Annotated in this window: 56 protein-coding genes and 6 tRNA genes (1 of these 62 cut by a window edge); 40 read left to right on the top strand and 22 right to left on the bottom strand. The window is 74.5% G+C overall.

Annotation, left to right across the window (positions count from 1 at the left end; translation table 11 throughout):
• Both KK617_RS09570 and KK617_RS09565 read left to right on the top strand, forming a co-directional pair.
• A protein-coding gene (locus KK617_RS09570; protein WP_277499758.1) for an ABC transporter permease subunit crosses the window boundary here: on the top strand, positions 1 to 46 show its 3' end. It extends 746 nt beyond the left edge of the window; 46 of the gene's 792 nt are visible here — the last part of the coding sequence; its start codon lies off the left edge, out of view; its stop codon occupies positions 44 to 46.
• Positions 47 to 169: 123 nt separating this feature from the next.
• The gene (locus tag KK617_RS09565) at positions 170 to 1,114 is read left to right on the top strand and encodes an SGNH/GDSL hydrolase family protein (protein WP_277499757.1); all 945 of its coding nucleotides are present in this window, start codon (positions 170 to 172) and stop codon (positions 1,112 to 1,114) included.
• Here KK617_RS09565 and map read toward each other — a convergent pair.
• On the bottom strand, positions 1,040 to 1,807 hold the full coding sequence (gene map / locus KK617_RS09560; RefSeq protein ID WP_277499756.1) for a type I methionyl aminopeptidase: 768 nt from the start codon (positions 1,805 to 1,807) through the stop codon (positions 1,040 to 1,042). The genes KK617_RS09565 and map overlap by 75 nt on opposite strands.
• A complete protein-coding gene (locus KK617_RS09555; protein ID WP_277499754.1) occupies positions 1,804 to 2,253 on the bottom strand; it encodes a hypothetical protein in 450 nt (149 codons plus the stop codon). The genes map and KK617_RS09555 overlap by 4 nt, the downstream gene beginning before the upstream one ends.
• Positions 2,254 to 2,318: 65 nt before the next feature.
• Here KK617_RS09555 and rph point away from each other — a divergent pair, with 65 nt between their 5' ends.
• Both rph and rdgB read left to right on the top strand, forming a co-directional pair.
• Positions 2,319 to 3,065, top strand: a complete 747-nt coding sequence (gene rph, locus KK617_RS09550; RefSeq protein ID WP_277499752.1) for a ribonuclease PH — start codon at positions 2,319 to 2,321, stop codon at positions 3,063 to 3,065.
• Positions 3,062 to 3,670 carry an RdgB/HAM1 family non-canonical purine NTP pyrophosphatase gene (gene rdgB / locus KK617_RS09545; RefSeq protein WP_277499750.1) on the top strand — a complete coding sequence of 203 codons (609 nt, stop codon included), beginning with the start codon at positions 3,062 to 3,064 and terminating at the stop codon, positions 3,668 to 3,670. The genes rph and rdgB overlap by 4 nt, the downstream gene beginning before the upstream one ends.
• Before the next feature lie 37 nt (positions 3,671 to 3,707).
• Here rdgB and KK617_RS09540 read toward each other — a convergent pair.
• Positions 3,708 to 3,789: transfer RNA gene (locus tag KK617_RS09540), tRNA-Leu, on the bottom strand.
• Positions 3,790 to 3,824: 35 nt separating this feature from the next.
• Complete coding sequence (gene bcp / locus KK617_RS09535) at positions 3,825 to 4,307, bottom strand: thioredoxin-dependent thiol peroxidase (RefSeq protein WP_277499746.1); 483 nt, start codon at positions 4,305 to 4,307, stop codon at positions 3,825 to 3,827.
• Positions 4,308 to 4,447: 140 nt separating this feature from the next.
• Here bcp and KK617_RS09530 point away from each other — a divergent pair, with 140 nt between their 5' ends.
• The gene (locus tag KK617_RS09530) at positions 4,448 to 4,696 is read left to right on the top strand and encodes a DUF3618 domain-containing protein (RefSeq protein WP_277499744.1); all 249 of its coding nucleotides are present in this window, start codon (positions 4,448 to 4,450) and stop codon (positions 4,694 to 4,696) included.
• A gap of 47 nt (positions 4,697 to 4,743) precedes the next feature.
• Entirely contained in the window at positions 4,744 to 5,043 is a 300-nt protein-coding gene (locus KK617_RS09525; protein ID WP_277499765.1) for a co-chaperone GroES, read from the top strand.
• 57 nt (positions 5,044 to 5,100) lie between these two features.
• Here the strand turns inward: KK617_RS09525 and KK617_RS09520 are convergent, their stop codons facing one another.
• The gene (locus KK617_RS09520) at positions 5,101 to 6,561 is read right to left on the bottom strand and encodes a polysaccharide biosynthesis tyrosine autokinase (RefSeq protein WP_277499741.1); all 1,461 of its coding nucleotides are present in this window, start codon (positions 6,559 to 6,561) and stop codon (positions 5,101 to 5,103) included.
• 109 nt (positions 6,562 to 6,670) lie between these two features.
• On the opposite strand from KK617_RS09520, the gene KK617_RS09515 reads away from it, so the two are divergent.
• The gene (locus KK617_RS09515; protein WP_277499738.1) at positions 6,671 to 7,234 is read left to right on the top strand and encodes a hypothetical protein; all 564 of its coding nucleotides are present in this window, start codon (positions 6,671 to 6,673) and stop codon (positions 7,232 to 7,234) included.
• A 7-nt stretch (positions 7,235 to 7,241) separates the two neighbouring features.
• Here KK617_RS09515 and KK617_RS09510 read toward each other — a convergent pair whose 3' ends face one another.
• The gene (locus KK617_RS09510) at positions 7,242 to 7,517 is read right to left on the bottom strand and encodes a PqqD family protein (protein ID WP_277499736.1); all 276 of its coding nucleotides are present in this window, start codon (positions 7,515 to 7,517) and stop codon (positions 7,242 to 7,244) included.
• Positions 7,518 to 7,520: 3 nt separating this feature from the next.
• Here KK617_RS09510 and KK617_RS09505 point away from each other — a divergent pair, with 3 nt between their 5' ends.
• The 5 genes from KK617_RS09505 to KK617_RS09485 are packed head-to-tail and all read left to right on the top strand — an operon-like array spanning position 7,521 to position 10,898.
• Positions 7,521 to 8,369 (top strand): hypothetical protein, encoded by an 849-nt coding sequence (locus tag KK617_RS09505; protein ID WP_277499733.1) that lies wholly within the window; start codon positions 7,521 to 7,523, stop codon positions 8,367 to 8,369.
• Positions 8,366 to 8,674: a hypothetical protein gene (locus KK617_RS09500; protein WP_277499731.1), complete on the top strand. Its 309-nt coding sequence runs from the start codon at positions 8,366 to 8,368 to the stop codon at positions 8,672 to 8,674. The genes KK617_RS09505 and KK617_RS09500 overlap by 4 nt, the downstream gene beginning before the upstream one ends.
• Positions 8,675 to 8,706: 32 nt before the next feature.
• Complete coding sequence (locus KK617_RS09495; protein ID WP_277499729.1) at positions 8,707 to 9,351, top strand: aldo/keto reductase; 645 nt, start codon at positions 8,707 to 8,709, stop codon at positions 9,349 to 9,351.
• A gap of 3 nt (positions 9,352 to 9,354) precedes the next feature.
• Positions 9,355 to 10,419 (top strand): LLM class flavin-dependent oxidoreductase, encoded by a 1,065-nt coding sequence (locus KK617_RS09490; RefSeq protein ID WP_277499727.1) that lies wholly within the window; start codon positions 9,355 to 9,357, stop codon positions 10,417 to 10,419.
• Positions 10,416 to 10,898, top strand: a complete 483-nt coding sequence (locus KK617_RS09485) for a YbaK/EbsC family protein (protein WP_277499725.1) — start codon at positions 10,416 to 10,418, stop codon at positions 10,896 to 10,898. Before KK617_RS09490 ends, KK617_RS09485 begins: the two co-directional genes overlap by 4 nt.
• Before the next feature lie 75 nt (positions 10,899 to 10,973).
• Here KK617_RS09485 and KK617_RS09480 read toward each other — a convergent pair whose 3' ends face one another.
• Positions 10,974 to 11,819: a thioredoxin domain-containing protein gene (locus tag KK617_RS09480; protein WP_277499723.1), complete on the bottom strand. Its 846-nt coding sequence runs from the start codon at positions 11,817 to 11,819 to the stop codon at positions 10,974 to 10,976.
• Positions 11,820 to 11,975: 156 nt separating this feature from the next.
• On the opposite strand from KK617_RS09480, the gene orn reads away from it, so the two are divergent.
• A complete protein-coding gene (gene orn / locus KK617_RS09475) occupies positions 11,976 to 12,623 on the top strand; it encodes an oligoribonuclease (RefSeq protein WP_277499721.1) in 648 nt (215 codons plus the stop codon).
• A gap of 55 nt (positions 12,624 to 12,678) precedes the next feature.
• A tRNA-His gene (locus tag KK617_RS09470) sits at positions 12,679 to 12,754 on the top strand.
• A gap of 45 nt (positions 12,755 to 12,799) precedes the next feature.
• On the opposite strand, the gene KK617_RS09465 is transcribed toward KK617_RS09470, so the two are convergent.
• The 3 genes from KK617_RS09465 to KK617_RS09455 are packed head-to-tail and all read right to left on the bottom strand — an operon-like array spanning position 12,800 to position 17,686.
• The gene (locus KK617_RS09465; protein WP_277499719.1) at positions 12,800 to 13,402 is read right to left on the bottom strand and encodes a GNAT family N-acetyltransferase; all 603 of its coding nucleotides are present in this window, start codon (positions 13,400 to 13,402) and stop codon (positions 12,800 to 12,802) included.
• Complete coding sequence (locus KK617_RS09460; protein WP_277499715.1) at positions 13,399 to 15,522, bottom strand: penicillin acylase family protein; 2,124 nt, start codon at positions 15,520 to 15,522, stop codon at positions 13,399 to 13,401. The genes KK617_RS09465 and KK617_RS09460 overlap by 4 nt, the downstream gene beginning before the upstream one ends.
• A gap of 52 nt (positions 15,523 to 15,574) precedes the next feature.
• Positions 15,575 to 17,686, bottom strand: a complete 2,112-nt coding sequence (locus KK617_RS09455; RefSeq protein WP_277499713.1) for an ATP-binding protein — start codon at positions 17,684 to 17,686, stop codon at positions 15,575 to 15,577.
• A gap of 216 nt (positions 17,687 to 17,902) precedes the next feature.
• On the opposite strand from KK617_RS09455, the gene KK617_RS09450 reads away from it, so the two are divergent.
• Positions 17,903 to 17,978: transfer RNA gene (locus KK617_RS09450), tRNA-Lys, on the top strand.
• Between the two features lie 60 nt (positions 17,979 to 18,038).
• On the opposite strand, the gene KK617_RS09445 is transcribed toward KK617_RS09450, so the two are convergent.
• The 5 genes from KK617_RS09445 to KK617_RS09425 form a co-directional block, all read right to left on the bottom strand.
• The gene (locus tag KK617_RS09445; RefSeq protein WP_277499712.1) at positions 18,039 to 19,640 is read right to left on the bottom strand and encodes a class I SAM-dependent methyltransferase; all 1,602 of its coding nucleotides are present in this window, start codon (positions 19,638 to 19,640) and stop codon (positions 18,039 to 18,041) included.
• Positions 19,637 to 20,008, bottom strand: a complete 372-nt coding sequence (locus KK617_RS09440) for a hypothetical protein (RefSeq protein ID WP_277499764.1) — start codon at positions 20,006 to 20,008, stop codon at positions 19,637 to 19,639. Before KK617_RS09440 ends, KK617_RS09445 begins: the two co-directional genes overlap by 4 nt.
• A gap of 41 nt (positions 20,009 to 20,049) precedes the next feature.
• A complete protein-coding gene (locus KK617_RS09435; protein ID WP_277499710.1) occupies positions 20,050 to 20,466 on the bottom strand; it encodes a hypothetical protein in 417 nt (138 codons plus the stop codon).
• A 131-nt stretch (positions 20,467 to 20,597) separates the two neighbouring features.
• Positions 20,598 to 21,269 carry a hypothetical protein gene (locus KK617_RS09430; protein WP_277499708.1) on the bottom strand — a complete coding sequence of 224 codons (672 nt, stop codon included), beginning with the start codon at positions 21,267 to 21,269 and terminating at the stop codon, positions 20,598 to 20,600.
• 129 nt (positions 21,270 to 21,398) lie between these two features.
• Positions 21,399 to 21,472, bottom strand: a tRNA-Arg gene (locus KK617_RS09425).
• 175 nt (positions 21,473 to 21,647) lie between these two features.
• On the opposite strand from KK617_RS09425, the gene KK617_RS09420 reads away from it, so the two are divergent.
• The 5 genes from KK617_RS09420 to KK617_RS09400 all read left to right on the top strand — a co-directional run bounded on the left by KK617_RS09420 (position 21,648) and on the right by KK617_RS09400 (position 25,902).
• Positions 21,648 to 22,205 (top strand): hypothetical protein, encoded by a 558-nt coding sequence (locus KK617_RS09420; RefSeq protein WP_277499706.1) that lies wholly within the window; start codon positions 21,648 to 21,650, stop codon positions 22,203 to 22,205.
• A 144-nt stretch (positions 22,206 to 22,349) separates the two neighbouring features.
• Complete coding sequence (locus KK617_RS09415) at positions 22,350 to 23,057, top strand: septum formation family protein (RefSeq protein ID WP_277499704.1); 708 nt, start codon at positions 22,350 to 22,352, stop codon at positions 23,055 to 23,057.
• Positions 23,054 to 23,923, top strand: a complete 870-nt coding sequence (locus KK617_RS09410; RefSeq protein ID WP_277499703.1) for a DUF4190 domain-containing protein — start codon at positions 23,054 to 23,056, stop codon at positions 23,921 to 23,923. The genes KK617_RS09415 and KK617_RS09410 overlap by 4 nt, the downstream gene beginning before the upstream one ends.
• A gap of 75 nt (positions 23,924 to 23,998) precedes the next feature.
• Positions 23,999 to 25,510, top strand: coding sequence for an SDR family NAD(P)-dependent oxidoreductase (locus tag KK617_RS09405; RefSeq protein WP_277499701.1), 1,512 nt, complete (start codon positions 23,999 to 24,001; stop codon positions 25,508 to 25,510).
• A 77-nt stretch (positions 25,511 to 25,587) separates the two neighbouring features.
• Positions 25,588 to 25,902 carry a hypothetical protein gene (locus KK617_RS09400; protein ID WP_277499700.1) on the top strand — a complete coding sequence of 105 codons (315 nt, stop codon included), beginning with the start codon at positions 25,588 to 25,590 and terminating at the stop codon, positions 25,900 to 25,902.
• Positions 25,903 to 25,978: 76 nt separating this feature from the next.
• On the opposite strand, the gene KK617_RS09395 is transcribed toward KK617_RS09400, so the two are convergent.
• Positions 25,979 to 27,430 (bottom strand): aminopeptidase P family protein, encoded by a 1,452-nt coding sequence (locus KK617_RS09395; protein ID WP_277499699.1) that lies wholly within the window; start codon positions 27,428 to 27,430, stop codon positions 25,979 to 25,981.
• 101 nt (positions 27,431 to 27,531) lie between these two features.
• Between KK617_RS09395 and KK617_RS09390 the strand changes: the two genes are divergently transcribed.
• From KK617_RS09390 to ettA, 5 genes are all read left to right on the top strand, one after another.
• Positions 27,532 to 28,650 (top strand): PrsW family intramembrane metalloprotease, encoded by a 1,119-nt coding sequence (locus KK617_RS09390; RefSeq protein ID WP_277499697.1) that lies wholly within the window; start codon positions 27,532 to 27,534, stop codon positions 28,648 to 28,650.
• Positions 28,647 to 30,416: a dynamin family protein gene (locus KK617_RS09385; protein ID WP_277499696.1), complete on the top strand. Its 1,770-nt coding sequence runs from the start codon at positions 28,647 to 28,649 to the stop codon at positions 30,414 to 30,416. The genes KK617_RS09390 and KK617_RS09385 overlap by 4 nt, the downstream gene beginning before the upstream one ends.
• Before the next feature lie 67 nt (positions 30,417 to 30,483).
• Entirely contained in the window at positions 30,484 to 32,118 is a 1,635-nt protein-coding gene (locus tag KK617_RS09380) for a GTPase (RefSeq protein ID WP_277499694.1), read from the top strand.
• Positions 32,119 to 32,272: 154 nt separating this feature from the next.
• Positions 32,273 to 32,743: a single-stranded DNA-binding protein gene (locus KK617_RS09375; protein WP_277499692.1), complete on the top strand. Its 471-nt coding sequence runs from the start codon at positions 32,273 to 32,275 to the stop codon at positions 32,741 to 32,743.
• A 95-nt stretch (positions 32,744 to 32,838) separates the two neighbouring features.
• Positions 32,839 to 34,521, top strand: a complete 1,683-nt coding sequence (gene ettA / locus KK617_RS09370; protein ID WP_277499691.1) for an energy-dependent translational throttle protein EttA — start codon at positions 32,839 to 32,841, stop codon at positions 34,519 to 34,521.
• Between the two features lie 90 nt (positions 34,522 to 34,611).
• Here the strand turns inward: ettA and KK617_RS09365 are convergent, their stop codons facing one another.
• On the bottom strand, positions 34,612 to 35,106 hold the full coding sequence (locus tag KK617_RS09365) for a MarR family transcriptional regulator (RefSeq protein WP_277499690.1): 495 nt from the start codon (positions 35,104 to 35,106) through the stop codon (positions 34,612 to 34,614).
• Positions 35,107 to 35,156: 50 nt separating this feature from the next.
• On the opposite strand from KK617_RS09365, the gene KK617_RS09360 reads away from it, so the two are divergent.
• Both KK617_RS09360 and KK617_RS09355 read left to right on the top strand, forming a co-directional pair.
• Entirely contained in the window at positions 35,157 to 36,287 is a 1,131-nt protein-coding gene (locus KK617_RS09360; protein ID WP_277499689.1) for a crosslink repair DNA glycosylase YcaQ family protein, read from the top strand.
• Positions 36,288 to 36,303: 16 nt separating this feature from the next.
• Positions 36,304 to 37,224, top strand: a complete 921-nt coding sequence (locus KK617_RS09355) for a thioesterase family protein (RefSeq protein ID WP_277499687.1) — start codon at positions 36,304 to 36,306, stop codon at positions 37,222 to 37,224.
• Positions 37,225 to 37,471: 247 nt separating this feature from the next.
• Here KK617_RS09355 and KK617_RS09350 read toward each other — a convergent pair whose 3' ends face one another.
• The 3 genes from KK617_RS09350 to KK617_RS09340 all read right to left on the bottom strand — a co-directional run bounded on the left by KK617_RS09350 (position 37,472) and on the right by KK617_RS09340 (position 40,811).
• Positions 37,472 to 39,001 (bottom strand): HNH endonuclease signature motif containing protein, encoded by a 1,530-nt coding sequence (locus KK617_RS09350; RefSeq protein WP_277499685.1) that lies wholly within the window; start codon positions 38,999 to 39,001, stop codon positions 37,472 to 37,474.
• Between the two features lie 420 nt (positions 39,002 to 39,421).
• Positions 39,422 to 39,805 carry a globin gene (locus KK617_RS09345; RefSeq protein WP_277499683.1) on the bottom strand — a complete coding sequence of 128 codons (384 nt, stop codon included), beginning with the start codon at positions 39,803 to 39,805 and terminating at the stop codon, positions 39,422 to 39,424.
• Positions 39,806 to 39,839: 34 nt separating this feature from the next.
• On the bottom strand, positions 39,840 to 40,811 hold the full coding sequence (locus KK617_RS09340; protein WP_277499675.1) for a mechanosensitive ion channel family protein: 972 nt from the start codon (positions 40,809 to 40,811) through the stop codon (positions 39,840 to 39,842).
• A gap of 46 nt (positions 40,812 to 40,857) precedes the next feature.
• Here KK617_RS09340 and KK617_RS09335 point away from each other — a divergent pair, with 46 nt between their 5' ends.
• Together KK617_RS09335 and KK617_RS09330 are read left to right on the top strand one after the other, a co-directional pair.
• Complete coding sequence (locus tag KK617_RS09335) at positions 40,858 to 41,244, top strand: hypothetical protein (protein WP_277499674.1); 387 nt, start codon at positions 40,858 to 40,860, stop codon at positions 41,242 to 41,244.
• On the top strand, positions 41,222 to 41,662 hold the full coding sequence (locus tag KK617_RS09330; RefSeq protein WP_277499673.1) for a DUF5130 family protein: 441 nt from the start codon (positions 41,222 to 41,224) through the stop codon (positions 41,660 to 41,662). The genes KK617_RS09335 and KK617_RS09330 overlap by 23 nt, the downstream gene beginning before the upstream one ends.
• Positions 41,663 to 41,756: 94 nt before the next feature.
• On the opposite strand, the gene pepN is transcribed toward KK617_RS09330, so the two are convergent.
• The gene (gene pepN, locus KK617_RS09325) at positions 41,757 to 44,336 is read right to left on the bottom strand and encodes an aminopeptidase N (protein WP_277499672.1); all 2,580 of its coding nucleotides are present in this window, start codon (positions 44,334 to 44,336) and stop codon (positions 41,757 to 41,759) included.
• 82 nt (positions 44,337 to 44,418) lie between these two features.
• On the opposite strand from pepN, the gene KK617_RS09320 reads away from it, so the two are divergent.
• Positions 44,419 to 45,057, top strand: coding sequence for a disulfide bond formation protein DsbA (locus tag KK617_RS09320; RefSeq protein WP_277499671.1), 639 nt, complete (start codon positions 44,419 to 44,421; stop codon positions 45,055 to 45,057).
• Between the two features lie 51 nt (positions 45,058 to 45,108).
• On the opposite strand, the gene KK617_RS09315 is transcribed toward KK617_RS09320, so the two are convergent.
• Positions 45,109 to 45,783 carry a GPP34 family phosphoprotein gene (locus KK617_RS09315; RefSeq protein ID WP_277499670.1) on the bottom strand — a complete coding sequence of 225 codons (675 nt, stop codon included), beginning with the start codon at positions 45,781 to 45,783 and terminating at the stop codon, positions 45,109 to 45,111.
• Between KK617_RS09315 and KK617_RS09310 the strand changes: the two genes are divergently transcribed.
• The 10 genes from KK617_RS09310 to KK617_RS09265 form a co-directional block, all read left to right on the top strand.
• The gene (locus KK617_RS09310; protein ID WP_277499669.1) at positions 45,773 to 47,323 is read left to right on the top strand and encodes an N-acetylmuramoyl-L-alanine amidase; all 1,551 of its coding nucleotides are present in this window, start codon (positions 45,773 to 45,775) and stop codon (positions 47,321 to 47,323) included. The genes KK617_RS09315 and KK617_RS09310 overlap by 11 nt on opposite strands.
• A 62-nt stretch (positions 47,324 to 47,385) precedes the next feature.
• On the top strand, positions 47,386 to 49,197 hold the full coding sequence (metG, locus tag KK617_RS09305; protein ID WP_277499667.1) for a methionine--tRNA ligase: 1,812 nt from the start codon (positions 47,386 to 47,388) through the stop codon (positions 49,195 to 49,197).
• Between the two features lie 27 nt (positions 49,198 to 49,224).
• Entirely contained in the window at positions 49,225 to 50,109 is an 885-nt protein-coding gene (locus tag KK617_RS09300; protein WP_277499666.1) for an alpha/beta hydrolase, read from the top strand.
• A 12-nt stretch (positions 50,110 to 50,121) separates the two neighbouring features.
• The gene (locus KK617_RS09295) at positions 50,122 to 50,649 is read left to right on the top strand and encodes a ribose-5-phosphate isomerase (RefSeq protein WP_277499665.1); all 528 of its coding nucleotides are present in this window, start codon (positions 50,122 to 50,124) and stop codon (positions 50,647 to 50,649) included.
• Positions 50,650 to 50,662: 13 nt separating this feature from the next.
• Entirely contained in the window at positions 50,663 to 51,520 is an 858-nt protein-coding gene (locus tag KK617_RS09290) for a DNA-formamidopyrimidine glycosylase family protein (RefSeq protein ID WP_277499664.1), read from the top strand.
• A 105-nt stretch (positions 51,521 to 51,625) separates the two neighbouring features.
• Positions 51,626 to 52,654, top strand: coding sequence for a PP2C family protein-serine/threonine phosphatase (locus tag KK617_RS09285; RefSeq protein ID WP_277499663.1), 1,029 nt, complete (start codon positions 51,626 to 51,628; stop codon positions 52,652 to 52,654).
• Between the two features lie 101 nt (positions 52,655 to 52,755).
• Positions 52,756 to 52,829 (top strand) — tRNA-Gly (locus tag KK617_RS09280).
• A gap of 69 nt (positions 52,830 to 52,898) precedes the next feature.
• Positions 52,899 to 52,971, top strand: a tRNA-Pro gene (locus KK617_RS09275).
• 48 nt (positions 52,972 to 53,019) lie between these two features.
• The gene (tig, locus tag KK617_RS09270) at positions 53,020 to 54,474 is read left to right on the top strand and encodes a trigger factor (protein WP_277499662.1); all 1,455 of its coding nucleotides are present in this window, start codon (positions 53,020 to 53,022) and stop codon (positions 54,472 to 54,474) included.
• Positions 54,475 to 54,495: 21 nt separating this feature from the next.
• On the top strand, positions 54,496 to 55,543 hold a 1,048-nt coding region (locus tag KK617_RS09265), incomplete at its 3' end, for a serine/threonine-protein kinase (protein WP_277499660.1).

Genomic DNA, 55,543 nt, shown 5'->3' with positions numbered 1-55,543 from the left:
CCTGGTGCTCGGCATCACCCGGGTGCTGCGCGCCGAGGTCAAGTGACCTCGGCCTGACCGGTCGGGCGGGCCTTCGTGGAGGCCGCGGGGGAGTGTTCACCGAGTCCTGCCCGACCTGTCACCCGCGTGGCGGCGCAGCGTTCCGGCTGCGCCGCCACGCTCGTCTTCCGTGACCGTCCAGGGTGCGACGAGCCGGGTCCGCAGCTACCTCCGCTTCGCCGCCGTCGGCGACAGCACGACGGTGGGCGTGGGTGATCCCGTGCCCGGCAACCCCGGCGGCCTCGGCGCCGGGGCCACCGGGCGCGACGGCACCTGGCGCGGCTGGGCCGTGCTGCTCGCGCGGGCCCTGGAGACGTCGTACGACGTGTCGTTCTGCAACCTCGCCGTCTCCGGCGCGACCGCCCGGGACGTCGTGGAGCGCCAGCTCGACGACGCCGTCGACCACCGCCCCGACCTCGTCTCGCTGGTGGTCGGCCTCAACGACACGATGCGCTCGTCGTGGGACCCCACCGCGCTGCGCGCCGACCTCCTGGGGGCCGCCGAGCGGCTGACCGCCGACGGGGCGGTGCTGCTGACGGTGCGCTTCCACGACCACGGCGAGGTGCTGGGCCTCCCGCAGCTGCTGCGGCGCCCGATGCTGCGCCGCATCGAGGTCGTCAACGACGTCTACGACGAGGTGCACGCCCGCTTCGGCGGGCTGCGGGTCGACCTCGCGAGCTGCGTCGACGTACGACGCCGCGACTGCTGGTCGGTGGACCGGCTCCACCCCTCCGAGCGCGGGCACCGCGCCCTGGCCCGGGCGTTCGCCGAGGAGCTGGCGGCGGCGGGGGTGCCCGTCGTACCGCCCGCGGCGGAGCCGGACGGCACGTACGTGCCGAGCTGGCGCACCGACCTGGCGTGGATGGTCACCGAGGGGGCGCCGTGGGTCGGCCGGCGGGCGCGCGACCTCGGACCGTGGGCGGCGCGGGCCGCGTGGGCGGAGGCCCGCACGCTGCGGCCCGTCGTGCGCCCCGTGGTGCGTCCCGTCGTGCGGCGCCGCTCAGTCGCGGGCGGTCATCACGACGGGGTCGCCGTGGGTGATGGCGATGGTGTGCTCGCTGTGGGCCCCGCGTGAGCCGTCCTGGGACAGGATCGTCCAGCCGTCGTCGGCCATCTTGATCTCGTCGGTCGTCGCGAGGAACCACGGCTCGATGGCGATGACCAGGCCGGGGCGCAGCTTGAAGCCGCGGCCGGGACGCCCGTCGTTGGGCACGTGCGGCTCGCCGTGCATGGTGCGACCGACGCCGTGGCCGCCGAACTGGAGGTTGACGGGGTAGCCGGCGGCGCGGGCCACCTCGCCGACGGCGTGGCCGATGTCGCCGATCCGGTTGCCCGGGCGCGCGACCTCGATGGCGGCGGCGAGCGCCTCCTCGGTCGTGCGGATGAGGCGCTGGTCCTCCTCGCGCGGTGTGCCAACGATCGTGCTGACCGCCGAGTCGCACACCCAGCCGTCGACGGAGACGGCGAAGTCGAAGCTGACGAGGTCGCCGTCGGCCAGCGCGTAGTCGTGCGGCAGGCCGTGCAGCACGGCGTCGTTCACCGAGGTGCACAGCACCTTGCCGAACGGGCCGCGGCCGAACGAGGGCGCGTAGTCGACGTAGCAGCTCTCCGCGCCGCGCTCGCGGATCATGTCGTGGGCCAGGGCGTCGAGCTCGAGGAGGTTGACCCCGACGTCGGCGACCTCGACGAGGCGGGTCAGCACCTCGGCGACGAACCGGCCCGCGGGGCGCATCTCGTCGACCTGGCGGGGGGTGAGCAGCTCGATCATCGGGTGGTCCCTCTTCCTCGTGCGGGTGCGCCCGGCGCCGGCGGCACCCCGGCCGCCCGGGCCTGGGCGAGCAGCCCGGCGACGGCGACGGCGAGGCCGGCGAGGCCGATCGCGCCGAGCACCTCGTTGGCGAACACGGTCGTGGCGTCGTCCTCGGCGGCCGACGTCGCCGCGGCCGTCACGGTCGCCCCGCCGACCATCGCGGCCAGGAGCGCGGCGTGCATCCGGACGGTGCGCACGGGCGCCGCGCCCCAGAACGAGTAGGTGACACCGGCGACGAGCCCGGCCCCGGCGATGGCCAGCACGATGCCCACGGTCCGGCGCCCCGCGAAGCCCTCGTTCACGTCGAGGAGCAGGACGACCGCGACGAGCACCACGCCGGCCGCGGTGAGCCCGATCTGGCGCCGCGACGGGCGCGGCTCGGCAGGGGTGGACGGGCGGGGCACGCGCACCAGGGTACGGCGCGAGGCCGCGTCGGCGGTCGGCGCCCGCTCCGCCTACGCTCGTCGTCATGACCACCCCCGCCGCAGCGACCCCGACCCCGCGCCCCGACGGCCGTGCCGACGACGAGCTGCGCCCGGTGCGGATCACCCGCAACTGGCTCGACCACGCCGCGGGCTCGGTGCTCGTCGAGTTCGGCCGCACCAAGGTGCTGTGCGTCGCGTCGGCGTCGGAGGGCGTGCCGCGCTGGCGCAAGGGCTCGGGCCTGGGCTGGGTGACGGCCGAGTACGCGATGCTCCCCGGCTCCACCCACACCCGGTCGGACCGCGAGTCCGTGAAGGGCCGCATCGGCGGGCGCACCCACGAGATCTCCCGCCTCATCGGCCGCTCCCTGCGCGCGGTCGTCGACTACCAGGCGCTGGGGGAGAACACGATCCAGCTCGACTGCGACGTGCTGCAGGCCGACGGCGGCACCCGCACGGCGGCCATCACGGGCGCGTACGTCGCGCTCGCCGACGCCGTCGCGCACCTCCGCTCGAGCGGCGCCCTGAAGGGCGAGCCCCTGACGGGCTCGGTCGCCGCCGTCTCCGTCGGGATCATCGACGGCGTCCCGCGCCTCGACCTGCCCTACGTCGAGGACGTGCGGGCCGAGACCGACATGAACGTCGTGATGACCGGCACCGGCGCCTTCGTGGAGGTGCAGGGCACCGCCGAGGGCGCCCCGTTCGTGCGCTCGGAGCTCGACGCGCTCCTCGGGCTCGCCGAGTCGGGCTGCGCCGAGCTGACCCGCCTGCAGACGGAGGCGCTGTCGTCGTGAGCGTCCCCGCCGTCTTCCTCGCCTCCCGCAACCGCGGCAAGCTCGCCGAGATGGAGCGCATCCTCGCCGCGCACCTGCCGGGCGTGCGCGTGCTCGGCCTCGACGACGTCGAGCCCTACGACGAGCCGGTCGAGGACCAGCCGACCTTCGAGGGCAACGCGCTGCTGAAGGCCCGGGCCGGCCTGGCCGCCACCGGCCTGCCGAGCGTCGCCGACGACTCGGGCATCTGCGTGGACGCCCTCAACGGCATGCCCGGCGTGCTGTCGGCCCGCTGGTCCGGGCCGCCCAAGAGCGACGCGCGCAACAACGAGCTGCTGCTCGCCCAGCTGGCCGACGTGCCGGACGAGCGTCGTACCGGCCACTTCGCCTGCGCCGTCGCGTTCGTCCACCCCGGCGGCGAGCTCGTCGTCGAGGGCCGCATGGACGGCCGCGTCGCGCGGGAGGTCCGCGGCGAGGGCGGGTTCGGGTACGACGTGCTCTTCGTCGCCGACGACCGTCCCGGCCTCACCACCGCCGAGCTCGACCGCGAGGAGAAGGACGCCATCTCCCACCGCGGCAAGGCCATGCGGGAGATCGCGCCGCAGATCGCGGCGCTCCTCGCCTGAGGGCCTGAGGGCTTGAGGGCCCGAGGTCTCGGGGGGGTGCCGGAGGCGGGACTCGAACCCGCACGCCCGAGGGCACAGGTTCCTAAGACCTGCGTGTCTGCCAGTTCCACCACTCCGGCCGGGCAGCGGGGAGTCTAGGGCTCGCCGGAGCGCCTCAGGAGGCGGAGACCAGCCCCAGGTCGCGGCGGAGCTTGGCGACGTGGCCGGTGGCCCGCACGTTGTACGCCGCGTGCGCGACGCGACCCTCCTCGTCGACCACGACCGTGGAGCGGATGACGCCCTGGACGACCTTGCCGTAGTTCTTCTTCTCGCCGAAGGCGCCCCACTGCGTGAGGACGCCCTTGTCGGGGTCGGAGAGCAGCGTGATGGTGAGGTGGTCGCGCTCGCGGAACCTCGCGAGCTTCTCCGGGGCGTCGGGGGAGACGCCGAGCACCTCGTAGCCCTCCGCGCGCAGCGCGTCGAGGGAGTCGCTGAAGTCGCACGCCTGCGTCGTGCACCCGGGCGTCATTGCGGCCGGGTAGAAGTAGACGACGACCTTCCGCCCGCGCAGCGAGGACAGCGTGACCTCGTCGCCCGTGTCGCTGGTCAGGGTGAAGTCCGGGGCGACGTCGCCCACGGCGAGACGGGTCTGGGTCATCGGGAACGCAACCTCTCGAGGGAACCGGCGGGGACGCCCAACCTAGTCGAGCGCTCCCGCCCCGCGCCCGTCGGCCGCAGCCGCCGCGGGACGGGTAACGTTGCGCCCCGACCGTCCTTCTGTCCCCAAGGGGTGTGCACGTGAGCAACGACCTCGGCTCGCTCGAGAACGAGATCGAGCAGACGCGCGAGCGTCTCGCGACGACCATCGACCAGCTGCTCTACCGCACCAGCCCGAAGACGATCGCGCGCCGGGAGGTGGCCAGCGTCAAGGGCTACTTCGTGGACGCCGAGACCGGCGCCCCGCGCACGGACAACATCCTCAAGGTCGCCGGCGGCGTCGCGGGCTTCGTCACGTTCATCGTGGTCGTCCGCAAGATCACGTCGTGAGCGGCGCCCTCACGGGTGTGGGGGCCGGGGACGGCGTCCCCGTGAAGATGCTCCACGACCGGCTGCTCGTGGAGCTCGACCGCGAGGCCGGGGAGCGCCGCTCGTCGGGCGGCATCGTGATCCCCGCGACGGCCGCCATGGGCGCGCGTCGCCTGGCCTGGTCGCGCGTCGTGGGCGTCGGCCCGCAGGTGCGCTCCGTCGAGCCCGAGGACCGGGTGCTCTTCGACCCGGAGGACCGCGCCGAGGTCGAGGTGCACGGGGAGACGTACGTCGTGCTGCGCGAGCGCGACGTGCACGCGGTCGCCGCGACCCGGTACGGCGACTCCGCCACCGGCCTCTACCTCTGACGCCGGGCCTCTGACGCCGGACCGGGCGCACTGCGGACCCGCGGACCGCCTGCCGGCCTACTCGGGACGCCGGCGCCGGCCCTGACGGCCGCGACCGTGGCGTCGGCGACGCCCTCCCGCGGCGTCGTCCTGCTGGTAGTAGTAGGTCCCGTAGTAGCCCCCGGCCGCGTTGCGCCGCGGCACGCGGTTGAACACCACGCCCAGCACCCGACCCTTGACCGCCGCCAGGTTCGCCAGCGAGCTCTCGAGCTCCCCGTCGAGCGTGCGGCCGTGGGACACGACGACGAGCGCGCCGTCCGCGATCGTCGTCAGCACCGCGGCGTCGGTCACGGGCAGCAGGGGCGGCGCGTCGAGCACCACCATGTGCTCGCGAGCCATCTGCTCGAGCAGCGTCCGCATCGTCCGGGAGCCGAGCATCTCGCTCGGGTTGGGCGGCGTGCCGCCGGCGGCGAGCACGAAGAGGCCGGGCACCTGGGGGTGCTCCTGCAGCACGTCGTCGAGCTCGACGCGGCCGATGAGCACGTCGGTGAGCCCGGCGCCCTCCACCAGGCCGAGGGTCGCGGCCACGACGGGGCGGCGCAGGTCGGCGTCGACGAGGATCACGGGCTGGCCGGAGGCCGCGACGGCCGCCGCCAGGTTCGTCGACACCGTCGACTTGCCGTCGGAGGGCTGCGAGCTGGTGACGACGATGGTGCGCGGCGGGTCGTCGATGTCCATGTAGGACAGGTTGGTGCGCAGCTTGCGGAACGCCTCCGCGGCGGCGAAGGACGCGGTCTCGTCGCTCGCGGCGACGGCCAGCTCGGCCGGCTCGCCGCGCTCGTGCTCGAGGCCCCGGGTGGCGGGCACGGCGCCGACGACCGAGACGCCGAACTTCCGTTCCACCTCCTGCGTCGTGCGCAGGCGCCGGTCGAGCTGCGAGCGCAGCGCGGCGTACGCGACGCCGAGGAGGATCCCCACCAGCAGCCCGAGCGCGCCGTCGCGCAGCGGCCGCGGCGAGATCGGCGCCGACGGCAGCGCCGCCGACTCGATGGAGCGCACCTGGGGCACCTGGGCGTCCGGGACGGCGTCGGGGTTCTCGATCTCCGCCACCTCGGCGGCCAGCGCGGTGACCCACGCGTCGGCCAGGCCCTGGGCCAGCTCGGGGGAGGAGGCCCGGGCGGTGATCTTCAGCAGCACCGTGTCGACCGGCTGCTCCACCTCGATCTGGCCGATGAGGCCGCTGGGGGAGGCGTCGAGGTCCAGCTCGTCGATGACCCGCTGCGCCGTCGCGCGGCTCGTCGCCACGTCGACGTACGACTTCGCCCGCGACTTCGACAGCGCGTCACCCACCGAGCCGAGCGCGACGTTGTCGTCGGTCCCGGCCCCGGCGCCCGTCGTGACGAACCCGTTGGCGTCGGCGGCGTAGACCGCCGGCTGGCTCAGCGACCAGGCCAGCGCCGCGCACAGCCCGACGAGGCTGAGGGCGACCGCTCCCACCCAGTGGTTGCGCAGCGCGAGCAGGTAGTCGGCGAGTGACATCCATGACCTTCCGTGTCCGTGGCGCGGCCCGGCGGCACCACCGGACGATGGTCCACTGCTGCACCGCGCTTCCGCAGCAGAACGGGGAGTGTCGTGGGAGCGTGGCGCCGTGCACATCCTCGTCGCCTGCGTCGGCAACATCTGCCGCTCCCCCCTCGCCGAGCGCCTCCTGGCCCGCGACCTGGCCCCCGAGGTCGCCTGCGGTGCCGTGACCCTCGGCAGCGTCGGGGTGGGGGCGCAGGACGGGTGGGAGATGCACGCGCTCGCCGCCGCCGAGCTGGCGCGGCTGGGCGGTGACCCGGCGGGCTTCCGCTCCCGGCGGGCCACCACGGAGCTGCTGGGGGCCTCCGACCTCGTGCTGACGGCGACGCGGGACGTGCGCACGGCCGCCGTCGCGACCGCGCCTGCCGTCCTCCACCGCGCCTTCACCCTGCGCGAGCTCGCCGCCCTGGAGGCCGAGGTGGACGAGCCGGCCCCCGCGGACGGCGTACGGCGGGTCGTGCGCTCGCTGTCCGGGCGCCGGGTCGCGGTGGCGCAGCAGGACCTCGACGTACCGGACCCGATGGGCCGCGACGCCGCCGTCCACGCGGCCGTCGCCGACCAGCTGGCGGCCACGGTGCCGCCGGTGGCGGCGCTGGTACGGCGGGTCCTCCGCGCAGGTGGAGCGGCGTGAGGCGCGCTCAGCCCGCCCGCACGACGCCGCGACGCACGAGCTCGCCGAGGAACGGCACGACGTCGCGGCGCACGGTGGCGGGCTCCGCGTCGTACTCCTGCGCGAGCAGCCCGACGAGCGCGCCGACGGTGGTGGGCGCGGCCAGCGCCTCCCAGACGGTGACACCGACGCCCTCGAGCTCGACGTGCTCGCGCTGCTCGTCCAGCAGCACCACCGTCTCCTCGATGCGCGCCGACACGGTCGTCGGGTTGCGCGCGAGCACCGTGCCGTCGTCGAGGTCCACGCGGTGATCGTGCCAGCCGGGGGCGTGCCCGGGCAGGGCCCGGGCCACGACGTGGTGGTCGCCGGGCTCGGCACGAGGCTCGGGCTGCGGCTGCGCGGCCGGCACGCCGACGCGCTGCACGCCGCCGTCGGCGAGGCGTGGGCGCGCTGCCTCGTCCCACCCGTCGGGGCCGGTGACGGTCCCGCGCTGGAGGTCGTGCTCGACCCGCGCGACGAGGTGGTCGCGGCGGCGCGGGGGCGGGGCGCGACGGCGGCCACCGACCTGCCGACGCTGCTGCACCACCTCTCGCCGGCGGTGACCCTGCGGCTGCTCGAGGCCCGCGCGGGGGAGCTGGTGCTGCTGCACGCCTGCGCGCTGGCGCACCCGACCACGGGGCGCGTCGCCGTCCTCGTCGCGCCGTCGGGCACCGGCAAGACGACGACGACGCGCACGCTGGGCGCCCGGTGGGGCTACCTCAGCGACGAGACCGCCGGGGTGGACGCCGATGGCCGTGTGCTGGCCTACCCCAAGCCGCTGTCGGTGATCCCCGCACCGGGCGCCGCGCTCAAGGAGCAGGTGGCGCCCGACGCGCTCGGCCTCGCCCGGCCACCGGTCGCGCCGGTCGTGGGGGCCCTCGCCGTCCTCGAGCGGCACCCCGACGGCCCCGAGGTGCCCGAGGTCGAGGAGGTCCCGGTGGTGCGCGCGCTGGCCGAGCTGGCCGGGCAGACCTCCTCCCTCGCCCGCACGCCGCGCCCGCTGCACCGCCTCGCCGCGGTGGTCGAGCGGGCGGGGGGCCTGCGCCGCGTGCGCTACCGCGAGGCGGCGACGCTCGAGCCGTTGCTCGACGCCTGGTGCGGGGAGGGCGCGCGGTGAGCGGGCGGGTCCGCCGTACCGGGCGGGTGCGCGACGTCTACCCCGGCACCGGCGACGCCGGCCACGACGAGACCGCCGTGATGGTGGACGCGACCGTCCTCGTCCTCTCCCCGCTGGCCGGTGTGCTCGTCGAGCTCGTCGGCGACGACGGCTGGGTGCCCGTCGCCACCGTCGCGGCAGGGCTGGTCGAGCGCTTCGGCGCCCCGCCGGACGGGGACGCGCTGGCCGGCACGCGCACCGCCCTCGCCGACCTCGCCGAGCAGGGCGTGGTCGAGCTGCGGGACGAGGTCGCCGGGGACGCGTGACGTGCCTTGACCGCGGTGGCAGGGTGGTCGGCGTGACTGACGCGAAGCCCGCCCAGGCGAACGCCGACGACGTCGTGATCGCCACCAAGGCGGGGCTGCTGCGCACGGGGCCGGACGTGTGGGTGCCGCTGGGCCACCCGTCGTACCTGCGCCAGCAGTGCGAGCTGAGCCTGCGCCGCCTCGGCGTCGAGGCCATCGACCTCTTCCAGCTGCACCGGGTGGACCCGGCGTACCCGCTCGAGGACCAGGTCGGCGAGCTCGCGAAGCTGCGCGACGAGGGCAAGGTGCGCCACGTCGGGCTCTCCGAGGTCTCCATCGCGCAGGTGGAGGAGGCGCGGGCGGTCACCGACATCGCGACCGTGCAGAACCTGTTCAACCTGACGACGCGGGACGCGGAGCCGCTCCTGGACTACTGCGAGGCCGAGGGCATCGGGTTCATCCCGTGGTTCCCCCTGGCGACCGGCGAGCTGTCGAAGCAGGACGGCCCGCTCGCGCAGGCCGCGACCGAGCACGGCGCCGAGCCGGCCCAGCTCGCGCTGGCCTGGCTGCTGCGCCGCTCCCCGGCCGTGCTGCCGATCCCGGGCACCAAGAGCGTCGACCACCTCGAGTCCAACGTCGCCGCGGCGGGCATCGAGCTGAGCGACGACGAGTTCGCCGCCCTCGACGCGGTGCGCTGACACGTGGCCGGGGCGGGCGGCGATGACGCGCAGCGTCCGCTGCGCCGCCTGGGCTTCCTGACCATCGGGCTCTTCGACCCCGCCGACCCCCGCCCGGGGCACGAGGCCACCCTGCGTCTCGTCGAGGTGGGGGAGGAGCTCGGGTTCGACAGCGCCCACGTGCGCCACCGGCACCTGCAGCACGGCATCTCCTCCCCGCTCACCTTCCTCGCGGCGGCGACGCAGCGCACGAGCCGCATCGCGCTGGGCACGGCCGTGACCCCGCTCGGCTGGGAGAACCCGCTGCGCCTCGCGGAGGACCTGGCCACCGTCGACGTGTTGTCGGGCGGGCGGCTGCAGCCGGGCGTGAGCGTCGGGCCGCCGCTGCAGTGGGAGCACGTGCGCGACGCGCTCTACCCCGACTCGGCCGACGTCGAGGACTTCACCTACGAGCGGGTGCTGCGGCTCCTGCGCCTGCTGCGCGGCGAGCCCGCCAGCACCTTCAGCGGCCGCCAAGGCATCGAGGAGTTCTCCGAGCGGGTGCAGCCGCACGTGCCCGGCCTCGCCGAGCGCGTCTGGTACGGCGGGGGCTCGCTCCGCTCGGCGACGTGGGCGGGGGAGCAGGGCCTGGGGTTCCTGACCAGCAGCGTCGTGCGCGCCGAGGGCGAGGACACCGACTTCGCCCGCGTGCAGCGCGCCCAGGTCGACGCGTTCCGCGCGGCGCACCCGGACGGTGGGCGGGCGCGCGTCTCGCAGGGCCTCGTGATCATCCCGACCGACAGCGCGACGCCCGAGCAGCGGCGCCGCTACACCGAGTACGCCGCGTCCCGCCTGCCCCGCACCCGGGAGCCGCAGGGCCCGGCGCGGATGCTGTTCGCGCCCGACCTCGTCGCCACCACCGACGAGCTCGTCACGGCGCTGCGCGCGCACGCCGGGTTCCAGGCGGTCGACGAGGTCGTCGTGACGCTGCCGTTCACGTTCTCCTTCGACGACCAGGTCCAGGTGCTCACCGACCTCGCGGGCTCCCTGGGGCCGGCCCTGGGCTGGGCGCCCGGTGGCGGCGACGGCGTCGCCGGGTTCCCGGGGTGAGCGCGGAGCGGGCCGTCGCGGCCGCCGCGGCGCTCGGGCTGGAGGTGACGGTGACCCGTCACGGCCCCGTCCGGTCGCTGGCCGAGGCGGCCGCCGCCCGCGGCGTGAGCCCCGACCGGCTCGTCAAGACGATGGTCGTGCGCCGGGGCGAGGACGACCACCTCCTCGTGCTGGTGCCCGGCGACCGCGTGATCGCCTGGCCACGCCTGCGCGCGCTGCTCGGCGTCACGCGGCTGTCGATGCCCCCGGCCGACGAGGCGCTGGCCGCGACGGGCTACGAGCGCGGCACCATCACGCCGTTCGGGGCCCGCCCCGGCCCCCACGGACCCTGGCCGGTCGTCGCGGACGAGCGCGTCCGCGGCGGTGCGGTCTCGCTCGGCGGCGGCGAGCACGGCGTGGGTCTCACGGTCGACGCCGAGGCGATGCTCGCCGCGCTCGACGCCACGGTCGCCGACGTCACCGACGCCGCCCCGGCCTGAGCCCTCCCCGTCCAGACGCCGACGCCCGGCCGACCGCGGGGGTCGACCGGGCGCCGGGTGCGTCGTGCAGGGCGGTCAGGGGCGACCGCCGACGGCCTCGAAGATCGCGTCCCCGAGCTCGCTGACGGTGGCGCCGCCCACGTCCTCGCCGTCGACGCGGACGGTGGGCGTGCCCTGCACGCCGTTGTCGCTGGCCGCGTCCGTGGCCTCGGCGACCCAGTCGCCGTACGCCAGGGACTCGATCGGGCTCCGCACGGCCTCCTCGTCCGCGCCCGCGGCGACGGCCATGTCGACGAGCCAGTCGTCGTCGGGCAGGGCGCCGCTCTCGGCGGGCTGGTTGGCGAAGAGCAGGTCGTGGAAGGCCTTGGCGGCGTCGGGTCCGGCGGTGTCCATCACGACGGCGAAGGCGTTCGCGGCCCGCTCGGAGTAGTCGCCGATGCGGCTCAGCAGGTTGAACGCGCGGTACTCCACGACCACCTGGCCGGAGTCGACGAGCTGGGTGAGGTCGTCGGTGGTCTCGCGCTCGAGCTGGCCGCAGAAGGGGCAGAGGAAGTCCTCGTAGATGACGACCCGGTGCTCGGCGTCGGGGTCGCCGAACGCGATGCCGTAGTCGTCGGTCACCTCGCCGGTGAGCGAGCTCGTGCCGTCACCCGCGCCGGGTGCGGCGCCGTCGGTCGCGGTGGACGTGCCCGAGGAGCTCGAGGAGCTGCCGACCCCCGGGGCGGTCGCGTCACCCTCGCCGTCGTCACCGCCGGTGAGCAGCACCACGGCGAGGATGATCGCGGCGACCACGCCCACGACGGCGACCACGATGCCGATCTCCCGCAGGCGCTCCTTGCGCTGCGCCTCGCGGCGGGCGGCGGCTGCCTTCGCCGCGCGCGACGCCGCGCTCTCCGTCGACCTGCTCGCCGGCTTGGCCATCGTCGTCGTCCTCGTCTCGCTCGGTGTCGGGGGTGGCGACGCACCACCCTAGGCACGTTCCCTGAACCCATCCTGAGCCGTCGGCGCCGGGCGGGACGCGGGCGTCGACGTCCGGCCGGACGCGGGCCCGGTGCCGCATCGGTAGGGTGGGCCGACGTGACGGACCGACTGGTGTGGATCGACTGCGAGATGACCGGCCTCGACCTGGGGGCCGACGCCCTCATCGAGGTGGCGGCTCTCGTCACCGACTTCGAGCTCAACGTGCTCGGGGAGGGTGTCGACATCATCGTCAAGCCCCCGGCGGAGGCGCTCGAGCAGATGGGCGACTTCGTGCGCGACATGCACGGCAAGTCGGGTCTGCTGGAGCAGCTCGACGGCGGCCTCCCGCTCGCCGAGGCGGAGGCGGCGGTCCTCGCCTACGTGCGCCAGCACTGCCCCGACGGCAGCCGCCCCCCGCTCGCCGGCAACACGGTCGCCACCGACCGGTCCTTCCTGGCCCGCGACATGCCGCAGCTCGAGGGGTTCCTCCACTACCGCATCGTCGACGTCTCCTCGATCAAGGAGCTGTCGCGCCGCTGGTTCCCGCGGGCGTACTACCAGGCGCCGACGAAGCGGGGGAACCACCGGGCGCTGGCCGACATCCAGGAGAGCATCGAGGAGCTCCGCTACTACCGCGAGGCCGTGTTCGTGCCCTCGCCCGGGCCCACGTCGGCCCAGGCCCAGGAGATCGCGAAGCGCCACGGCGGATCGCTCACGGGCCTCCACGCCCCGGTCGCCGACCCGGGTGGTCAGAGCACCGCCTGAGTGCCGCTACACTTCTTCCCGGCCCGTCGCGGTGCAAGCCGTGCGCGTGGTCGTGGTGGGTATAGCTCAGCTGGTAGAGCACCTGGTTGTGGTCCAGGGGGCCGCGGGTTCAAGTCCCGTTACTCACCCCACCGTCCGGAGCCCCCGACGCCTCGCGCGTCGGGGGCTCCGGCCGTTCAGCCGAGGGTGGCGACGAGGGCGTCGTACGTCGCGCGGTCGAGGAACCGCAGCACGGCCGGCTTCGTGCTGAGCCGAACCTCGGGGCCCCGGGCCACGCCCATCGCGTCGAGCCGGGCCTGCACCTTCGCGTTGCGGGCGTCGGGCTCGGCCACCACGCGCGTGGTCGCCGGGTCGGCGAAGCAGGCCCCGAGCACGAGCGCCACCACCTGCGGCGTGAACCCCGGCCGGGGGGTGGTGAGGGGCCCCGTCATGAGGTGCACGCCCACGTCGCCGGGCTGCACGTCGTACAGCTCCCCGACCTCCTCCGCCCGCGGGTCGTAGGTCTGGAAGAGGGCGGTGGGCTCGCCGTCGAGGCGCACGAGGTACGCCGCGTGCGTGGGCTGGGAGTCGATCCACGTGTAGATGTCGCGGACCTCGTCCGGCGACTTGTCGCCCATCATCCAGAAGCGGGCGCGCTCCTCACGGGTCCAGGCGTGCACGATCCCGGCCTCGGTGGCGGGGTCGAGCTCGGCGAGCGTGAGGTGGCCCAGGCCGGGAGCGCGTCGCTCGTGGAGCACCGGGCGGGCGGGGGACGGGGGCTCGGGCAGGGGAGCGGTCATGCGTCCTCCTCGGGACGGTCGGTGGCAGGACGGTCGGTGGGGCAGGGCAGCAGGTCGCCCCGCACCCAGGCGTCGAGCTGGTCGTGGGAGTGGGCCCCGGGGTGCCCGGACGCGCCGAGCGGCACGACCCACCCGCCGCGACCGCGATCGGCGAGGTCCCACACGTAGCGGGCCACCGACCCCCGCCAGCTGGCGTCGGTGGTGCCGGGCAGCGACCCCGTGCAACGCACCGTGTCGCCGTCCCCGGAGAGCGCCACGCGGGGTGTCACCAGCGGCACCGGGTGCGTGGCGAGGTCGACGCCGAGCAGCTCGAAGCCGTGCGCGGGGTCGAGCACGTGGCTCTCGCCCCACGTCGCCGGGTGGCCGGCGGCGTCCTCGAACGCCCGCACGGCCAGCGCCGCGACGTCGACGCCGAAGGGCCGCTCGGCCTCGAGGAGGGCGTCGAGCGCGAGGGCGAGGCGGGCGGTGAGCGACTGGTACGGCGCGAGCTCCCCGCCGTACGTCGTGGGGTCGCGCAGCGCGTCGAAGGCCGGCTCTGCGACGAGGAGCCGCACGAGGGCGGAGCGCCAGGCGGCGAAGGCGGCGGCGCCGCCCGACCCCGCTTCGGCGTGCCCGTCCCACGCCAGGACGGCCTCGCGCACGGGCGCCCCGGCCGGCCCGGGCTCGGGGAGCGCGGCCAGCAGGGCCTGCGTGCGGGCGGCGCTCAGCAGCAGGGTGTCGCGGTGGATCGCCGCGAAGTCGTCGGCCTCGAGCCCCGTGCGCCCGTCGAGCAGCCGGGCGATGCGCCGGGCCCGGTACGGCGGCGCGAACGACGCCCCGATCGGCTCGCTCTCCGCCCCGCGGCGCTCGTTCGCGGTCACCACCTGCCCGTCGGGCGGCACGTCGTGCCGGGGGAGGTCGGCCAGCCAGCCGTCCCACCCGCCGTCGGGTCCGACGCGCTCGGCGGGCACCACGCCCCGGCGGTGCGCGTCCGGGCGCCGGGGCACGAGGCCGGCCACGCGGTAGCGCACGGCGCCGCGGTCGTCGGCGACGACGACGTTGTTGACGGGCAGCACCCAGCGGTCGAGGGCGCGGTCGACGTCGTCGACGGTGCGGGCCCGCAGCAGCGGCAGGAGGGCGTCCAGCCCGCACCGGCCGGCGACCCACGGGGCGGTCCGCAGGCTCGTGGCGCTGCTCGTCGTCGAGCCGTCGGCGTCGGGGGTGGCGGCCTCCTCGTAGACGACGACGCCGCGGGGGGTCGTCACCACGTCGACCTCCACCGGGTCGGCACCGCGGACCTCGACCTGCTCCCGCCGTACCCCGGCCGGCTCCCAGCCGTCCGGGCCGAGGGCCTCGACGTGCCGCCCGCGGCGCCGCAGCCGCTCGGCGTACAGGTCCTCGGTGTCGGCCATCGCGTTGGTGATGGCCCACGCGACCGGGCCGGCGTGCGCGAAGTGCTGCACCCCGGGGACGCCGACGAACGCGAACCCGGCGACGTCGAAGCCGCCGCCACCGCTCGGGTCGCCGGCCAGCACGAGCCGCACCTGCTGGTAGACGCCCGGGGCCTCGATGACGCGGTGGGGGTCGCCGCCGACGAGGGGGAGGCCCGACGCCGTGCGTGCCCCGCCGACGGCCCACGCGTTGCTGCCGGAGGTGGCGACGCCCTCGGCGGACAGCAGCCGGGCTCCGGCCTCGCCCAGCGCGTCCACGACCCGCTGCCGCCACAGCTTCTGCGGGAAGCTGCCGAAGAGGAGGTTGTGCCCGAGGAGGGCGGCGACCGGCGTCCAGGGCTCCCAGGCGACCGGGGCGGCGTCGAGGGCGACCAGCTCGGGGGTGTCGTCGCGCAGCCCGGAGCTCACGCCGGCGGCGTAGGCCGCGAGGAAGTCGCGCGTCGGGGCGTCGAGGTCGTCGTACGCGCGGCGGGCGAGGGCGGGCAGGTCGGCGCGCCGCACGAGGGTGTCCCAGGCGACGCCCGCCGGGCCGACGAGGGCGGCGACGGTGCCGGTCGCGCGGCGGCGGACGAGCTCCAGCTGCCACGTGCGGTCCTGCGCGGTGGCGGCGCCGTGCAGCCGGGCCAGCCCCGCGAGGGTGTCCGCGTGGACGTGGGCGATGCCGTGGGCGTCGCGCTCCAGCCGCTCCACCCGCTGCCTCCTCGTCGGCTCCCCGCCGCCCGGACGGGAGACTTAGGCGACCCTAACCTCTGGCGTCGAGGGCGTCGAGGGCGTCGACGGGGGTCACCACGTCGACCCGGCGGGCGCCGGGCTCGACGGCGGGGGCCGGCGCGAGGAGGCGGGGGAGCACGACGAGGAACGTCGTGCCGGTGCCCGGCTCCGAGGTGGCGCCGATGACCCCGCCGTGCTGGTCCACGATGGCGCGCGCGATGGACAGGCCCAGGCCGGTGCCCTGGACGGCCTCCTGCTTCGCGAGCGAGGAGCGGAAGAACTGGGTGAAGAGCTGGTCCTGCTCCTCGACGGGGATGCCCATGCCCGTGTCGCTGACCTCGAGCACCACCTCGTCGGGCTCGAGCTTGACCGACACGTCGACGCGGCCGCCGTCGGGCGTGAACTTCACGGCGTTCGTGAGGAGGTTGAGCACGACCCGCTCCAACATGCCCGCGTCACCGTCGACCACGGCCGCGTCGTCGGGCAGCTCGAGGCGCACGTCGAGGTCGCGGCGGTCGACCGACGGGGCCACCACGTCGTACGCCGACCGCACCACGTCCCGCACGTCCGTGGGCCGCGCGTCGAGCTCGAGGGCCCCGGCGTTGACGCGGGAGAGCACCAGCAGGTCCTCGACCAGCGAGCGCAGCCGCTCGCCGTTGTTGAGGATCCGTTCCATCGTCTGGCCCACCGGCGCGGGCAGGTCGCCGAAGTCTCCGTCGGCCAGCATCGTGGCGTAGCCGAGGATGCTCGTCAGCGGCGTGCGCAGCTCGTGGCTCACGGTCGAGACCAGGGCGTCCTTCATGCGGTCGGCCTGCTCGAGCCGCTGGACCGCCTCGCGCTCGGTCAGCAGCGCGGCGAGCAGCGCGTCCTGCCGCTGCACGCGGGAGGTGACGTCCTCCGAGGTGCACACGAAGCCGACGGTCGCGCCGCGCTCGTCGCTCATGGGCGTGATGGTGAGCGAGTGGGTGCGCACCTCGCCGGACTTGCGCCGCAGGCGCCAGTCGCGCGCCTCCGTGGTCTGGCGGGACAGCGCGCGGGCGATGCGCACGAACTGGGGCGCCGCGCCGGCCGCGTCGGCCTGGCTCTGCAGCTCGGCGCGGGGCACGAGCACGTCGGGGGTGCGCCCGAGCATCTCCTCCGCGGTGTAGCCCAGCAGCGTCTCGGCGCCCACGTTGAAGAGGGTGATCCGGCCGTTCCGGTCCGTGCCGATGATCGCGGTGCGGGTGGCCGAGGCCATGATCCGGCCGACGAGCTCGCGCTCGCGGTGGGCCTCGGCGGAGCGGTCCCGCAACTGCTGGGCCACGAGGGCGTAGGGCACCACGAGCAGCACGCCGCTGAGGAGGAAGAGCAGCAGCTGCGTCGCCTCCACGACGGCGTCGCCGGTGTCGGCGAGCCCGAAGGGGCCCACCCCGATGGCGCCGAGGGCCAGCACGGTGGTGCTGAGGCCCAGCAGCTGCAGCACCATCTCGCGCAGCCGCAGCCGGAGCGCCCCCCAGGCCAGGAGCGGGACGACCACGAACGCCCACGCGACGTCGGTCTGGAGGAGGAACACCGCCACCGTGGAGACGAGCACCGCCCCCCACTGGGCGGCCCGCTCGGGTTCGCTGGCCGGGCGGGGGGACCGGTCGACGTCGAGGAAGGGCAGCACGAGGAGCAGCTGCGAGAGCACGGCGGCGACGAGCAGCAGCGCCAGGGTGCTGGGCGCCAGCTCGCGGTCGTCGGCCACGAACACGCCGGCGAGCGCGGCGACGCCCACGAGCGGGCCCGCCAGTCCCGCGGCGAGCCAGTGGGCCAGGTCGCCCTGCGTGCGCAGGGCGGCGCGGCCGTCCCGCTGCCCGGTCCGGGCGAGCACGAGGACGCCGATGCCGGCCTGCAGCACGGTGCTGAGGCTCATGCCCAGGACGGTCGAGCCCTGGGCCCCGACCGAGGTGAGGGTGGCCGCGACCACCAGGCCGCCGCCCGCGACGACGGGCAGGCGCCACCAGCGGTGGGCGAGGAGCGCCGCCCCCGTGAGGAGGCCGACGGGGGACACGCTGAACGCCTCCACCCAGGAGTGCGCGAGCTGCACGACCACGACACCGACGGCGAGGGCGCCCACGAGGACCGCGACGGGGAGCCACGCGGGCGCCACCGGGCGCGTCACGACGTGCTCCTGCGTGGCCACTCGACCCTCCCGTTCCCGCGTCCCGACCGCCCGGCGGCCGGCTCCCCGCGCCATTGTGACCGCTGGGCGGCCCGACGACAGCCGTTGCGCGCAGAACGTGGACGGGTGCGGCCCGTCCCGGCCGGCGCCGCCGGGCGCGCGCGGCCGATTTTGCTCCCTCGTCACTCGCAGGTAGAGTTCTACCCGCTTCACCGCGCGGCATTAGCTCAATTGGCAGAGCAGCTGACTCTTAATCAGCGGGTTCGGGGTTCGAGTCCCTGATGCCGTACCACCACCGGAGGCCCTCCACCGCAGCAGCGGGGAGGGCCTCCGGCGTGTCCCGGGGCCGCGCTCAGCCCGGCGGGCGCCGCGCGACGCTCAGCACGTGGGTGTCCGGCCACGGCAGCGCCTCACCCGTGGCGGGGTCGAGCAGCTCCGCGACGGGGGCGAGGCGGTGCTCGACGATCCAGTCGTTGCGCCACGCCCCGTGGCCGGGGTCGAGCTCGAACCCGGCGTCGGTGAGCAGGTCGCGCCAGTCGGCCATCGACAGCCCGCAGAACTGCTCGTGGCACTCGCTCAGCCAGTTGTCGGCGTAGTCCTTGGTCGTCAGGAACTCCATCGCGTCCCCGAGCCGCAGCCGCCACGTGGTGGTGCCCTCGACCTCGACGTCGAGCGGCTCCCGGGTGGCGGTGAAGCCGGAGCCGGACAGGCGCGGGAAGTCGTGGACGAACTGCACCATCCGGCCAGCGGTCGACAGGCCCTCGACGTACGCCGCGACGTCCTCGGCCGGCAGGTCGTCGAGGTCGGTCCGGGCCTGCTCGGGGGTCGCGCCGTCGTCGGCGCGCAGCCGGAGCAGCACCTCGCGGTCGGGCTCGGCGGGGCCGAGCACGTCGGAGTTCACCCAGACGCCCCCGACGCGGGTGTGCTCGTGGACCCGCCGGGCGAACGCCTCCACGTCGGCGCGACCCGCGCCGTACGAGAACAGCTCGTGGGTCAGCGCCACGGTGACGGTCGAGTCGACGGAGCCCGCCGGCATCACGGGCCCGCCCAGGATGTTGGCGCGCACGAACCAGATGTTGGGGTTCGCGAAGACGCCCGTGGCCTTCTTGTGCTCGGCCTCCTCGAGCAGCGGGCGGGCGACGTCGACGCCGAAGAGGTCGGACTCCTCGAACCGCGGGTCGGCCGCGACCTGCTCCAGCAGCCCACCGGTCGCGCAGCCGACGTCCACGACGCGGCCCGGCTGCAGCAGCGGCCCGACCTGCTCGAACTTGCGGGCCGAGGCGGTCTCGAAGGACGCGGCGTACGTGCGGTAGTCCCGCGTCGTGGTCAGGTCGCCCTCGCTGGAGACCACCGGGTCGGAGAAGAGGTCGACGACGAGGTCGGGCACGCCGTACCGCTCGTAGAAGGCCACCGTCTCGGGGTGGGCCAGCAGGCGCCACGACTCGTCGCCGTGGGCGAGGCGCTGCACGACCTCCCAGGGGCGGCCGGGCTGGTCCTCGGGCTCCTCCTCGACCGTGTCCTCGACCCCGACGACGGTGAACCCGAGCTCGCGGTAGGAGTCCGCGACGGCCGGGGTCGAGCAGGCCACGAGGGTGTGGTCGGGCGCGGGCGCCGGCCGGTGGGGGAGCGCGGTGGCGACGGTGGTGACGACGAGGGCCGCGAACCGGGGGTGCTGCGGCACGTCCGGAACCGGTACGACGAGGCTCGGCAGCCCGGCGGCGGCGCTGACGCGCTCGACCAGCGCCTCGCGGCGGTGGCCCGGCAGCGGGTTGCGCCGGGTCCAGGCGTGGGTGGCCGAGGTGACGGGCCAGACGACGACCGCGTCGGAGGTCACCTCCACGGGACGCCCGTCGGGGAACCGGACGTCGCCCGCCAGGAGGCGGCGCAGGTGCTCGACCTGGAAGGCGGTGACGGCGTGGTGCCGCCCGGGGAACAGGACCTCGGTGAACGTCACGGACGCTCATCCTGCCGGTCGGGCGAGCGACGCAGCCACCCGCCCGCCCACAGGGCCCACAGCACCAGCAGCGGCTGGAAGAAGAGGCGCACCAGCCGCGCCCGGTCGCTCGTCAGGCCGAAGGCGTCGGTGCCCTCGACGTACTGCGCCACGTTGCCCGGGAAGATGGCGACGAAGAACGCGGCGAGCAGCCCGCCGGCGAGACGCCGGTGGCGCGGCGGGGCCAGCAGGAGCGCCGCCCCCAGGCCGATCTCCACCACGCCGGACCCGACGACCACGAGGTCCTCGTCCACCGGCACCCACGCGGGCACCTGGGCCTGGAACTCGGTGCGGGCGGTGGTGAGGTGCGCGACGCCGGCGCCGACCATGACGGAGCCGAGCAGCAGGCGGCCTGCCGTGCGCAGGACGCTCACGGGCGGTACTCGTGCCCCGGCTCGCCGTGGGTGCGCCGCCCCTCCTTCATCTCCGACTCGTAGACGTGCTTCCGGCCCTCCAGCAGGGCGTCGCGGGCGTCCTTCTCGAGCGCCTTGAAGGTCGCGTAGTAGCCGTCGTCGTAGTCCTCCACCACCTGGAACGACCAGCGACCGTGGATGATGTTGCGCCCGACGATCTCTCGGTCCAGCCGGTCGGCGAGCTCGCCGTGGCCCGCCGCGCGCAGCTGGTCGACGGCGTCGCCCAGGGTCAGGTCGGCCGTGCCGCAGCGGCGGTGGAACGCGTAGAGGTGGCCGCGCGCCTCCTCCACGGCCTCGAGGGCCTCCGACAGCTTGCCGAGGGCCTCCACGGTGGCGTCGTCGACGCCGTCGGGTCGGGTGTGGTCGATGTCCATGCCCCGATCGTGCCCCCGGGGACAAGACGGGCCGCCGGGAACGGGACGACACCCCGGGGGTCGGGATCCCCGGGGCGTCGTCGTCTGCCGTCGTACGGCGTGCTGCTGCGGGTGGACGGTCCGCCCCCGGCTCACTCCCAGATGACGGGCGAGCCCAGGATGAGGCTGTAGTCGTCGCCCTCGCCGAACGCGGCCTGCGTGACCGGCTCGGCCGAGACGACCGTGTTGCAGGTCTCGAAGGCCGAGCCGTCCCAGTCGGACGCGGCCGACTCGGTCTCGCAGCCGCCGATGCCGCCGGAGAAGCTGATGAGCTGGGCGGCGCTGTCGCCGGCGGCGGTGAGGCCGTCGAGGCTCAGCTGCATGCCGCCGATCGCCTCGGCGTTCTCGACGCCCGAGATCTCGTAGGAGATGTGCCACGGCGTCATGCCGTCGGAGTCCTCGACGTCGGCGAGGTCGGCCGGGTCGCCCTCGCGGATCTCGGTGACGGTGACCTCGATGACGCCGTCCTCGCCCGCGTACGACATCGGGACGGTCGCGGTCTCGCCCAGCTTCAGCTGGGCGCCGGGCTCGGTGAGCTCGCCGGCGGAGGAGCCGCCCGCCGAGCCGCTGCCGGAGTCGGAGTCCTCCGACTCCTCGTCCTCCGAGGTCTCCTCGTCGGCGGGCTCCTCGGACGCGTCCTCGGTGGTGCTCGACTCCGAGCTCTCGGCGTCGTCGCTCGACTCGTCGTCACCGCCGCAGGCGGTGAGCGAGGCCGCGAGGACGGCGGCCACGGCGACGGAGGCGAACTTCTGGCGCTTGCGCATGGGGGTGTCTCTCTCTGATCGGGTACGGCGCCGCCTCCCGCGGCGCCGCCCCCTCCCTACCTTCGGGTGGTCGCCGCCAAACCTGCGGCCCCGGGCGCGCTCGTGCAGCGGGGCGGACGTCCTGCGCGGTGCCCCCGACAGGATTCGAACCTGTGACCGGCGGATTAGAAGGCCGCTGCTCTATCCAGCTGAGCTACGGAGGCGGGGACCGTTCGCGGGGACGGAACCGGAGGGTCCGTCCGGCCACGACGCCGGTCCGGGCAGCAGTGTAGGGCCGCCGGGGACGTTGCGTGCGCCACGGGGAATGAGGGCGGCTCCCGCGGGGTAGGGCACCCGCCGGCCCGGGCGCGCCGGGGCAGCGACGACAGGAGTGGAGCGGTGGAGACGATCGTGGAGCGCGAGCTGCGCCTGCTGGGGCAGCGGGTCGAGCGGCTGGAGGACCTGGTGGTGAGGGCGGTGGCGTGGGCCAGCGCGATCTGCCTGGTGCTGGGCCAGCTGCTGCCGTTCATCCCGGTCAACCAGGGCTCCGACGAGGAGGACGTCATGGCCAGCCTCCTGACCACGGGCTTCCGCGCCCTGACCTTCCGCGACAGCGAGGGCGACGTCGAGGGCTTCTCCATCGCGGCCGGGATCGGGTTCCTCGGCCTCCTCCTCGTCACCGTGGTCGCCCTCTACCTGCTGGCCCTCATCGCCACCGCCTCCGCCACGGCGGGCACGCAGAAGGTCGTCGGGCTCACCGCGACGCTGCTCGTCGTCGGCACCGTGGTGGCCGGCATCTTCGCCCTCCTCTCGCTGTCGGCCGAGGACGTCGGGCCGGGCTGGGGGATCGTGGTCTTCGCCGTGGGGGTGGCGCTGTTCCTCGTCGTCGCCTTCTCGGGGCTGCGCGACTGGTGGGAGCCGGCGCGTCGGGCGCGCGGCACCGTCGTGCTCCGCTGAGGCCTGTTGCCCGGATCACCGCTCGGGGGCACCGGCTGTTGCCCCGTTCCGCCCGCGTGATCCCGCGCGGGATGGGAGCATGCGGGCGTTGCGACGCCGACGGGCTCGTACGACCGCACCACGAGCCGAGGGGACCGACGACCCATGCCCGACGAGCCGCAGTACCCGCCGCCCGGCCCCGCGCCCGAGCCGCCCGTGCAGCAGCCGTTCCCACCGCAGCAGCACGCGCCGCAGCCGTACGCCGGGGGGTGGGGCGCGCCGTACCCCGGCCCGCCCGCGCCGCCGCGCCGCCGCCGTACCGGTCTCGTCGTCGGCCTGGTCGTCGCCGGGGTCGCGGTCGTCGGTCTCCTCGGTGCCGTGGTCGTCGGGACCTTCGCGGTCGTCGGTCTCGAGGGCGGGTCGGCGTGGTCGGAGGAGGCGTCGAGCGTGACCAGCGAGGCGGCCGACCCCTGGTACGTCGAGGACCTCGACGCCGAGAAGGTCGCGCTCTTCGACCTCGAGGTCGGTGACTGCTTCTTCGACGGGCTGCTGGACCCCGAGTCGAGCGGGGAGCCGTTCGTCAGCGAGGAGGTGGACCTCGTCGACTGCAGCGAGGCACACCCGCTCGAGGTGGTCGGGGCGTACCGGGTCGACGAGCTGCCGGAGGAGGACGACGCGTTCTTCGCCGACACCGAGGACCGGTGCTGGGACCACTACGACACGTACGCCGGCGAGGCCGGCGCCTACGCGGACGTGTGGATGAGCTTCTACTGGCCGACCCCGGAGTCCTGGGAGTTCGGGGACCGCGAGATCGTCTGCGTCGCCACGTCGGAGGAGCTCCGCCGTGGTTCGCTCGGGCGGTCAGACGCATGAGCACCCAGACGCCGCACCCCGCGCCCGCGCCGCAGCACCCGCCGTACCCCCTGCCGTGGCAGCCGCCCGTCCGTGAGGACGCCGGCCTCGTGCCGACGCTGGCGCTGGCCCTGGCGTGCGTGCCTCTCGTCGTCACCAACCTCCTCGGTGTCGTGCTCGGCGCAATCGGGCTGGGGTCCCGGCCGCGCGGGCGCCCCGGTCGCGGCATGGCGGTGGCCGCCCTCGTGGTCGGTACGGCGTGGCTCGCCGTCGCGGCCGTGGTCGGCACCGTCCTGCTGGTCCAGGCCGGTGACACCGCCCGGCGCGAGGCGACCGTCGAGCGCCTCCAGGGCGACGTGCAGGAGCTCCGCGACGAGCTGGACGAGGTCGGCGCCGGGTTCGACGCGGGGTTCGACGAGGGGTTCGACGAGGACTACGCGATGGACCCCGAGGAGCTGGGCGACGCCGAGGAGCGGGCGTCGGTGACGCCGCTGGCCCAGGACGTGCCGCTGGTGGACCTCGCGGCCGGCGACTGCGTGCTCGACCACGAGCTGAACTACCAGCTCTGGTGGGGCGACCCGCTGGAGACGGTGGCGGCGACGGTCGACTGCGCCGGGTGGCACGACGCGGAGCTCGCGGGCTTCGTCGAGGTCGACGGGGACGACTACCCCGACGAGGACACGTTGTGGGACGAGGTCGGCTTCGACTGCGACGACCTCTTCTTCTCGTACGCGGGCGAGGCGAACTACGCCGGGGCCGAGACGACCTACCCGGCGTTCGTGCCCCCGACCGAGGAGGCCTGGGACGCGGGGGAGCGCCGCGTGGCGTGCTTCGCGTCCAGCGAGGAGCTCGTCGAGGGCTCGCTGCGGGGCGTGGCGCGGGGCTGAGGCCGGCCGGGCGCGCCGGCCGGGGCCGTGGTCGGCGTTTCCGCCCGCCGACGCCCGGCGCCGTACCCTCTCCCGGTGAGTGACGCCGTACCCAGCGCCGGTCCTGCCGGCATCGACCCCGCCGAGATGGCGACCGCGCTGCGGGTGCTGCAGCAGGTCGCGGACCTGCCGCCCGACCACCCCGACGTGACGACGGTGAAGCGCGCCGCGTCGTACATGTACAAGCTGATCAAGAAGACCCGCCGGGCCGAGATCCGCATGACGCGGCAGGTGCACGACCAGCGGATCATCGAGAGCACGGCGACCGGGTCGGCGATGCGGATCGACGACGAGACCGCCGGCATCCCCCTGGTCTCGACGGCGAAGGGGGCGTTCGCGGGCGAGCTCATCACCGCGCGCGGCTGCTACATCTGCAAGGAGGACTTCACCCTCGTCGACGCGTTCTACCACTGGCTGTGCCCGCGCTGCGCCGCGATGAGCCACGCCAAGCGGGACCAGCGCACCGACCTCACCGGTCGCCGCGCGCTGCTGACCGGGGGCCGGGCGAAGATCGGGATGTACATCGCGCTGCGGCTGCTGCGCGACGGCGCCCACCTGACCATCACGACGCGCTTCCCCCGCGACGCGGTGCGCCGGTTCGCGGCGCTGGAGGACTCCGACGACTGGCTGCACCGCCTCAAGGTCGTCGGCATCGACCTGCGCGACCCCACCCAGGTGCTCGCGCTGGCCGACGACGTCATGGCCGACGGCCCGCTCGACATCCTCGTCAACAACGCCTGCCAGACGGTCCGGCGCAGCCCCGGCGCCTACTCCCAGCTCGTGGAGATGGAGTCCGCCCCGCTGCCCACCGACCGCGTGCTGCCCGAGATGGTCACCTTCGACCGCGTGTCCGAGGCCCACCCCGCCGCCATCGCGGGCGCCCTGGCCGACGTGGCGGTCGCCCACCACGACGGCGAGTCCGCGGAGCACGCCCTGGCCGCGCACAGCGCCGCGACGATGACCGCGCTGGCGCTCAAGGCCGGCAACGCCAGCCTGGAGGCGCACCTCGCCGGCACCGCCGTCGACGCGGGCGGCCTGCTGCCCGACGTGCAGACCAACAACTCCTGGACCCAGGTCGTCGACGAGGTCGACCCCCTCGAGCTGCTCGAGGTGCAGTTCTGCAACTCGGTCGCTCCGTTCCTGCTCATCAGCCGGCTGCGGCCCGCCATGCGCGAGGCGGTACGGCGGGGCGCCCGCCGCGCGTACGTCGTCAACGTCTCCGCCATGGAGGGCCAGTTCTCGCGCCGCTACAAGGGCCCGGGCCACCCGCACACCAACATGGCGAAGGCGGCGCTCAACATGCTGACCCGCACGAGCGCGGGGGAGATGTTCGAGACCGACCAGATCCTCATGACGGCCGTCGACACCGGCTGGATCACCGACGAGCGCCCCCACCACGAGAAGCTGCGCATCGCGGCCGAGGGCTGGCACGCACCGCTCGACCTCGTCGACGGCGCCGCCCGCGTCTACGACCCGATCGTGCGGGGCGAGGCCGGTGAGGACGTGTTCGGCTGCTTCCTCAAGGACTACGAGCCCAGCCCCTGGTGATGCCGCACCCCGCGGGGGGTGACGCGGCCGTCCCCCGGGGGCGGTGACGTCCCGACCCGTCCCTCGTTGGGGCGGGCATGGACGCGATCGCCCTCCACGTGCTCCTCGTCGAGCAGGTCACCCGCGCCGTCGACGAGCTCGTGCGGCCCGTGGCCACGGCCCGGTCCCGGTTCGTCGACCTCTGCGTCGAGGGCGCCCTGGCGTGCGACGTGGTGGGCGACGACGCCGAGGTCTCGGCCGAGCCCGACGTGGCCCGCCGCTCCCGCTGGGCCACGTCGGTCCTCACCGGGCTCGCCGAGCCGGGGCTCGACGCCGGCACGCGCGACCAGCTCGCGCGGGCGTGCGAGGTGGCCGTCGGCCGCTTCTGCACGCTGGCCCGCGGCCGGGCCTGATCCCCGCCGCACCCCCACGGGAGTGCCCCGCCGGGGGAGTGCCCGGTCGGGGAGTGCCCCGCCGGGGGAGTGCCCGTCAGGGGAGCAGCGAGCCCATCCACGCCTCGACGTCGGCGACGGTGCGCGGCAGGGCCGCCGAGAGGTTGCGGGCGCCGTCGGCGGTGACGAGCACGTCGTCCTCGATGCGGATGCCGATGCCCCGCAGCTCCTCGGGCACCAGCAGGTCGTCGGCCTGGAAGTAGAGCCCGGGCTCGACCGTCAGGACCATCCCCTCGGCGAGGTCGCCGCGCGGGTAGACCTCGGGGGCGGAGCGGGCGCAGTCGTGCACGTCCATGCCGAGCATGTGGCTCGTGCCGTGCAGCGTCCAGCGCGCGTAGACGCGGCTGTCCGGGGACAGCGCCTCCTCCGGGGAGCAGGGGAGCAGGCCGAGGTCGCCGAGGCCGTGGGCGAGCACCGTCATCGACGCCTGGTGGACCGAGGTGAACGCCACGCCCGGGCGCACCGCGTCGATGCCCGCCTGCTGGGCGGCGAGCACCAGCTCGTAGAGGTCGCGCTGCAGCGGCGTGAAGGTGCCGTCGACCGGGAGGGTGCGGGTGACGTCGGCGGTGTAGAGGTTGCGGTTCTCCACGCCCATGTCGAGGAGGATCAGCTGGCCGGGCAGGACGGGCCCGGTGTTGTCGATCCAGTGCAGCGTCGTGGCGTGCGAGCCGGCGCCCACGATGGAGTCGTAGCCGAGGTCGTTGCCCATCGCGCGCGCCCGGCGGAAGAAGGTGCCCTCCAGCCAGCGCTCGCCGTGCTCGCGCACGCGGTCCCACTCGCGCACGGAGTCCTCGAAGCCCAGGGTGGTGATGTCGCAGGCCTCCTGGAGCTGGTCGACCTCCCACGTGTCCTTCACCAGCCGCAGCTCGGAGGCGACCCGGGCCAGCTCGGCGTCGCGGGCCTCGTCGGGGGCGGCACCGGCGTCCACCTCCGCGTCGAGGCCGCGCAGCACGCGGGTCTTCGTGCCGGTGCGGGCCAGCTCGGCCGCCAGCTCGTCGCGGTGGCGCACGGGCAGGCCGAGGGACTGCTCGAGCTCGCGCAACGACGGGCGCTCGCCGGCCCACAGCGCGCCGTACTGCCGGTCGCGGAAGAACTCGTCGGTGTCGCGTCCCGAGCGGGGGCGGGCGTAGAGCACCGGCTCGCCGTCGGTCACCACGAGCACCGCGTCGGTCGTCTGGTTGCCGGAGAAGTAGGTGTGGGCGGTGTCGGGCCGGAACCGGTAGTCGGTGTCGTTCGAGCGCACCTTGAAGGTGCCCGCCGGCAGCACCAGGCGCTCGCCGGGGAACGCCTCGGCCAGCCGGGCGCGCCGCTGCTCCGCCCACGGCACGACGGGGTGCGGGGGCAGCTCGCGCTCGACGTCGGCCCAGCCGGTGCGCATGAACGCGGCGTACGCCTCGGGCACCGCGGGGTCGTGCGACTCCACCTTCAGGTCCTCGCCGCCCTCGGCGGGGGTCGTGACGTCGGGGGCCTGTGCGCTCTCCTCACCCATGGCGGCCAGGGTACGCGCGGCCCGCGCCGGACCCGCTGACCTGGGGAGAGCCGTCGGCGACGGCCCCGCGGGGGCGCCCCTGCTCGGTTAGGGTGGCGGGCATGCCCACCCGCCACCGCGACAACGTCGCCTTCACCGTGGTGGTGTGGTCGCTCGTGGGGCTCGGCGCCCTCGGGGTGCTCGCCCTCCTGGCCCTCTCGGGCGCGCCGGGCACGTTGCTCGTGGCGACGGTGCTGGCCGCCGTCCCGGTGGGACCCGTGGTCGCCGTCTACCTGTGGCTCGACCGCTACGAGCCCGAGCCGCGCAACCTCCTCGTCGCGGGCCTGCTGTGGGGCGCCTTCGTGGCCACCACGGCGGCCGTGGTGCTCGGCGGCGTCGGCGGCCTCGTGGCGCCGATGGACCGGGTGACCTCCGCGGTGCTGGTGGCGCCGGTGACGGAGGAGGCGACCAAGGGCCTCTTCCTCGTGCTGCTCCTGTGGTGGCGCCGCCACGAGCTCGACGGCGTCCTCGACGGCATCGTGTACGCCGGGATGGTCGGCGTCGGCTTCGCCTTCACCGAGAACATCCTCTACCTCGCCGCGGCGTACGACGGCGGTGCCGACGTGGGGCCCGGCGGCGTCGCCGCGCTGACCGGCACGTTCGTCGTCCGCTGCCTGCTCAGCCCCTTCGCGCACCCGTTCTTCACCGCGTTCATCGGCATCGGCGTCGGCGTCGCGGTGGGCTCGCGCTCGGGCTTCGTGCGCCTGGCCGCCCCGCTGGTGGGGTACGCCGTCGCGGTGGGGTGGCACGCGTTGTGGAACGCGTCCAGCGCGCTGCCGGTCGGCTTCCTCGGCACCTACACGCTCCTCATGTTCCCCGCCTTCCTCGGCCTCGTCGCGGCCGCCGTCTGGTGCCGCTCGACCGAGCGGAGGGTGCTGACGACCGCGTTGCAGGACGCGGCGGCCCGCGGTCTGCTCCCGGCCTCCGACATCCCCTGGATCGCGGACCTCCGGCTGCGCCGGCAGGTACGACGGGACGCGCGCCGGGGAGGCGGCGTCGCGGCCGAGGGCGTGGTGCGGGAGTATCAGGAGGCGGCGGTGGAGCTGGGGTTCCTGCACCACCGCGTCCTCCGCGGCACGGCACCCGACGACTTCGTCCGGCGGGGACAGGCGCACCTGCGCCGCATGACGGCGACCCGCCCGCAGATCCCGATCCCTCCACAGGTGGTGACCGCTCGATGACTCCTCCCGACAACGGGTCCTCCCCGACCGCGGGCTCGCGGTCGAACCGCAGCGCGTCCGGAGGGGCCGGCGGGCTCGGCGTCGGTGGCAACGCCCCGATGCTCACGGCGCTCGTGCAGCTGCGCAGCGCGCTGCAGGCGGTCGTGCTGCCCCTGGAGGTGCCCGGCGTGGGGACGGCGCGCGACGCCCGCGCCGAGATGGTCGACCAGCTGGAGGACTACGCGATCCCGCGGCTCATGGCCGTCGAGGCGCCGCTGCTCACCGTCGTCGCCGGCTCGACCGGCGCCGGCAAGTCGACGCTGGTCAACTCGCTCGTCGGCCACAAGGTCTCCGAGGTCGGCGTGCTCCGGCCCACCACGCGCTCGGCCGTGCTCGTGCACCACCCCGACGACGGGTCGTGGTTCGGGCCCGACCGCCTGCTGCCCGAGCTGCGCCGGGTCACCGACCCGACGACCGACCCCGGCTGCCTCCAGCTCGTCGGCACCGACGCGGTGCCGAAGGGCCTGGCCATCCTCGACGCTCCCGACGTCGACTCCGTCGACAAGCACAACCGCGAGCTCGCCGCCCAGCTGATGGCGGCGGCCGACCTGTGGCTCTTCGTCACCTCGGCCGCCCGCTACGCCGACCAGGTGCCGTGGGAGTTCCTCAAGGAGGCGGGGGAGCGCTCGACCGCGGTCGCGATCGTGCTGGACCGCACGCCGGCCGACGCCGTCGAGACCGTCGCCGCCCACCTCGCCCGCATGCTGGCCAGCCGCGGCCTGAAGGACTCGCCGCTCTTCATCGTCCACGAGGGCGACGTCGGCCCGGACGGCGTGCTGGCCCCCCACGAGGTCGGGGACGTCGTCACCTGGCTCGCCAGCCTGGCCGCCGACCAGAAGGCCCGCGAGGCCGTGGTGCGCCAGACCCTGTCGGGCACGGTGCGCACCCTGTCGCTGAGCAGCCACAGCATCGCCGACGCCGCCGAGGTGCAGGTCGACGAGGCCCGGCGCCTGCGGTTCTGCGTCGACAGCGTCTTCGACGAGGTCGTCTTCGAGGCCGAGCAGACGCTGACCGACGGCTCGCTCGTCGCGGGCGAGCTCGAGGCCCGCTGGCAGGAGTTCGTCGGCAACGGGGAGCTGCTGCGCTCGCTGGAGACGCGGGTGGGTCTCATCCGCGACCGCATCGTCAACGCCGTCAAGGGCAAGCCGCAGCAGGCCGAGCAGGTCGCGGCGGCGGTCGCCTCCACGGTGGGCTCGGAGGTCGTGGCCCACGCGGAGCGGGCGACGACGACGCTCGTCGCCCGGTGGCGCGAGTCCGAGGCCGGCGCCGGCCTCGTGCGCGACGGCGACCGCCTGGAGCGTCCCGCGCGCGAGGTGGCCCGCCAGGCCGAGCGCACGATCCGCGAGTGGCAGCGCGAGGTCACCGACCTGGTCCGCGAGGAGTCCGGCGACAAGCGCACCTCGGCCCGCTTCCTGGCCTTCGGCGTCGACGGCATCGGCGCGACCCTCGCGGTCGTGGTGCTGTCCAGCGACCCCGCGTCGCCCGGTCGCCAGCTGCTCAACGCCGTGCTGGGCCCGCAGTCCACCGCGCGGCTCGTGCAGTCCGCCACGACCGCGCTGCGCGAGCGCGTGCGCGCCGTGCTGGAGGGGGAGCGGGCCCGCTACGCCGGTGTCGTCGACCGCCTCGAGGTCAGCGAGGACGCCGCCGCCCGGGTCCGCTCCGCCTCGCGACGGGTCGACGACCTGCGCTTCGCGGACCGCGGTGCACTGAAGGCGACCCGGCGCTGAACGGCCCGTGCCCTAGGGTGGGCCCCGCCCGCCGCCGTACCTCGAGACCACCCGCCCGAGGGAGATCATGAGCTCGCCCCTTCCCCCCGCCACCTCCTCCGGCCCGTCGACGCCGGCCGCCGACCTCGGCGCCCGCGTGACGGCGCTCGAGGAGGCCGCCGCGACCGCGCGCGGCCGCCTCGACGACGACCTCGTCACGCACGTGGAGGAGGTCGCGGCCCGCGCCACGACCCGCATCCGGCTCTCGGCGGCGCACACGGTCGTCGGCATCGCCGGCGCGACCGGCTCGGGCAAGTCGTCGACGTTCAACCAGCTGACGGGCCTCGAGCTGTCGTCGGTCGGCGTGCGGCGCCCGACCACCTCCTGGGCCACGGCGTGCATCTGGGGCGCCGACGGCGCCGAGGAGCTGATGGAGTGGCTGGGCATCCCGCCGCGCCACCAGACGAGCCGCGACTCGATGCTCGACTCGAGCCGCGAGTCCGGCGACCTCGAGGGGGTCGTGCTCGTCGACCTGCCCGACCACGACTCGACCGAGGTCTCGCACCACCTCGAGGTCGAGCGCCTCGTCACCAAGACGGACCTGCTCATCTGGGTGCTGGACCCGCAGAAGTACGCGGACGCCGCCGTCCACGAGCGCTACTTCAAGCCGTACGTCGCGCAGCAGGACGTCATGCTCGTCGTCCTCAACCAGCTCGACGCGGTGCCGGAGGACCGGCGCGACGCGATGCTGGCCGACGTGCGCCAGCTGCTCGACGACGACGGGCTGACCCGCGTCCCCGTGCTGCCGATGAGCGCCCGCGAGGGTTGGGGCGTCGACGAGCTGCGCGCGGAGATCGTGGACCGCGTGGAGGCGAAGAAGGCGATGGTCGCGCGCATCGACGCCGACATCGTCGAGGCCGCCGAGAAGCTGTCCGTGGCGACCGGCGACGCCGCCGCCCCGGAGCTCTCCGGCGCGACGGTCGAGGAGATCCGGACCGCGGTGGCGACCGCCGCCGGGGTGCCTGCGCTCGTCGGGAGCGTCGAGACCGTGGTCACCGGCCGGGTACGCCGCGCCACCGCCTGGCCGCCCGTGGCCTGGTTCGGCCGCGACCCGCTGCGCCGCGTCGAGGTCGACCTCGGCGACGCCGCGGCGCTCCTGACGGGCGAGCGTGCCCCGGCGGCCGGCACCGTGCAGCGCTCCCGCGTGGAGATGGCCGCCCGTTCGCTGGGCGACCGGGTCTCCGACGGCCTCGTGCCCGCGTGGGCCGAGTCGGTGCAGCACGCGGCCACCGGGCAGGTCGACGAGCTGGTCACCGAGATCGACGGAGCCCTCGGGCGCAGCGACCTGCGCACCGGCTGGTTGCCCGGGTGGGCGCAGGCGGTGCGGGTGGCGCAGTGGCTCCTCCTCGCCGCGACCCTGGGCGGCCTGCTCTGGGGCGTGCTCGACCTCGTCGGGGCCGCCCCGTCGGCCGAGGTCGGTGGCCTGCCGGCCGGGTTCGCGCTCGCCGTCGTCGCGCTCGTGCTCTCGGTCGTGCTCGCCCTGGTCGGCCGCAGCGCCGCCCCGGGGGCGGGGCGACGGGCCGCCGAGGAGGCGGACGAGGCCCTGCGGGGCGCCAGCGACCAGGCGGTCGAGCGCCACGTGCTCACCCCGGTGCGTGGCGAGCTCGACGCCTACCGGCAGGTGCGCCAGAAGGTCGCCGCCGCGCAGCTGCGGCGCCGCTGACCGCGTCACCGCCTGCGCCACTTCCCGTCCCCAGGACGCCCCCCGCGTCCGCCCGTCCCCAGGCGCGCCGCCGCCCCCGCGCGTACGGCGGACCTGCGGTTGGCTCGACGCGTCGCCCGGCACGGGGCCGGGCGCGAGCGAGAGGGGAACACCCGTGAGCAGCACCTACATCACGGTCCAGGGCTGGGTCGGCAGCGACGTCAACCACTCCGTCTCCGCCGGCGGCACGCCGGTGGCCTCCTTCCGGCTGGGGTCCACGCCCCAGCGCCAGGCGCGCGACGGGTCGTGGCAGTCGGGGGAGACGGCGTGGTACACGGTGAAGGCCTGGCGCCACACCGCCGACCACGTGGCCGACTCCGTCCTGCGCGGCCAGCCGGTCGTCGTCACGGGCCGCCTCGTCGTCGAGACGTGGGAGCGGCAGGAGGGCGGCACGGCGACGCGCCACGTCATCGAGGCCACCGCGCTCGGTCACGACCTGACCAAGGGCACCGCGCGCTTCCACCGCTCGGGGCCCGTCCGCGAGCGTCCCGCGCCCGACGTCACGACGGGGGCGCAGTCGCAGGTCGAGCCGGTCGCCGAGCCGGCCACCGGGCCGACCACGGAGGCGAGCGAGCGCGCCGCGTGAGCGTCGCGTGAGCGCTGCGCCGCCGCGCCGGGGACGGGCGCGGGGTGGGGACACCGAGGCGCGCGCCGGGCGCCACCTCAACTAGGCTCGGCGTCATGGCCGACTTCATCTTCACCCTGCGCAACGTCCGCAAGGCCCACGGCGACAAGGTCGTGCTCGACAACGTGTCGCAGTCGTTCCTCAAGGGCGCCAAGATCGGCGTCGTCGGTCCCAACGGCGCGGGCAAGTCGACGCTGCTCAAGATCATGGCGGGCCTCGAGCACCCCAACAACGGCGACACCTTCCTCGACCCCGAGTCAACGGTCGGCATGCTCCAGCAGGAGCCGCCCCTGACGGAGGGCCGCACGGTCCTCGAGAACGTCGAGGAGGCCGTCGCCGAGATCAAGGGCAAGCTCGACCGCTACAACGAGATCGGCGAGCTCATGGGCGAGCCGGACGCCGACTTCGACGCCCTCATGGCCGAGATGGGCGACCTGCAGACCGACCTCGAGAACGCCGAGGCGTGGGATCTCGACAGCCGGCTCGACCAGGCGATGGACGCGCTGCGCTGCCCGCCGCCGGACGCCCTGGTGGACAACCTCTCCGGTGGTGAGCGCCGCCGCGTCGCGCTGTGCAAGCTGCTGCTGCAGGCGCCCGACCTGCTGCTGCTCGACGAGCCCACCAACCACCTCGACGCCGAGTCGGTGCAGTGGCTCGAGGGTCACCTGAAGAGCTACAAGGGCGCCGTCCTGGCGATCACCCACGACCGGTACTTCCTGGACAACGTCGCCGAGTGGATCGCCGAGGTCGACCGTGGCCGCATCCACGGGTACGAGGGCAACTACTCGACCTACCTGGAGACGAAGAAGGAGCGCCTCAAGATCGAGGGGCAGAAGGACGCGAAGCGCGCCAAGATGCTCGAGAAGGAGCTGGAGTGGGTCCGCTCCAACGCCAAGGCCCGCCAGACGAAGAGCAAGTCGCGACTGGCGCGCTACGAGGAGCTGGCGGCCGAGGCCGACCGCGCCCGCAAGATCGACACCTCCGACATCAACATCCCGCCGGGCCCGCGCCTCGGTGACATCGTGCTCGAGGCCAAGGGCCTCGAGAAGGGCTTCGAGGGCCGCACCCTCATCGACGACCTGTCCTTCACGCTGCCCCGCGCCGGCATCGTCGGCGTCATCGGCCCCAACGGCGTCGGCAAGACCACGCTGTTCCGCATGATCACGGGCAGCGAGGAGCCGGACGGCGGCGTCCTGACGGTCGGCCAGACCGTGAAGATCTCGTACGCCGACCAGAGCCGCGGCGGCATCGACCCCAACAAGAACGTCTGGGAGGTCGTGTCCGACGGGCTGGACTTCATCAAGGTCGCCAACTTCGAGATGAACTCGCGGGCCTACGTCGCGTCGTTCGGCTTCAAGGGTCCCGACCAGCAGAAGAAGGCCGGTGTCCTCTCCGGTGGTGAGCGCAACCGCCTCAACCTGGCGCTGACGCTGAAGATGGGCGGCAACATGCTGCTCCTCGACGAGCCGACCAACGACCTGGACGTCGAGACGCTGTCGGCGCTCGAGGACGCGCTCCTCGACTTCCCCGGCTGCGCCGTGGTCACCTCGCACGACCGGTGGTTCCTCGACCGCGTCGCGACCCACATCCTGGCCTGGGAGGGCGACGACGAGAACCCGGCGAAGTGGTTCTGGTTCGAGGGCAACTTCGCCTCCTACGAGGCCAACAAGATCGAGCGCCTCGGCGCCGAGGCCGCGCGTCCGCACCGCGTGACGCACCGCCGCCTCACGCGCGACTGACGCCGGGCGCCCGCAGGCGCGCGGCACGACACGACCCGAGGGGCCGTACGACGGGGAGCACCCGCCGTACGGCCCCTCGGTGCGTGCGGGTCAGCGGATCTCGAGGCCCGGGCGGGCGCCGATGAGGGCGTCGGCCACGGCGTCCATCACGCGGCCCAGGGCGGCGAAGTCGGCCGGGTCGACGATGTCGACGAGGTGGCGGCGCACGCCGCGCACGTGCACGTGGGAGGCGCGGCGCAGGACGTCCCAGCCGTGCTCGGTCATGACGCAGAGCACCCCGCGCCCGTCCTCGACGCAGGTGCTGCGGGTGACGAGGCCGGCCTTCTCCATCCGGGTGACGGTGTGGGTGATGCGGCTGCGGCTGTGGCGCACGGCGTCGGCGAGGAGCGCCATCCGCATCGAGGCATCGGGGGTCTCCGAGAGGCGCACGAGGATCTCGTACTCGGTCAACGACAGGGAGAACTCCGAGCGCAGCTCCTCGTCGAGCTGGTCCATCAGCAGGGTCGTCCCGATGAGGAGGGCCCGCCAGGACCGCTGCTCGTCGGGTTCGAGCCAGCGCGTCTCGTCCGCGAGCTCCTCCGTCACGCCCCCGATCCTACGAGGCGGCGCGCGGAGGTCGTGCTAGACAGCATCGTGTGGGTGGCGCTCTCCGTCTCGACCGGTCGCAGGTGCTGGCGTTCCGGGCGCGGGCCCACGGGCTGACCGGCGACCGGGGCGCGGAGCGCGTGCTGGACCTGGGGGTGCAGGACACGGGGCCGTCCGGGGCGCGGTGGTCGCTCGCGCTGCGGGGCGCCGACCCCGGGCCGGACCTCGACCCGGCGGCGCTGGCGCTGGTGTGGGCCGCGCGCGGGGCGCCCCTGGTGGTGCGTCGCGCGGACCTGGCGGGCGTCGCGGCGGCGATGGCGCCGTACTCGGAGGCCGACGCGGCGAAGCGCGTGTTCGACGCAGCCCGGCCGTTGCGGGCGGCGGGGGTGCCGGTGATCGAGGCCCTCGCGGTGCTGGCCGGGCACGTCCGGGACATCGTCACGGGCCCGACGACCAAGGGCGAGCTGTCGACCGAGCTCACGCGGCGCCTGCCGGCGCCGTACCTGCGGGAGTGCCGCCCGTGCGCCGCCGTCCACGTGTTCGAGCAGCCGTTCCGGCTCGCCGCGCTGCCCGCCGGCCTCGAGATCGAGCCCGGTACCTCGCCGCCGGTGCTGCGGCCCGTCCCCCGCTGGAGCGGCCCGTCCACCGTCGTGCCGCCGCGGCTCGACGCGCTGGGGGCGCAGCTGGCCGTCAACGGGCCGCTGTCCGTCGCCCAGCTGGCGGGGCACCTCGATGCGGCGCAGGCCGACGTGCGCCGGCGGGTGGCGGAGCTGGTCGCCGGGGGTGACGCCGTCGAGGTGGTCGTCGACGGCGACCCGGGGCGGGGGCCGCGCTACCTCCTCGCCGCCGACGTCGCGGCGGCGCAGGTCGCGCCCGCTCCGCGCGGGCTGCACCTGCTCGACCCGTTCGACCCGCTGCTGCAGACCCGCGACCGGGAGCTCGTGGTGCCGGACGAGGCGCAGCGCAAGGACCTGTGGCGCACCCTCGGGCGGCCGGGCGCGGTGTGGCGCGACGGCGAGGTCGTCGGCACGTGGCGACCGCGGTCGTCGGGACGCCGCCTCCGTCTCGTCCTGCAGTCGTGGCGCGGCGCGGACCTCACCACCGACCCCGCCGTGCGCGCGGGCGCCGAGCGGTTGGCCGGCGCGCGGGGCCAGGAGCTCGCCGAGCTGCTGCCCGCCTGACGGGCCGGGCGACGGGGTGACCGGCGTCACGGACGCGGTCGCGCGCCTGGGCGCGGGCTCTGGCAGCATCACGGAGGTGCGCCACCTCTACGTGTGCCCGCTGCGGTGGGCCGACCTCGACATGCTCGGGCACGTCAACAACGTGATCTACGTGGACTACCTCCAGGAGGCCCGCGTCGACATGCTCCGCACGCACAACCCCGACCCGCGGGCCGACGCGTTGGCCGAGGGCGTCGTCGTCGCGACCAACCGGGTGACCTACCTGCGGCCGCTGACCCTGCGCGAGAGCGTGGCGGTGGAGGTGTGGGTCACGGACATCCGAGCCGCTTCGTTCACGCTGGCCTACGAGGTGTTCGACACCGACGAGAACGGCGACCGGATCGTCTACCTCCGGGCGACGTCCCTGCTGACGCCCTTCGTCTTCGCGGAGGAGCGCCCGCGCCGCCTGACCGAGGCCGAGCGCACGGCCCTCGCCCGCTTCCTCGAGCCCGGCGAGCCCCAGCAGCGCCTGGCGCTGCCGCCCTCCCAGCTCGACCCGTCGGGGCACTGGGCGGTGCCCGTGCGGTTCTCCGACGTCGACGTCTACGGCCACGTCAACAACGTGAAGTACTTCGAGTACTTCCAGGAGGCCCGCATCGTCGTCTTCGACCGCCTGTTCTCCGGGCTGCGCGACGACCACGGCATCAACGTCGTCGTCGCCCAGATGGACGTCGAGTACAAGCGCCCGATCCTCTTCCGCCCCGAGCCCTACGACGCGTGGAGCTGGATCTCGCGCGTGGGCACGTCCTCCTACGACGTGTCCGCCGAGGTCCGCGACGGCGACACCCTGCTGTCCCGCTCCCGCTGCACGCTGGTCGCGTTCGACGCGAAGACCCAGCGCGCCGCCTCCCCGCCCCCCGAGTTCCGCCAGGTGCTGCTCGACAACCTCCGCGCCTGACGCCCGCGCGTTCCGCTGGTCGAGGCGGCGGCGCTTCCCGGTGGTCGAGGTGGCCGCGCTTCCCTGTGGTCGAGGTGGGTGCGCTGGCACCCCTCGAAACCACGCCTGGACACGCCGGTGGCCGTGCGGGTACGGCGGTGGTGGCGTCTGGTGGTTGAGGTGGCCGCCCCGGCGGCCCTCGAAACCACGCCCGGGCGTGCCGGTGGCCCCGCCAGGTCCTGCTGGGTGGCGGGTCGGCGCTAGCGGGTTAGTTCAGGGGTGTGGTGCCGGTGGAGTCGACGGCGTAGCGGAGCCCGTGCGGGCTGGTCCAGATGTAGGTGCCGAGCGAGTCGCGTTGGTAGCGCCATCGTCGATCGGGTGGCATGCCGCGCGGTGGGTCGTCGGGACCGTCGGATGGGCCTGGTGGGCTGGCTCCGGTCGGTGATGGGTGTGTCTTGACGCGGTGCTCGCCTCGGCACAGTGGCGCAAGATTGCTGGTCGACGTCTGCCCGGCACCGGGTGCCGCTTCCCACCGGTAGGGCTCGGTGTGGTCGAGGTCGAGCCCGCGTGCTGGTCGCCCGCAATAGGGGAACGCGCAGGTGGCCCGGTCGAGGCGCACCCGCTCGGCGATGCGGTCGGGGACCTCGTAGGCGTCGACCGCCACGTGCTCGTTCAGGTCGATGACGGGCTTGACGGTGATCGTCGTGCCCGGGGTCCGGCACCAGTCGCGGACCTGGTCGGCGGCGATGAGGGCGCGGGTGTTCTCAAGGCGGGCGAGGTCGATGCCGGTGTGGCCGGTCGCGGTGTCGATGCTGGGCCCTGCCTCTAGCCCGTCGGCGGAGCGGTGGGCGGCGAGGGCGGCGTCGGAGAGGTGGACGTAGAGGACGACCTGCCGCGGGGGCTTACTCGTTGCGGCTGCGTTCCCGCAGGCGCCGTCACCGTCGTGGGTCACGCCGTACAGGTCGAGCGCGGTCTGGCGGCGGGCCAGCTCGCCGAGGGCCATGGAGCGGCGGACGTCGAGGTCGGCGTCGCAGCCAGCAGCGGCGAGGTCGGCCGCCACTCGTTGCACGGCGTTGTCCAGGTCGAGGGCGTCGGCGAGGTCGAGGGTGCCGTGGACGGGGACGACCCCGGTCCAGGGTGCTGCTGCGTCGACGGGGCTGGTCTCGATGGTGAAGTAGCGGCCGGCGTCGGCGTCGGCGCGGTCGAGCTCGGCGTTCTCGGGGTCGAACCGGGCGACGGCCTCGGCGACCAGGCGCTCGACGGTGGGCATGGTGGCGCGGTGCGCGAGGGGGGCGAGGTTCCGGTCGACGAAGTCGGCCGCCTCGGCGGTCAATGTCCGGGTGAGGGCGGCGATCTTCCTCGCGCGCCACACGGGCACCGAGCGTCGCTGCGTCGAGGCGTCGGCGCCTGCGAGGACAAGTGACCAGAGGCGGGGGAGGCGGTGGCGCAATTCGATGGCGTCACCGATCAGCGGGCGGCCGGAACTGACGGATCGGCCGAGGGCTGCGGAGATCTCGTACAGGCAGAACTCAGAGACCAGCGGCGCGCCCGGGCCGCCGAGCTCGAGGAACCGGTCGCCGCCAGGAATCGCATCGGGGTTCTCGGACCACAGACCGAGCGGGCCGAGTGGGTCGGCAACGGTGCCGTCGGTGTGGGCTTCGGCCCAGTCGGCGACCGCGACGAACGCAGCTACGTCGGCTGCGCGTTGGGCGGCGGCGGCCTCGCGGGCGGTCGCGAGCAGCGCCGTCGTGTCGACGGCCGGTGGGGCCTCGACGACCGCGGTGCTCGGGTGGTTCATACGGACAACGCTAGGGGTGGCCACCGACAGTCTTGCCCCGGTGGACGGGGACTGGGGAAAGTCGGAAGTAGAGACTCGAGAGCGTCGCGAGGCGGCCGGCCGACGGACGTTCGTCGGGTGGTTTCGAGGGCCGCTGGGGCGGCCACCTCAACCACCGCACCCCAGCGTGCGGCCACCTCGACATCGTGGTTTCGAGGGCCGCTGGCGCGGCCACCTCAACCACCGAACCGAGGGCCGCTGGGGCGGCCACCTCAATGACCGCACCCCAGCGCGCGGCCACCTCGACATCGTGGTTTGGAGGGGCGCTGGCGCGGCCACCTCGACCACCGGACGCGGGGCGCCGGCGCGCCCACGCCGACGGACGGCGTACCCCGCCCGTCTCGACCGCCGCAGCGACGTCAGGCGCCGCCGCGCCCGGGCTCAGGGCGCGACGTCCTCCATCTTGTTCACCATGAACTGCGCCGCGTGGGTCACGTAGCCCCAGAACTTCTCGTCCTGCTCCGGCGTGAGGTCGGCGGCGTCGAGCCCGGCGCGGAAGTGCACGAGCCAGCGCTCGGCGGCCGCGGGGGTCACGGCGAACGGGGCGTGGCGCATGCGCAGGCGGGGGTGGCCCCGGCCGTCGGAGTACGTCGTGGGGCCGCCCCAGTACTGCACGAGGAACTGCCGGAAGCGTTCCTCGGCGGGCCCGAGGTCCTCGTCGGGGTACATGGGGCGCAGCAGGGGGTCCTGCGCCACGCCCTCGTAGAAGCGGTGCACGATCGTCGTGATCGTGGCCTCGCCACCGATCTCGTCGTAGAAGGTCATCGTGTCCATCCTGCCCGAGGGGCGGTCGTCGGGCTCACGGGAGCGGCGTGCCGGTGAGGCCGGCCGCGTCGAGGCGGACCTTGATCCGCTCGCGCAGCACGCGGGAGACCCGCCACTGCTCGAGCGGGGCGGTCTTGACGGTCATGCGGACGGTCAGGAGGTCGTGGGTCAGCTCCTGCACGCCCCACACCTCCGGCTCCTCGATGAGGACGCCGCGGAAGTCGTCGTCCTCCCACAGGTCGTGGCCGGTGGCCCGGAGCACGTCGATGAGCTGGTGGACGTCGGTGGCGTAGGGGAGGGCGACGTCGATGATGGCGCGCGCCCAGTTCTGCGACTTGTTGCCGACGCGCAGGATCTCGCCGTTGCGGACGTACCAGACGGTGCCGTCCGTGTCCCGCAGCCGCGTGATGCGCAGGCCGACGGCCTCGACGGTGCCGGAGACGGTGCCGACGTCGACCACGTCGCCCACCCCGAGCTGGTCCTCGAAGATCATGAAGACGCCGGTGAGGAAGTCCTTCACCAGGTTCTGCGCGCCGAAGCCGAGCGCGACGCCCACGACGCCGGCGCTGGCGATCAGCGGCGCGACGTCGAAGCCCAGCTCCGAGAGCGACATGATCACGACGATCGTGCCGATGATGGCGCTGACGATGCTCTTCAGCAGGGACCCCGTCGTCCGGGTGCGCTGCGCGCGGCGCGAGGTGGCGATGGGGCTGCTCTCGCTCGCCCCGGTGGTGCGGTCGCCCTTGCTGAGCCGCCCCAGGCCGGTGGGCAGCACACCCGACGCGGCGCGCGTCACCATGCGGTCGATGGCCCGGTGCGCGAGCCAGCGCGCCACCCACGCGACGAGGAAGATGCCGCCGAGCGCGAGGATCGCGCCCACGATCGCGCTGGTCACGTCCGCCACGACCTCGTTCTCGGTCAGCCGCCAGGTCAGGCGGCACGACATCGTCTGGTCGGGGGCGCACTGCGACACGTCTTCGACCAGGGGGAGCGGGACGGAGAACATGGTGCCCAGTATCCGTGGGGCGCTCCCCACCGATATCCTCGGGTGCGTGACTGCGCACCCTGAGCCCCGCCCCGCTCGACGTACCTCCCGAGGCACCGTCCGTCGCGTCGCCGTGCTCGCAGCGGCGCCGGCGCTGGCCGTCCTCGCCGCCGGGCCCGCCCACGCCGACGTGCCGCTGGGCTGGGACCCCGCGCAGGAGTCGGTGGACCCGCTCCACGTGCTCTGGCTGCTCGTCGGGATCCCGCTCGGCCTCATCCTGCTCATCGCGGCGGCGGTCTACCTGCCCGCCATCGCCCGCGGCAAGGACGTGCGCCCCGGCGCCGCCCACGCCGTCGAGGCGGAGTGGTTCGGCGGCCCCCGCCGCGCCCCCGAGGAGCTGGCCGCGCCCGACACCGAGGAGTCGCAGGCGGGTGGCGCAAGTGGCCGGTGGTGAGGTCTTCTCCAAGCACGACCGCCAGCAGGTCGACGCGACGATCCGCGCGGCCGAGCAGCTGTGCCGGTTCGAGTTCTCGGTCTACGTCGGCCACGTCAACGGTGACCCGCGCTCGTTCGCCACGCAGCTGCACAACTCGCTCGTCGTGCCGCCCAAGAGCATCCTCATCCTGGTCGACCCGACGGAGCGCGTGCTCGAGATCGTGACCGGCGGCAAGGTGCGCGCTGCCGTCGACGACACCGTGGTGCTGCGCACCGTTGCGGTCATGCAGTCCGCGTTCGCCGACGGCGACATCGTGGGCGGCATCAACCGGGGCATCACCCAGCTCGCCGAGGCCGCCAAGGCCGGCCGCGCGGCCGCCGCGGGTGACCCCGCGAAGGGCGCCGAGCCCGACCTGGACAGCCCCGACCGGCTCTGAGCATCCGGTCCGCACCGCTGCAGAGGTACGACGCGCCCCGTGGGTCCGACCCACGGGGCGCGTCGCGTTCCGGCACCGTCCGGTGCCGCCCGGCTCAGCCGGCCGCGACCGCCTGGCCGTCCCGAGCCTGGGCCTCGAGGGCCCGCGCCATGTCGGAGCGGCCCTCCGCGACGTACCGCTTGGCCGCGGGGTTCGCGCCCGACGACGCCAGCCACTCGTCGACCCGCGCCAGCGTCTCGGGCGAGACGAGCGGGAGCGGGAACATCCCGACGAGCACGGTCGAGGCGCGCTGGACGCCCTTGGACTCCCAGATGTGCTCGGCGGTGGCGAGGTAGCGCTCGAGGTACGGCGCCAGCACGTCCGCCTGGTCGGAGCGGCAGAACGCGTAGGCCACCTGCCGCTGCGTCTCGTTCGCCACGTCGTCGCGCTCGACGGCGTCGCGCCACGCGGCGGCCTTGGCCTCCTCGGTCGGCCGGGCGGCTCGGGCGGCGGCCGCCCGCTCCTGGCCCGAGATGGTGGAGTCGCGCTCGAGCTCGGCCGCGATCTCGGCCTCGTCGACGCGGCCCGATGCTGCCAGCGAGGTGAGCAGCGCCCAGCGCAGGTCCGTGTCGACCACGAGGCCCTCGACGGTCGTGCTGCCGTCGAGCAGGGCCGCCACGAGGTCGAGGGCCGCGTCGGAGTGCGCCGCACCCGCGAACGCCCGGGCGAACGCCAGCTGGCGGTCCGAGCCGGCCTCCGCCGACTCCAGCAGCCCGCGCAGGCCCTCCTCCCAGCGCGCCTTCACGGCCGGGCGGTGGGACGGGTCCGTGTAGTACGCGACCGTCGTGCCGGCGTACGTCGGGAGCCGGCCGACCGCGGTCATGTCGGTCTCCGTCGCCAGGCCGCGCAGGACGAGCTCGACGAAGTCGCTGCCCGCCATCTCGGCGTCGCGCGTCATGTCCCAGGTCGCGCCCCACAGCAGCGCCCGCACGAGGGTGTCGTCGATCGTGTCGACGTGCGCCACCGTGGTCGCCAGCGACACCTCGTCGAGGCGGATCTTGGCGTAGGTCAGGTCGCCGTCGTTGAGCAGCAGCAGGTCGGGGCGCCGGGCGCCGACAAGCGCGGCCACCTCGGTCTCCTCGCCGTGCACGTCGATCTCGACGTACCCCCCGACGCCGTCGTCCGCCGCGCGGCGCACGAGCCGGCCGTCGACCAGGTCGTAGAGGCCGATGCCGAGGCGGTGGCGGCGCAGCGTGGGGTACTCCGCCGCGGCGCTCTGGCGCACGGAGAAGGCCGTGATGGTGCCGTCCTCACCGGAGGTCACGACCGGCGTCAGCGTGTTGACGCCCGAGGTCTGCAGCCACTCCTGCGCCCAGCTGCCGAGCTCGCGGCCCGACTCGCGCTCCAGGGCGGCGAGCAGGTCGGCGAAGGTCGAGTTCCCGAACGCGTGCGCCTTGAAGTAGGCGCGCAGCCCCGCCAGGAAGCCGTCGATGCCGACCCACGCGACGAGCTGCTTGAGCGTCGAGGCGCCCTTGGCGTAGGTGATGCCGTCGAAGTTGACCTCGACGGCCTCGAGGTCGTGGTTGTCGGCCGCGATGGGGTGGGTCGAGGGCAGCTGGTCCTGGCGGTAGGCCCAGTTCTTGCGGGCGTTGGTGAAGCCGGTCCACGCCTCGGTGTAGCGGGTGGCCTCGACGAGCGCCCAGTGGCTCGCCCACTCCGCGAACGACTCGTTGAGCCAGAGGTCGTCCCACCACTTCATGGTCACGAGGTCGCCGAACCACATGTGCGCCATCTCGTGCAGCACCGTGTTGGCGCGCTGCTCGTAGAACGCGTGGGTCTGGCGCGAGCGCGGCAGGTACTCGTCGCGGAAGGTCACGCAGCCCGCGTTCTCCATCGCGCCCATGTTGTACTCCGGCACGAACAGCTGGTCGTACTTCCCGAACGGGTAGGGGAAGTCGAACTTCTCCTCGAAGAACGCGAAGCCCTGCCGCGTCAGCTCGAAGAGCTCGTCGGCGTCGAGGTAGGGCCGCACCGAGGTGCGGCAGAACAGGCCGAGATCGATCTCGCCGTGGCTGCCGGCGTACGTGTCGCGCACCTCGACGTACTCACCCGCGACGAGCGCGGTGATGTAGGTGGACATCCGCTCGGTGGGCGGGAAGGCCCACGTCGCGGCGCCGTCGCCGGCCGGCTGGGGCTCGGGCGTCACGGCGTTCGAGACGACCTTCCACCCCTCGGGCGCGCGCACGGTGAACGTGAAGACCGTCTTGAGGTCGGGCTGCTCGAACGTCGTGTAGACGCGGCGCGCGTCCGGCACCTCGAACTGGCTGTAGAGGTAGACCCGCCCGTCCGCCGGGTCGACGAAGCGGTGCAGGCCCTCGCCGGTGCGGCTGTAGGGCAGGCGCGCGGTGACGCGCAGCTCGTTGGTCTCCCGCAGCCCGGCGAGCTCGATGCGGCTGTCGCGGTAGACGGCCGCCGGGTCCAGCTCGCCCCCGTTGAGGGTGATGGAGAGGTCGCTCGCGCCCACGAGGTCGGCGAACGTCGTCACCCCCGGGGTGGTGCTGGAGAAGCGCAGCACGGTGGTGCTGGCGAACGTCTCCTCACCGACGGTCAGGTCGAGCTCGACGCTCGCGGACTCCACGGACAGCAGCGCCGCGCGGGTGGCGGCCTCGTCACGGGTCAGGTTGGTTCCGGGCATGGGCCGATCCTTCCACCGACCCGGGTACGGCGGGAGGCGGGCACGCGGGAATGCCGGGGGCCGCGGCCGGGTTGCCGCAGGCATGACCACCGACGCCGCTGCAGCCGTGCCCACCGCCGACAGGTCCCGCGCGGACTTCTGGTTCGACCCGCTCTGCCCCTTCGCCTGGATCACCTCGCGCTGGATCCTCGAGGTGGAGAAGGTGCGCGACATCGAGGTGACCTGGAACGTGATGAGCCTGTCCTACCTGAACGAGGACAAGGACATCCCGGACGACTACCGCGAGATGCTCTCGACCGGCTGGGGCCCGGTGCGCGTCTGCATCGCCGCCGAGCAGGCCCACGGCAAGGAGGCGCTGCTGCCGCTCTACACCGCACTGGGCAACCGCCGGCACCTCGACGAGCGGGACTTCACCCGCGAGGTGATCGAGGAGGCGCTCGAGGAGGCCGGTCTGCCGCGCGAGCTGGCCGACGCCGCCGACTCGACCGAGTACGACGAGGCCCTCAAGGCGTCGCACCACGCCGGGATGGACCAGGTCGGCATGGAGGTCGGCACGCCGGTCATCGCGATCGACGGCACGGCGTTCTTCGGGCCCGTGCTGACGAAGATCCCGCGCGGCGAGGACGCTGGCAAGCTGTGGGACGCCTCGGTGACCGTCGCGTCGTTCCCGTACTTCTTCGAGCTCAAGCGCACCCGCACCGGGGACCTGGACTTCAGCTGAGCCCGCGGGGTGGCGGGTTCCCCGGTGCACCGGGGAACCCGCCACTCGCGTTCAACTCGTCGTGGTGGTGATGACGGGCACGATGGTCGCGGTCCAGATCGCGACGTACATCGCCTGGACGGCGGAGCCGACGGCCTCGGAGGCCAGCTCGCCCTCGGCGACGGCCTTCGCGCGGCGCTTCACCTCGGCGGCCGAGACGCCCTCGCGGTCGACCACCCGGTGCACCACACCGATGGCGTGGAGCAGGCCGATGAGCGCCGCGGCGCGGGGCGCGGCGGGGCGCTCGTGGACCAGCGTCGCCTCCAGCTCGTCGCGCACCTGCTCCTCGTGCGCCGAGTCGACCGCCGGCCAGGTGGTGCGCCGGAACAGGCCCAGCACGCGGCCCTCCTCCCGGCGCAGGACGCCGCGCTCGGCGAGCCGGTCGAGCAGCGTGGCCCGCAGGCCCTTCGCGAGCGGGTGCAGCAGCCCCTGGGCGTCGCGCGGCTTCTCCGCGACGCGCTCCAGCGCGGTGGCGAGCACCGGGTCGTCGGTGTGCGCGCCGCGTACGGCGAGCACGTGCGGCTTCGCGCCCCAGCGCCGCTCCTCGCCCAGCTCGACGAGCCCCTCCGCGGCCAGCTCCGCGAGCACCGCCCCGGCGAGCGCCTGGTCGAGGAAGGACTGCTGCAGCAGGGTGCCGTCCTCGTCGTCGAGCAGGAGCAGCAGGAGGTCCTCCGCGATGAGCGCCATGCGCCCCATCGAAGCGCGCCCCGACGGCCGGTTCAACGGCCACCTCACGGAATCATCCGCGCTCGTCGGCGCCGTGGTCCACGATGGTGCGATGGTCTCGGACAACCACGAGGGTCCCGCGCGACCCACCCCCTCCCGCCGCTCCCTCCTCGTCGGCGCCGGTCTCGGCGCCGGCGCCGCCACGGTGTCGACCACCGCCCTGTCGGTCGGTGCCCCCGCCGCGGCAGCCGCCGCCGGTCCCACCCGGGCGCGCCTGGCGACGACCGCGTCCGGCGGGGTGCGCCGCGCGACCGTGCCCCTGGCCCTCGCCGGCCGTGGCGCGCCCCGCTCGACCACGGTCACGGCCGACCGCTTCGCCCTCGTCGCGCTGACCTGGGCCACGGGCTCCCCGGCGCTGTCGCTGCGCGTGCGTGGTCTCGACGGCACCTGGCAGGGGTGGCAGGCGGTCGGCCACCTCCAGGACGGCCCCAGCCCCGACAGCGAGGAGGGGCGGGCCGCCCGCCGCACCCGGGCGAGCGACCTCGTGTGGGTCGGCGACGCCGACGCGGTCGAGGTGGCCGCCGACGGCCCGGTCACGGGGCTGGCGGTCGAGCTCCTGGACGCCGACGCCCAGGCGGTGCCGGCGCGACGCGCGGAGCGCACCGCGCCCATGTCGTTCGTCTACTCCCGCGCCGACTGGGGCGCCGACGAGTCCCTGCGGGACGGCTCGCTGCGCTACTGCGACCGGCTCGAGCAGGTGCACGTGCACCACACGGCGGGCGCGAACGCGTACGGCGCGGAGGACGTGCCGCGCATCATCCGGGCGATGTACGCGTACCACACGCAGACCCTGGGCTGGTCCGACATCGGCTACAACCTGCTCGTCGACAAGTTCGGCCGGGCCTTCGAGGGCCGGGCCGGCGGCGTCAAGCGCCTCGTCCGGGGCGCCCACACCCTCGGGTTCAACGCCACCTCCTGCGGCATCGCCCTCATCGGCAACCACGAGGGCGCACGGCCGAGCGCGGCCGCGATCACGCAGCTGACGTCGCTCGCGGCGTACAAGCTGGACCAGGCCGGCCTCAGCCCGCTCGACAAGCGGGACGTGGTCTCCGAGGGCAGCGACAAGTACCCGTCGGGCACGACGGCGTACCTGCACGTGATGGACGGTCACCGCGACACCAACGACACGGCGTGCCCGGGCCGGTACGTGTACGCGTCGATGGACGCCATCCGCCGCCAGACGCAGGACCGCATCGACGCCGCCCGCGTGCAGGACACCCGCACCTACGTGCGCCTCGACGCGCCGACGACGCTGCGCGGCGGCGTGAACCGGGTGCGGTTCGCGGTCTCGAACACGGACGGCACGCCGGCGGCGGGCCGCGTCCGGGTCGCGGTCGACGGAGTGCGGGTGCAGGACGCGACGCTCGTCGACGGCTACGGCACGCTGGGGCTGACCGTGAAGCCGGGCGTCGGCACCCACACGGTCCAGGTCACCTACTTCGGCACCGCGACCAGTCGGCCCTCGTCCGGCCGTGCCGCCTGGGTCGTGCAGCAGCGCTGACGTGGCACGGCCCCGCCGCCTCGTTGCGGCGCGCGGGGACCGGGGCTCCTAGGATCGCCCCCATGACTCATGTGCTGTCCGCCGTCGCCTGGCCGTACGCCAACGGCCCGCGCCACATCGGCCACGTGGCCGGTTTCGGCGTGCCCTCCGACGTGTTCAGCCGGTACATGCGCATGGCGGGCCACGACGTCCTCATGGTGTCGGGCTCCGACGAGCACGGCACCCCGATCCTCATCGCCGCGGACGAGGCCGGCGTCAGCGCCCAGGAGCTCGCCGACCGCAACCACCGCCTCATCGTCGAGGACCTCGCTGCGCTCGGCATCTCCTACGACCTCTACACCCGCACCACGACGCGCAACCACTACGCGGTGGTGCAGGAGCTCTTCACGGGCGTCCACGAGAACGGCTACTTCGTCGAGCGCACGACGTACGGCGCCATCTCGCCGTCCACGGGCCGCACGCTGCCCGACCGCTACATCGAGGGCACCTGCCCCATCTGCGGGTACGACGGCGCCCGCGGCGACCAGTGCGACAACTGCGGCAACCAGCTCGACCCGGCGGACCTGAAGGACCCCGTGTCGCGCATCAACGGCGAGACGCCCGAGTTCGTCGAGACGCAGCACTTCTTCCTCGACCTGCCGGCGCTGGCCGAGGCCCTGGGGGAGTGGCTCGACGAGCGCGAGGCCTCCGGCACGTGGCGCCCCAACGTCATCCGGTTCTCGAAGAACATCCTCGGGGAGATCCGGCCCCGTGCGATGACGCGCGACATCGACTGGGGCATCCCGGTGCCGCTCGACGGCTGGCGCGACAACCCGACGAAGAAGCTCTACGTCTGGTTCGACGCCGTCGTCGGCTACCTCTCCGCGTCCATCGAGTGGGCCCGCCGTACGGGCGACCCCGACGCGTGGCGCGCGTGGTGGAACCCCGCCCCCGAGGGCGGCGAGGACGCGCTCGGCTACTACTTCATGGGCAAGGACAACATCACGTTCCACAGCCAGATCTGGCCCGCCGAGCTGCTCGCGTACGCGGGCAAGGGCGACAAGGGCGGCAGCCCGGGGGAGTACGGCGAGCTGGCGCTGCCCACCGAGGTCGTGTCCAGCGAGTTCCTCACGATGGAGGGCCGCAAGTTCTCCTCGTCGAAGAAGGTCGTCATCTACGTGCGCGACCTCCTCGAGCGCTACCAGCCCGACGCGTTCCGCTACTTCGTCGCCGCGGCCGGGCCGGAGAACCAGGACAGCGACTTCACCTGGGCCGAGTTCGTGCGCCGCACCAACGACGAGCTCGTCGCCGGATGGGGCAACCTGGTCAACCGCACGGCGACGCTGGTGGCCAAGAACTTCGGCGCGATCCCGCCCGCGGGCCCGCTCGAGGAGGGCGACGCCGCGCTCCTGGACCTGGTCGAGCAGACCTTCACGACCGTCGGCGACCTGCTGGCCCGCCACCGCCAGAAGGCCGCGATCGGCGAGGCCATGAAGGCGGTGGGCGAGGTGAACAAGTACGTCACCGACACCGCGCCGTGGACCCTCAAGGGCGACGACCAGCGCGAGCGTCTCGGCACCGTGCTGCACGTGCTCACCCAGTGCGTGGCCGACCTCAACACGGTGCTGTCGCCGTTCCTGCCGTTCTCGGCGAACGCGGTGGACCGCGTGTTCGGCGGCGCCGGCGACGTCCAGCCGATGCCGCGCATCGAGGAGGTCGACGACCTCGACGACCCGTCGCGGTCCTACCCCACGATCACGGGTGAGTACGCCGCGGCGCGGCCGTGGCGGCGTACCCCGGTCGAGGTGGGCCGGCCGGTCGCCAAGCCCACGCCGGTCTTCACGAAGCTCGACCCGGCCGTCGTCGACGAGGAGCTCGCCCGCCTGGACTCCTGAAGCCGAGGGGGGACCTAGGCTGGCGCCATGCTGTTCCCGCAGGCGCGGCGCGCCCTCGAGTCCTCGGCCGACGAGCAGAAGGTCACCGACCCCGACTTCGACGTGGCGGCGGCCCGGGCCGCCGACCGCGAGGCGGCCCTCGCGCAGCCGCGGGAGGACGTCGCCGAGGTCCGCGACGTCGACGCCGACGGGGTCGGGTGCCGGCTCTACCGCCCGGCCGACGCGCGTCCGGGCGTCGTCGTCCACCTCCACGGGGGCGGCTTCGTGCTCAACGACGTCGAGGTGCACGACGCCGCCGTGCGGATGTTCGCCAACCGCGCGGGCGTCGCGGTGCTGAGCGTCGACTACCGCCGCCCGCCCGAGCACCGGTTCCCGGCCGCGCCCGACGACGTCGACACGGTGCTGGCCTGGCTCGACGCCCACGCCGAGGAGGAGGGACTCGCCGGTCCGACCTCGGTCCACGGCGACAGCGCCGGCGGCAACCTCGCGCTCGTGGCCGCCCTGCGCCACCCCGGCCGTTTCGCTGCCCTGGTGCTGATCTACCCGTTCCTCGACCCGCAGGGCGGGTTCGGGTCGTTCACCACCGAGAACCACGGCTTCGACCCCCGCGAGGCGGCCTGGTACTGGGAGCAGTACGCCGCCACCCCCGCCGACCTCGAGCACCCCGACCTGGCGCCGCTGCGCTCCGACCGCCTGGGCACCCTCCCGGCGACGCTCGTCGTCACCGCCGAGCACGACCCCCTGCGCGACGAGGGCGAGCACCTCGCCGCCCGGCTCGCGGAAGAGGGGGTGCAGGTGGTCGGCACCCGCTACCTCGGCCAGCTGCACGGCTTCTGGCGCCACACCGCGACGTACGACGCGGCGGAGCCGCTCATGTGGCAGGTCGCGGGCTTCCTGCGCCAGCACGCCTGAGAGGATCGGCGCATGCGCGTTCACCTCGGTTCCGACCACGCCGGCCTCGAGCTCAAGGACCACCTGCTGAACTGGCTGGCCGACAGCGGCTACGAGGCCGTCGACCACGGCCCCTTCGTCTTCGACGCCGTCGACGACTACCCCGTCTTCTGCCTGCGGGCGGCGGAGGGCGTCGCCGCCGACCAGGCCGAGGGCCTGGACAGCCTGGGCGTCGTCATCGGCGGCTCCGGCAACGGCGAGCAGATGGCCGCCAACAAGGTCATCGGCGTCCGGGCCGCCCTCGTGTGGTCGGAGGCGACCGCCGTCCTGGCCCGCGAGCACAACGACGCCAACGTGATCTCCGTCGGCGGGCGCCAGCACACGCTGGAGGAGATGACCCGCTTCGTCGAGGTCTTCCTCACCACCCCCTTCAGCGACGACGAGCGCCACGTGCGCCGCATCGCCCAGCTGGGCGACTACGAGGTCACCCGCGACCTCCCGCCGCTGCCGGCCTCGGCCCTCCCCGGGTACGACGCGGGCAGCGCCGACACCGCCTCCTGAGCGGGCCGCGCGCGTGCCCGAGGGCCACACCCTCCACCGGCTGGCCCACGACCTCGGTGACGCGTTCGCGGGCCGGGTCGTGCGGGTCTCCAGCCCCCAGGGCCGGTTCGCCACCGAGGCGGCCCTGCTCGACGGCGCCGTGCTCGAGGGGGCGCAGGCGTGGGGCAAGCACCTGTTCCTCGACCTCGGTGCGGACCGGTTCGTCCACGTGCACCTCGGTCTCTACGGCACGTTCGTGCTCGGGGCCACCGCGGTCGACGACGCGGTGCCGGCCCCGGTGGGGCAGGTGCGCCTGCGGCTGGTGGCCGCCCGCGACGACGGCGGCGCCGCCTGGGCCGACCTGCGCGGGGCCACCGCCTGCGAGCTGGTGACGGGCGCGGGCGTGCGGGCCGTGGCGGACCGCCTCGGCCCCGACCCGCTGCGCGACGACGCCGACCCCGACCGGGGCTGGGCCCGGATCGGGCGGAGCCGTGCCCCGCTGGCCGCCCTCCTGATGGACCAGACGGTGCTCGCGGGGGTCGGCAACGTCTACCGCGCCGAGGTGCTGTTCCGGCACCGGCTCGATCCCTACCGCCCGGGGGAGAGCCTGCGGCGCCGGCGGTACGACGAGCTGTGGGCCGACCTGGTGGACCTCATGCACGACGGCGTCCGCACGGGCCGCATCGACACCGTGCGGCCCGAGCACACCCCGGAGGCGATGGGCCGGGAGCCGCGCGTCGACGACCACGGGGGCGAGGTCTACGTCTACCGGCGCGACGGCCTGCCCTGCCTGGTGTGCGGCTCGCCCGTGCGTCGGGCCGAGCTCGCCCAGCGCAACCTGTTCTGGTGCGGTCGGTGCCAACGGCGCCACGTCCCCCGGGGCGTACAGTGACGGAGGAATCCGACGTGGGAGGGCACGATGACCGCTCTGCACGCGTCGTCTCGGACGGAAGGTAGGGGCCGCCCCCGGCGCCCCCGGGGCCTCGTGCTCCGGGACGTGCGCCGTTCCGCCGTCGCCCACCGGGCGCTCGGCGCGCTGGTGGTGACGACGACCGTCGTCGGCTGCCTCGTCGCGCTGTGGCCGGACACCGTCCCCCTCAACACCCTGACCGTGCCCATGGTCGCCTCGACGCTGTTCCTGCGCCCGCGACAGCTGGCGGGCTACATCGTCTTCGCGATGGTCGTGCTGGGGCTGGCCCTGACCCAGCAGACGGCCTTCACGCCGAAGCTGTGGGCGTCGGTCGCGGTCTACACGACGATCGGGCTGCTCGTGCTCGTCACCTCGCTGCGCCGGGTGCGGCTCGGTCTGGGCGGCGCGGAGGGCGAGGCGATGCTGGTCGACCTGCGCGACCGCATCCAGGCGCAGGGCCGGCTGCCCGAGCTGCCCGAGGGGTGGGCGGCCGACCGGGTGGTGCGCACGGCCGACGGCACGGCCTTCAGCGGCGACTTCTTCTGCTTCTCCGAGACGGCCTGCGGGGGCCGGCTCGACGCCGTGCTCGTCGACGTGTCGGGCAAGGGGGTGAAGGCCGGAACCCGGGCGCTGCAGCTCTCCAGCGCGCTCAACGGTCTCGTCGCCGCGGTGCCGCCGGCCGAGCTGGTCCCGGCCGCCAACGAGTTCCTGCTGCGCCAGGGCTGGAACGAGGGGTTCGCGACCGCGGTGCACCTGTCGGTGGACCTGCGCAGCGGCGACGTGGAGGCCTACACCGCCGGGCACCCGCCGGCGCTGGTGATCCGCCGTTGCGGCGAGGTCCAGCGCGTCGAGCTGTCCGGCCCGCTGCTGGGTGTCGTCCCCGGCGCCGACTACCCGCCCGCCCGCCTGCGGCTCGACGTCGGCGACGCGGTCGTGCTCTACACCGACGGCCTGGTCGAGGACGGCGGCACGGACATCGACGACGGCATCGCGCTCCTCAGCGAGCACCTGCTGCGCCACGCCCCCGCGGGGCTGGCCGGGCTGGGGCACCGGGTGCTGGCCGACCTGGGTCCGGGGGCCGACGACTGCGCGCTCCTCGTGCTCCGGCGCACCTGAGCCCGCGCGGCACCTGGGTTGGGGCGCCCCGGGCGGCGTGTGGCACCATGACGTCCGCGTGTCCGCGCCCGGGCGAGTGGTCCGGGCGCTGCGGCGCGCAGGCGGATGTAGCTCAATGGTAGAGCCCCAGTCTTCCAAACTGGCTACGCGGGTTCGATTCCCGTCATCCGCTCCAAGTGTGGTCGACGACAGCCTGTCGCCGCAGGTCAGACGCCTGCGACCGGGGCGTCGGAGGCCCTCTTGGCGGGGCGTAGCGTAGTGGCTAGCGCGCCTGCTTTGGGAGCAGGAGATCGCAGGTTCGAGTCCTGTCGCCCCGACTGATCCGAACCCTGCAGCAGCATGTCGACCGACGAGGAGAACCACCTGTGAAGAGCACCGTCGAGTCCTTGAGCCCGACCCGGGCCAAGCTCACCGTCGAGGTGCCCTTCGACGAGCTCAAGCCGAGCCTCGACGAGGCCTACAAGACGATCGCCCAGCAGATCAACGTGCCCGGCTTCCGCCGCGGCAAGGTGCCGGCGGCGGTCATCGACCGCCAGGTCGGCCGCGGGGCGGTCCTCGACCAGGCCATCAACGAGGCCCTGCCGAAGGTGTACGTCGAGGCGCTGCGCGAGAACTCGCTGGAGCCGCTGGCCCAGCCCGACATCGAGGTCACCCGCCTGGAGGACCGTGAGCTCCTCGAGTTCACGGCCGAGGTCGACGTCAAGCCCGAGATCACGGTCCCCGAGTACGAGGGCATCGAGGCGTCCGTCGAGGACCTCGAGGTCACCGACGAGGACGTCGAGGAGCAGGTGCAGAACCTGCGCGAGCGCTTCGGCACCCTCATCGACGTCGAGCGCCCGGCCGCCGACGGCGACTTCGTCACCATCGACCTGGTGGCCACCAAGGACGGCGAGGTCGTCCCGGGTGCCGAGGTCGCCGGCATGTCCTACAAGGTCGGCCGCGGCGGGATGCTCGAGGGCCTCGACGAGGCCATCGAGGGTCTCTCGGCCGGCGAGTCGAAGGACTTCACGTCGCAGCTCGTCGGGGGCGACCTCGTGGGCGAGGACGTCGAGGTGAAGGTCACGGTCACCGCCGTGCAGGAGCAGGAGCTGCCCGAGCTGGACGACGAGTTCGCCCAGATGGCCTCCGAGTTCGACACCGTCGACGAGCTCGTCGCCGACGTGCGCGAGCGCCTCACCCGCGGCAAGCGTCTCGAGCAGGCCGCGGCCGCCCGCGACGCCGTCCTGGAGGCCCTGCTCGACAAGGTCTCGATCCCGCTGCCCGAGACCCTCGTCGCCGACGAGCTCAACTCGCGCCGCGAGGGCGTCGAGCAGCAGCTCGCGATGGCCGGCATCACGATGGAGAAGTACCTCGAGGACGAGGGGCAGACCATCGAGGAGTTCGAGGCCGACCTCGAGCGCCGCGTGCGGGACGCCGTCGCCGCCCAGTTCCTCCTCGACGAGGTGGCCAAGGCGGAGGAGCTCGGCGTCGAGCAGCAGGACCTCAGCCAGCACATCGTGCGTCGCGCCCAGCAGTCCGGCCAGGACCCGCAGGAGTTCGCGAACCACATGTTCGAGCACAACCACATCCCCGAGCTCGTGCAGGAGATCCTGCGCGGCAAGGCGCTCGCGGCGATCGTGGAGTCGGCCGTCGTCACCGACGCGTCCGGCAACCCGGTCGAGCTGAAGAACCTGCTGCCCGACGGCACCATCGGCGAGCCGCAGCCCGAGGGCGACGACGACACCGAGGCCGACGCCGCCGAGGTCGCCGAGGGTGACGACGCCGGGTCCGCCGACGAGACGGCCGACGAGGCCGCCGAGGGCGACGCGGCGAAGAGCTGATGCCCCACCGGGTGTGACGCGATGACCGGGGAGGAGCGCACGGACGGCGCCTGGCGCCCTCCGGCCTCCCCGGCACGTCCGCCCACGGCGGAGCCCGAGGACGTCCCGGGCTACGTCGAGCTGACCGAGGTCGGCCGCGGTGGCGACTCCGTCGTCTACCGCGGCCGCCAGGTCTCGCCCCACCGGGTCGTCGCCATCAAGGTGCTCGGCACCGACGACCCCACCCGCGCGGCCCGCTTCCGCCGCGAGGTCGAGATCACCATCGAGCTCGGGCGGCAGCACCCCAACATCGTCAACCTGCTCGACGTGGGTACGACGGGGGCCGGCCGCCCCTACCTCGTCATGGACTTCGTCGAGGCCGGCACCGTCCACGACCGGCTCCGCGCCCACGGTCCGCTCCCGGTCCACGAGGTCGTCGAGCTCGGCTACGTGCTGGCCGACGCCCTCGCGTTCGCCCACGAGCGCGGCGTGCTCCACCGCGACGTGAAGCCGCAGAACGTCCTCGTCCTGCCCACCTCCTGGGTGCTCGCCGACTTCGGCATCGCCCGCATGGCGGGCTCCGAGCACACGTCCTCGGTCGAGACCTTCACCTACCGGCACGCGGCGCCGCAGGTGCTCGACGGCCTGAAGCCGTCCCGGGCCGACGACCTCTGGTCGCTGGGCTCGACGCTCTTCACCCTCCTCGACGGGCGGCCCCCGTTCGCCAGCGACGACCCCGACGAGGACTCCGCGCTGGCCTACATCCGCCGCGCCCGCACCGAGCCCCACCGCACCCTCGAGGTGCCCGGGGCCGAGCGCCTCGCCGGTATCATCGACCGGTGCCTGGCCAAGCCCACCGAGGAGCGCTGGGCCACCGCGGGCGAGCTGCGCGACGCGCTCGGCGCGCTGCGCACGTCCGCCTGGCTCCCGTCCTCCGAGCCGGCCGTTCCCGCCGTACCGGTCGCGCCCGCCGAGCCCGCCCAGCCGGCCCAGGCGGCCCAGGCAGCCCAGCCCGCGCAGCCGGGGCCCGCCGTACCGGTCGAGGAGCACCCGGTCGAGCAGCCCCGCCCGGCGCCGACGGCGCCGCGGC

The organism is Nocardioides sp. ChNu-99 (assembly GCF_029493445.1).
GTDB lineage: Bacteria > Actinomycetota > Actinomycetes > Propionibacteriales > Nocardioidaceae > Nocardioides.
The sequence above is the reverse complement of the archived record's forward strand: the minus strand, read 5'-3'. Positions and strand labels throughout refer to the sequence as shown.

Coding starts and splice junctions, on each gene's coding strand:
- map (WP_277499756.1), bottom strand. CDS start 1,807: ATGATCGAGCTGCTCACCCCCCGCCAGGTCGACGAGATGCGCCCCGCG.
- rph (WP_277499752.1), top strand. CDS start 2,319: ATGACCACCCCCGCCGCAGCGACCCCGACCCCGCGCCCCGACGGCCGT.
- bcp (WP_277499746.1), bottom strand. CDS start 4,307: ATGACCCAGACCCGTCTCGCCGTGGGCGACGTCGCCCCGGACTTCACC.
- KK617_RS09525 (WP_277499765.1), top strand. CDS start 4,744: ATGCTCCACGACCGGCTGCTCGTGGAGCTCGACCGCGAGGCCGGGGAG.
- KK617_RS09520 (WP_277499741.1), bottom strand. CDS start 6,561: ATGTCACTCGCCGACTACCTGCTCGCGCTGCGCAACCACTGGGTGGGA.
- KK617_RS09480 (WP_277499723.1), bottom strand. CDS start 11,819: ATGGCCAAGCCGGCGAGCAGGTCGACGGAGAGCGCGGCGTCGCGCGCG.
- KK617_RS09465 (WP_277499719.1), bottom strand. CDS start 13,402: ATGACCGCTCCCCTGCCCGAGCCCCCGTCCCCCGCCCGCCCGGTGCTC.
- KK617_RS09440 (WP_277499764.1), bottom strand. CDS start 20,008: ATGGTCGGCGCCGGCGTCGCGCACCTCACCACCGCCCGCACCGAGTTC.
- KK617_RS09435 (WP_277499710.1), bottom strand. CDS start 20,466: ATGGACATCGACCACACCCGACCCGACGGCGTCGACGACGCCACCGTG.
- KK617_RS09430 (WP_277499708.1), bottom strand. CDS start 21,269: ATGCGCAAGCGCCAGAAGTTCGCCTCCGTCGCCGTGGCCGCCGTCCTC.
- KK617_RS09415 (WP_277499704.1), top strand. CDS start 22,350: ATGCCCGACGAGCCGCAGTACCCGCCGCCCGGCCCCGCGCCCGAGCCG.
- KK617_RS09410 (WP_277499703.1), top strand. CDS start 23,054: ATGAGCACCCAGACGCCGCACCCCGCGCCCGCGCCGCAGCACCCGCCG.
- KK617_RS09400 (WP_277499700.1), top strand. CDS start 25,588: ATGGACGCGATCGCCCTCCACGTGCTCCTCGTCGAGCAGGTCACCCGC.
- KK617_RS09395 (WP_277499699.1), bottom strand. CDS start 27,430: ATGGGTGAGGAGAGCGCACAGGCCCCCGACGTCACGACCCCCGCCGAG.
- KK617_RS09390 (WP_277499697.1), top strand. CDS start 27,532: ATGCCCACCCGCCACCGCGACAACGTCGCCTTCACCGTGGTGGTGTGG.
- KK617_RS09385 (WP_277499696.1), top strand. CDS start 28,647: ATGACTCCTCCCGACAACGGGTCCTCCCCGACCGCGGGCTCGCGGTCG.
- KK617_RS09380 (WP_277499694.1), top strand. CDS start 30,484: ATGAGCTCGCCCCTTCCCCCCGCCACCTCCTCCGGCCCGTCGACGCCG.
- ettA (WP_277499691.1), top strand. CDS start 32,839: ATGGCCGACTTCATCTTCACCCTGCGCAACGTCCGCAAGGCCCACGGC.
- KK617_RS09350 (WP_277499685.1), bottom strand. CDS start 39,001: ATGAACCACCCGAGCACCGCGGTCGTCGAGGCCCCACCGGCCGTCGAC.
- KK617_RS09345 (WP_277499683.1), bottom strand. CDS start 39,805: ATGACCTTCTACGACGAGATCGGTGGCGAGGCCACGATCACGACGATC.
- KK617_RS09340 (WP_277499675.1), bottom strand. CDS start 40,811: ATGTTCTCCGTCCCGCTCCCCCTGGTCGAAGACGTGTCGCAGTGCGCC.
- pepN (WP_277499672.1), bottom strand. CDS start 44,336: ATGCCCGGAACCAACCTGACCCGTGACGAGGCCGCCACCCGCGCGGCG.
- KK617_RS09320 (WP_277499671.1), top strand. CDS start 44,419: ATGACCACCGACGCCGCTGCAGCCGTGCCCACCGCCGACAGGTCCCGC.
- KK617_RS09310 (WP_277499669.1), top strand. CDS start 45,773: ATGAGCGCCATGCGCCCCATCGAAGCGCGCCCCGACGGCCGGTTCAAC.
- KK617_RS09315 (WP_277499670.1), bottom strand. CDS start 45,783: ATGGCGCTCATCGCGGAGGACCTCCTGCTGCTCCTGCTCGACGACGAG.
- metG (WP_277499667.1), top strand. CDS start 47,386: ATGACTCATGTGCTGTCCGCCGTCGCCTGGCCGTACGCCAACGGCCCG.
- KK617_RS09300 (WP_277499666.1), top strand. CDS start 49,225: ATGCTGTTCCCGCAGGCGCGGCGCGCCCTCGAGTCCTCGGCCGACGAG.
- KK617_RS09295 (WP_277499665.1), top strand. CDS start 50,122: ATGCGCGTTCACCTCGGTTCCGACCACGCCGGCCTCGAGCTCAAGGAC.